The organism is Rhodococcus sp. K11/5 (assembly GCF_055193735.1).
In genome coordinates this window covers 341,677-397,408 of record NZ_CM143721.1, presented here as the reverse complement: position 1 = coordinate 397,408, position 55,732 = coordinate 341,677, and the positions used below count along the sequence as shown (strand labels likewise).

The 55,732-nt window shown below is 64.7% G+C and carries 60 protein-coding genes and 9 pseudogenes (2 of these 69 running past the window's edge); 30 read left to right on the top strand and 39 right to left on the bottom strand.

Going from position 1 to position 55,732, the window contains the following annotated elements; all coding sequences use genetic code 11:
• Together ACY466_RS01985 and ACY466_RS01980 are read left to right on the top strand one after the other, a co-directional pair.
• On the top strand, positions 1-371 hold the 3' portion of the coding sequence (locus ACY466_RS01985; protein WP_463249395.1) for a DUF2510 domain-containing protein. The gene continues 349 nt to the left of window position 1, outside the view; only the last 371 of its 720 coding nucleotides appear in the window; its start codon lies off the left edge, out of view; its stop codon occupies positions 369-371.
• Positions 372-399: 28 nt separating this feature from the next.
• Complete coding sequence (locus ACY466_RS01980) at positions 400-1,284, top strand: hypothetical protein (protein WP_463249394.1); 885 nt, start codon at positions 400-402, stop codon at positions 1,282-1,284.
• Between the two features lie 113 nt (positions 1,285-1,397).
• Here ACY466_RS01980 and ACY466_RS01975 read toward each other — a convergent pair whose 3' ends face one another.
• Positions 1,398-1,580 (bottom strand): hypothetical protein, encoded by a 183-nt coding sequence (locus ACY466_RS01975; RefSeq protein WP_463249392.1) that lies wholly within the window; start codon positions 1,578-1,580, stop codon positions 1,398-1,400.
• 154 nt (positions 1,581-1,734) lie between these two features.
• On the opposite strand from ACY466_RS01975, the gene ACY466_RS01970 reads away from it, so the two are divergent.
• The 4 genes from ACY466_RS01970 (at position 1,735) to ACY466_RS01955 (ending at position 5,689) form a co-directional block, all read left to right on the top strand.
• On the top strand, positions 1,735-2,499 hold the full coding sequence (locus ACY466_RS01970; RefSeq protein ID WP_463249391.1) for an alpha/beta fold hydrolase: 765 nt from the start codon (positions 1,735-1,737) through the stop codon (positions 2,497-2,499).
• Between the two features lie 52 nt (positions 2,500-2,551).
• Positions 2,552-3,070 (top strand): nucleotidyltransferase domain-containing protein, encoded by a 519-nt coding sequence (locus ACY466_RS01965; protein ID WP_463249390.1) that lies wholly within the window; start codon positions 2,552-2,554, stop codon positions 3,068-3,070.
• 968 nt (positions 3,071-4,038) lie between these two features.
• Positions 4,039-5,415 (top strand): NAD-dependent succinate-semialdehyde dehydrogenase, encoded by a 1,377-nt coding sequence (locus ACY466_RS01960; RefSeq protein WP_463249388.1) that lies wholly within the window; start codon positions 4,039-4,041, stop codon positions 5,413-5,415.
• A 136-nt stretch (positions 5,416-5,551) separates the two neighbouring features.
• Positions 5,552-5,689: a hypothetical protein gene (locus ACY466_RS01955; RefSeq protein ID WP_463249386.1), complete on the top strand. Its 138-nt coding sequence runs from the start codon at positions 5,552-5,554 to the stop codon at positions 5,687-5,689.
• 43 nt (positions 5,690-5,732) lie between these two features.
• Here ACY466_RS01955 and ACY466_RS01950 read toward each other — a convergent pair whose 3' ends face one another.
• The 6 genes from ACY466_RS01950 to ACY466_RS01925 are packed head-to-tail and all read right to left on the bottom strand — an operon-like array spanning position 5,733 to position 10,936.
• Positions 5,733-6,359, bottom strand: a complete 627-nt coding sequence (locus ACY466_RS01950) for an MBL fold metallo-hydrolase (protein WP_463249384.1) — start codon at positions 6,357-6,359, stop codon at positions 5,733-5,735.
• Complete coding sequence (locus ACY466_RS01945) at positions 6,356-7,444, bottom strand: S-(hydroxymethyl)mycothiol dehydrogenase (RefSeq protein WP_463249383.1); 1,089 nt, start codon at positions 7,442-7,444, stop codon at positions 6,356-6,358. The genes ACY466_RS01950 and ACY466_RS01945 overlap by 4 nt, the downstream gene beginning before the upstream one ends.
• Positions 7,444-7,791, bottom strand: a complete 348-nt coding sequence (locus ACY466_RS01940; protein ID WP_463249381.1) for an EthD family reductase — start codon at positions 7,789-7,791, stop codon at positions 7,444-7,446. Before ACY466_RS01940 ends, ACY466_RS01945 begins: the two co-directional genes overlap by 1 nt.
• On the bottom strand, positions 7,791-8,648 hold the full coding sequence (gene catA / locus ACY466_RS01935) for a catechol 1,2-dioxygenase (RefSeq protein WP_463249379.1): 858 nt from the start codon (positions 8,646-8,648) through the stop codon (positions 7,791-7,793). Before catA (ACY466_RS01935) ends, ACY466_RS01940 begins: the two co-directional genes overlap by 1 nt.
• A gap of 48 nt (positions 8,649-8,696) precedes the next feature.
• Positions 8,697-9,722, bottom strand: a complete 1,026-nt coding sequence (locus ACY466_RS01930) for a 2Fe-2S iron-sulfur cluster-binding protein (protein WP_463249378.1) — start codon at positions 9,720-9,722, stop codon at positions 8,697-8,699.
• Positions 9,723-9,724: 2 nt separating this feature from the next.
• The gene (locus ACY466_RS01925) at positions 9,725-10,936 is read right to left on the bottom strand and encodes a cytochrome P450 (RefSeq protein ID WP_463249376.1); all 1,212 of its coding nucleotides are present in this window, start codon (positions 10,934-10,936) and stop codon (positions 9,725-9,727) included.
• 231 nt (positions 10,937-11,167) lie between these two features.
• Between ACY466_RS01925 and ACY466_RS01920 the strand changes: the two genes are divergently transcribed.
• Entirely contained in the window at positions 11,168-12,106 is a 939-nt protein-coding gene (locus ACY466_RS01920) for an AraC family transcriptional regulator (RefSeq protein WP_463249375.1), read from the top strand.
• Between the two features lie 147 nt (positions 12,107-12,253).
• On the opposite strand, the gene ACY466_RS01915 is transcribed toward ACY466_RS01920, so the two are convergent.
• The 3 genes and pseudogenes from ACY466_RS01915 to ACY466_RS01905 all read right to left on the bottom strand — a co-directional run.
• Positions 12,254-13,018 carry an alpha/beta fold hydrolase gene (locus ACY466_RS01915; protein ID WP_463249373.1) on the bottom strand — a complete coding sequence of 255 codons (765 nt, stop codon included), beginning with the start codon at positions 13,016-13,018 and terminating at the stop codon, positions 12,254-12,256.
• Positions 13,015-13,665, bottom strand: coding sequence for a 3-oxoacid CoA-transferase subunit B (locus tag ACY466_RS01910; protein ID WP_463252105.1), 651 nt, complete (start codon positions 13,663-13,665; stop codon positions 13,015-13,017). The genes ACY466_RS01915 and ACY466_RS01910 overlap by 4 nt, the downstream gene beginning before the upstream one ends.
• Positions 13,666-13,767: 102 nt before the next feature.
• A pseudogene (locus tag ACY466_RS01905) lies at positions 13,768-13,992 on the bottom strand (aldo/keto reductase); the annotation flags it as partial.
• Between the two features lie 125 nt (positions 13,993-14,117).
• Here ACY466_RS01905 and ACY466_RS01900 point away from each other — a divergent pair.
• Positions 14,118-14,744, top strand: a complete 627-nt coding sequence (locus ACY466_RS01900) for an Lsr2 family DNA-binding protein (RefSeq protein ID WP_463249372.1) — start codon at positions 14,118-14,120, stop codon at positions 14,742-14,744.
• A 439-nt stretch (positions 14,745-15,183) separates the two neighbouring features.
• Here ACY466_RS01900 and ACY466_RS01895 read toward each other — a convergent pair whose 3' ends face one another.
• The gene (locus tag ACY466_RS01895) at positions 15,184-16,125 is read right to left on the bottom strand and encodes a GlxA family transcriptional regulator (RefSeq protein ID WP_006247388.1); all 942 of its coding nucleotides are present in this window, start codon (positions 16,123-16,125) and stop codon (positions 15,184-15,186) included.
• Between the two features lie 107 nt (positions 16,126-16,232).
• Here ACY466_RS01895 and ACY466_RS01890 point away from each other — a divergent pair, with 107 nt between their 5' ends.
• The 3 genes and pseudogenes from ACY466_RS01890 to ACY466_RS01880 all read left to right on the top strand — a co-directional run.
• Positions 16,233-16,544, top strand: coding sequence for a putative quinol monooxygenase (locus ACY466_RS01890; protein WP_006247389.1), 312 nt, complete (start codon positions 16,233-16,235; stop codon positions 16,542-16,544).
• A 1,003-nt stretch (positions 16,545-17,547) separates the two neighbouring features.
• A complete protein-coding gene (locus ACY466_RS01885) occupies positions 17,548-18,873 on the top strand; it encodes an ISL3-like element ISPfr2 family transposase (protein ID WP_463249370.1) in 1,326 nt (441 codons plus the stop codon).
• A gap of 7 nt (positions 18,874-18,880) precedes the next feature.
• Positions 18,881-19,213, top strand: a pseudogene (locus tag ACY466_RS01880) (dioxygenase family protein); the annotation flags it as partial.
• Positions 19,214-19,370: 157 nt separating this feature from the next.
• Here the strand turns inward: ACY466_RS01880 and ACY466_RS01875 are convergent.
• Genes ACY466_RS01875 through ACY466_RS01835 form a run of 9 tightly spaced genes read right to left on the bottom strand, consistent with a single transcriptional unit; the run spans position 19,371 to position 28,904 of the window.
• Positions 19,371-20,369: a MaoC family dehydratase gene (locus ACY466_RS01875; RefSeq protein ID WP_463249369.1), complete on the bottom strand. Its 999-nt coding sequence runs from the start codon at positions 20,367-20,369 to the stop codon at positions 19,371-19,373.
• Entirely contained in the window at positions 20,366-21,229 is an 864-nt protein-coding gene (locus ACY466_RS01870) for an HpcH/HpaI aldolase/citrate lyase family protein (RefSeq protein WP_463249367.1), read from the bottom strand. The genes ACY466_RS01875 and ACY466_RS01870 overlap by 4 nt, the downstream gene beginning before the upstream one ends.
• Complete coding sequence (locus tag ACY466_RS01865; RefSeq protein ID WP_463249365.1) at positions 21,226-22,443, bottom strand: CoA transferase; 1,218 nt, start codon at positions 22,441-22,443, stop codon at positions 21,226-21,228. The genes ACY466_RS01870 and ACY466_RS01865 overlap by 4 nt, the downstream gene beginning before the upstream one ends.
• Positions 22,440-23,687: an acetyl-CoA C-acetyltransferase gene (locus ACY466_RS01860; protein ID WP_463249364.1), complete on the bottom strand. Its 1,248-nt coding sequence runs from the start codon at positions 23,685-23,687 to the stop codon at positions 22,440-22,442. Before ACY466_RS01860 ends, ACY466_RS01865 begins: the two co-directional genes overlap by 4 nt.
• Complete coding sequence (locus tag ACY466_RS01855; protein ID WP_463249362.1) at positions 23,668-25,362, bottom strand: AMP-binding protein; 1,695 nt, start codon at positions 25,360-25,362, stop codon at positions 23,668-23,670. Before ACY466_RS01855 ends, ACY466_RS01860 begins: the two co-directional genes overlap by 20 nt.
• Entirely contained in the window at positions 25,359-26,213 is an 855-nt protein-coding gene (locus ACY466_RS01850; RefSeq protein ID WP_463249361.1) for an alpha/beta fold hydrolase, read from the bottom strand. Before ACY466_RS01850 ends, ACY466_RS01855 begins: the two co-directional genes overlap by 4 nt.
• Positions 26,210-27,010 carry a hypothetical protein gene (locus ACY466_RS01845; protein ID WP_463249359.1) on the bottom strand — a complete coding sequence of 267 codons (801 nt, stop codon included), beginning with the start codon at positions 27,008-27,010 and terminating at the stop codon, positions 26,210-26,212. Before ACY466_RS01845 ends, ACY466_RS01850 begins: the two co-directional genes overlap by 4 nt.
• A complete protein-coding gene (locus tag ACY466_RS01840; RefSeq protein ID WP_463249358.1) occupies positions 27,007-28,206 on the bottom strand; it encodes an acyl-CoA dehydrogenase family protein in 1,200 nt (399 codons plus the stop codon). Before ACY466_RS01840 ends, ACY466_RS01845 begins: the two co-directional genes overlap by 4 nt.
• Positions 28,207-28,247: 41 nt before the next feature.
• Complete coding sequence (locus ACY466_RS01835; protein ID WP_463249356.1) at positions 28,248-28,904, bottom strand: TetR/AcrR family transcriptional regulator; 657 nt, start codon at positions 28,902-28,904, stop codon at positions 28,248-28,250.
• A 133-nt stretch (positions 28,905-29,037) separates the two neighbouring features.
• Here ACY466_RS01835 and ACY466_RS01830 point away from each other — a divergent pair, with 133 nt between their 5' ends.
• The 7 genes and pseudogenes from ACY466_RS01830 to ACY466_RS01800 all read left to right on the top strand — a co-directional run bounded on the left by ACY466_RS01830 (position 29,038) and on the right by ACY466_RS01800 (position 33,916).
• Positions 29,038-29,535 (top strand): nuclear transport factor 2 family protein, encoded by a 498-nt coding sequence (locus ACY466_RS01830; RefSeq protein ID WP_463249354.1) that lies wholly within the window; start codon positions 29,038-29,040, stop codon positions 29,533-29,535.
• Positions 29,532-29,882: pseudogene (locus ACY466_RS01825) on the top strand (DUF485 domain-containing protein). The gene ACY466_RS01830 and the pseudogene ACY466_RS01825 overlap by 4 nt, the downstream one beginning before the upstream one ends.
• A pseudogene (locus ACY466_RS01820) lies at positions 29,879-31,105 on the top strand (solute symporter family protein); the annotation flags it as partial. The pseudogenes ACY466_RS01825 and ACY466_RS01820, both read left to right, overlap by 4 nt.
• Before the next feature lie 116 nt (positions 31,106-31,221).
• Entirely contained in the window at positions 31,222-32,616 is a 1,395-nt protein-coding gene (locus ACY466_RS01815) for an IS1380 family transposase (RefSeq protein ID WP_463252104.1), read from the top strand.
• A 173-nt stretch (positions 32,617-32,789) separates the two neighbouring features.
• Positions 32,790-33,167 (top strand): annotated as a pseudogene (locus ACY466_RS01810) (sodium:solute symporter family transporter); the annotation flags it as partial.
• Positions 33,168-33,418: 251 nt separating this feature from the next.
• Positions 33,419-33,607, top strand: a pseudogene (locus ACY466_RS01805) (biotin carboxylase N-terminal domain-containing protein); the annotation flags it as partial.
• A gap of 33 nt (positions 33,608-33,640) precedes the next feature.
• Positions 33,641-33,916 (top strand): ANTAR domain-containing protein, encoded by a 276-nt coding sequence (locus tag ACY466_RS01800; protein WP_463249353.1) that lies wholly within the window; start codon positions 33,641-33,643, stop codon positions 33,914-33,916.
• A gap of 206 nt (positions 33,917-34,122) precedes the next feature.
• On the opposite strand, the gene ACY466_RS01795 is transcribed toward ACY466_RS01800, so the two are convergent.
• On the bottom strand, positions 34,123-35,754 hold the full coding sequence (locus tag ACY466_RS01795; RefSeq protein ID WP_463249351.1) for a 4-hydroxyphenylacetate 3-hydroxylase family protein: 1,632 nt from the start codon (positions 35,752-35,754) through the stop codon (positions 34,123-34,125).
• Complete coding sequence (locus tag ACY466_RS01790) at positions 35,751-36,338, bottom strand: flavin reductase family protein (RefSeq protein WP_463249349.1); 588 nt, start codon at positions 36,336-36,338, stop codon at positions 35,751-35,753. The genes ACY466_RS01795 and ACY466_RS01790 overlap by 4 nt, the downstream gene beginning before the upstream one ends.
• Before the next feature lie 221 nt (positions 36,339-36,559).
• Here ACY466_RS01790 and ACY466_RS01785 point away from each other — a divergent pair, with 221 nt between their 5' ends.
• The 10 genes and pseudogenes from ACY466_RS01785 to ACY466_RS01740 form a co-directional block, all read left to right on the top strand.
• Positions 36,560-37,498 (top strand): AraC family transcriptional regulator, encoded by a 939-nt coding sequence (locus ACY466_RS01785; RefSeq protein WP_463252103.1) that lies wholly within the window; start codon positions 36,560-36,562, stop codon positions 37,496-37,498.
• Between the two features lie 280 nt (positions 37,499-37,778).
• A complete protein-coding gene (locus ACY466_RS01780; RefSeq protein ID WP_463249347.1) occupies positions 37,779-38,702 on the top strand; it encodes a LysR family transcriptional regulator in 924 nt (307 codons plus the stop codon).
• Complete coding sequence (locus ACY466_RS01775; protein ID WP_463249344.1) at positions 38,699-39,802, top strand: mandelate racemase/muconate lactonizing enzyme family protein; 1,104 nt, start codon at positions 38,699-38,701, stop codon at positions 39,800-39,802. Before ACY466_RS01780 ends, ACY466_RS01775 begins: the two co-directional genes overlap by 4 nt.
• Positions 39,803-39,858: 56 nt before the next feature.
• On the top strand, positions 39,859-40,725 hold the full coding sequence (gene catA, locus ACY466_RS01770; RefSeq protein WP_463249342.1) for a catechol 1,2-dioxygenase: 867 nt from the start codon (positions 39,859-39,861) through the stop codon (positions 40,723-40,725).
• Positions 40,726-40,730: 5 nt separating this feature from the next.
• Complete coding sequence (locus ACY466_RS01765) at positions 40,731-41,015, top strand: muconolactone Delta-isomerase (protein ID WP_463249340.1); 285 nt, start codon at positions 40,731-40,733, stop codon at positions 41,013-41,015.
• Between the two features lie 82 nt (positions 41,016-41,097).
• On the top strand, positions 41,098-41,880 hold the full coding sequence (gene pcaD, locus ACY466_RS01760) for a 3-oxoadipate enol-lactonase (RefSeq protein WP_463249338.1): 783 nt from the start codon (positions 41,098-41,100) through the stop codon (positions 41,878-41,880).
• 322 nt (positions 41,881-42,202) lie between these two features.
• Positions 42,203-42,322 (top strand): annotated as a pseudogene (locus tag ACY466_RS01755) (aldehyde dehydrogenase family protein); the annotation flags it as partial.
• Between the two features lie 125 nt (positions 42,323-42,447).
• A pseudogene (locus tag ACY466_RS01750) lies at positions 42,448-43,211 on the top strand (transposase family protein); the annotation flags it as partial.
• A 283-nt stretch (positions 43,212-43,494) separates the two neighbouring features.
• The gene (locus ACY466_RS01745; RefSeq protein ID WP_463249337.1) at positions 43,495-44,727 is read left to right on the top strand and encodes an IS110 family RNA-guided transposase; all 1,233 of its coding nucleotides are present in this window, start codon (positions 43,495-43,497) and stop codon (positions 44,725-44,727) included.
• 22 nt (positions 44,728-44,749) lie between these two features.
• Positions 44,750-45,286, top strand: a pseudogene (locus ACY466_RS01740) (IS3 family transposase); the annotation flags it as partial.
• Positions 45,287-45,354: 68 nt separating this feature from the next.
• On the opposite strand, the gene ACY466_RS01735 reads toward ACY466_RS01740, so the two are convergent.
• The gene (locus ACY466_RS01735) at positions 45,355-46,038 is read right to left on the bottom strand and encodes a maleylpyruvate isomerase family mycothiol-dependent enzyme (protein ID WP_463249334.1); all 684 of its coding nucleotides are present in this window, start codon (positions 46,036-46,038) and stop codon (positions 45,355-45,357) included.
• Here ACY466_RS01735 and ACY466_RS01730 point away from each other — a divergent pair.
• Positions 45,925-46,224, top strand: coding sequence for a zinc-binding dehydrogenase (locus ACY466_RS01730; RefSeq protein ID WP_463249333.1), 300 nt, complete (start codon positions 45,925-45,927; stop codon positions 46,222-46,224). The two genes, ACY466_RS01735 and ACY466_RS01730, sit on opposite strands and share 114 nt — an antisense overlap.
• A 185-nt stretch (positions 46,225-46,409) precedes the next feature.
• On the opposite strand, the gene ACY466_RS01725 is transcribed toward ACY466_RS01730, so the two are convergent.
• The 5 genes from ACY466_RS01725 to ACY466_RS01705 form a co-directional block, all read right to left on the bottom strand.
• Positions 46,410-47,168, bottom strand: coding sequence for a hypothetical protein (locus tag ACY466_RS01725; protein ID WP_463249331.1), 759 nt, complete (start codon positions 47,166-47,168; stop codon positions 46,410-46,412).
• 53 nt (positions 47,169-47,221) lie between these two features.
• Positions 47,222-47,734, bottom strand: coding sequence for a DUF4913 domain-containing protein (locus ACY466_RS01720; protein ID WP_463249329.1), 513 nt, complete (start codon positions 47,732-47,734; stop codon positions 47,222-47,224).
• Positions 47,731-47,973 (bottom strand): hypothetical protein, encoded by a 243-nt coding sequence (locus tag ACY466_RS01715; RefSeq protein ID WP_463249327.1) that lies wholly within the window; start codon positions 47,971-47,973, stop codon positions 47,731-47,733. The genes ACY466_RS01720 and ACY466_RS01715 overlap by 4 nt, the downstream gene beginning before the upstream one ends.
• Before the next feature lie 33 nt (positions 47,974-48,006).
• Positions 48,007-48,555, bottom strand: coding sequence for a TraG/TraD/VirD4 family protein (locus ACY466_RS01710; protein ID WP_463249326.1), 549 nt, complete (start codon positions 48,553-48,555; stop codon positions 48,007-48,009).
• A 691-nt stretch (positions 48,556-49,246) separates the two neighbouring features.
• Positions 49,247-49,429, bottom strand: coding sequence for a helix-turn-helix domain-containing protein (locus tag ACY466_RS01705; protein WP_463249324.1), 183 nt, complete (start codon positions 49,427-49,429; stop codon positions 49,247-49,249).
• Positions 49,430-49,468: 39 nt separating this feature from the next.
• On the opposite strand from ACY466_RS01705, the gene ACY466_RS01700 reads away from it, so the two are divergent.
• Positions 49,469-49,723, top strand: a complete 255-nt coding sequence (locus tag ACY466_RS01700) for a hypothetical protein (protein ID WP_463249322.1) — start codon at positions 49,469-49,471, stop codon at positions 49,721-49,723.
• Between the two features lie 23 nt (positions 49,724-49,746).
• Here ACY466_RS01700 and ACY466_RS01695 read toward each other — a convergent pair whose 3' ends face one another.
• From ACY466_RS01695 to ACY466_RS01645, 11 genes are all read right to left on the bottom strand, one after another.
• Positions 49,747-49,944: a hypothetical protein gene (locus tag ACY466_RS01695; RefSeq protein WP_463249320.1), complete on the bottom strand. Its 198-nt coding sequence runs from the start codon at positions 49,942-49,944 to the stop codon at positions 49,747-49,749.
• 65 nt (positions 49,945-50,009) lie between these two features.
• The gene (locus tag ACY466_RS01690; RefSeq protein WP_463249319.1) at positions 50,010-50,513 is read right to left on the bottom strand and encodes a hypothetical protein; all 504 of its coding nucleotides are present in this window, start codon (positions 50,511-50,513) and stop codon (positions 50,010-50,012) included.
• The gene (locus ACY466_RS01685; RefSeq protein WP_463249317.1) at positions 50,513-50,779 is read right to left on the bottom strand and encodes a hypothetical protein; all 267 of its coding nucleotides are present in this window, start codon (positions 50,777-50,779) and stop codon (positions 50,513-50,515) included. The genes ACY466_RS01690 and ACY466_RS01685 overlap by 1 nt, the downstream gene beginning before the upstream one ends.
• A 334-nt stretch (positions 50,780-51,113) precedes the next feature.
• On the bottom strand, positions 51,114-51,362 hold the full coding sequence (locus ACY466_RS01680; RefSeq protein ID WP_463249315.1) for a hypothetical protein: 249 nt from the start codon (positions 51,360-51,362) through the stop codon (positions 51,114-51,116).
• Positions 51,363-51,670: 308 nt separating this feature from the next.
• Positions 51,671-52,345: a DUF3800 domain-containing protein gene (locus tag ACY466_RS01675; protein WP_463249313.1), complete on the bottom strand. Its 675-nt coding sequence runs from the start codon at positions 52,343-52,345 to the stop codon at positions 51,671-51,673.
• 187 nt (positions 52,346-52,532) lie between these two features.
• On the bottom strand, positions 52,533-53,057 hold the full coding sequence (locus ACY466_RS01670) for a hypothetical protein (RefSeq protein WP_463249310.1): 525 nt from the start codon (positions 53,055-53,057) through the stop codon (positions 52,533-52,535).
• Positions 53,058-53,150: 93 nt separating this feature from the next.
• On the bottom strand, positions 53,151-53,423 hold the full coding sequence (locus ACY466_RS01665; protein WP_463249308.1) for a hypothetical protein: 273 nt from the start codon (positions 53,421-53,423) through the stop codon (positions 53,151-53,153).
• Between the two features lie 332 nt (positions 53,424-53,755).
• Positions 53,756-54,091 carry a terminase gene (locus tag ACY466_RS01660; protein WP_463249305.1) on the bottom strand — a complete coding sequence of 112 codons (336 nt, stop codon included), beginning with the start codon at positions 54,089-54,091 and terminating at the stop codon, positions 53,756-53,758.
• A gap of 377 nt (positions 54,092-54,468) precedes the next feature.
• The gene (locus ACY466_RS01655) at positions 54,469-55,164 is read right to left on the bottom strand and encodes a hypothetical protein (protein ID WP_463249304.1); all 696 of its coding nucleotides are present in this window, start codon (positions 55,162-55,164) and stop codon (positions 54,469-54,471) included.
• Positions 55,139-55,585: a helix-turn-helix domain-containing protein gene (locus tag ACY466_RS01650; protein ID WP_463249302.1), complete on the bottom strand. Its 447-nt coding sequence runs from the start codon at positions 55,583-55,585 to the stop codon at positions 55,139-55,141. The genes ACY466_RS01655 and ACY466_RS01650 overlap by 26 nt, the downstream gene beginning before the upstream one ends.
• Positions 55,582-55,732 carry the 3' portion of a WhiB family transcriptional regulator gene (locus ACY466_RS01645; RefSeq protein WP_463249301.1) on the bottom strand. Its footprint extends 134 nt past the window's final position, so the window shows 151 of its 285 coding nt (coding positions 135-285); the start codon falls outside the window, past its right edge; the stop codon is at positions 55,582-55,584. Before ACY466_RS01645 ends, ACY466_RS01650 begins: the two co-directional genes overlap by 4 nt.

The following is a 55,732-nucleotide window of genomic DNA, read 5'->3' as shown; positions in this document are numbered from 1 at the left end:
CGATAAGCCCCCCTGCCGCTGCAGTACCCCCCACCGCGCCCGCGAACCCGCTCATCGCAGGTTGCGAAGCGACGCCACCGGAGTTGCTCGATGTCATCGACGTGTCACTCGAAGACAACGGATACAGGTTCGCGGAGACGGCGGTGGTGCGAGACGGTTCGACGGTCTACGTCGCCGGTGAAGTGCACGAGCTGGACGACGGTGGAATCCGATCCCGTGACGACCTGTTCGTCGAGCGGGACGGTGTCGTCACGCCGGTCTCGTCCACGGTGCGTGCAGAGAGCAGTCTTCTCGATGTGTCGGACGAGCTCGGTGTGGACTTTCTCGATGACGCCGCCCAGGCTGCTCTCGACTGTGCCCGTACGTACTAGCCTCCACCGGACCGATGACAGGAACACCATGATGAAGCGAACTGTCCTCCACGCCGCTGTGGGCGCGCTCGCGCTGGCGGGGTGCGCATCGGGCGAGGAACCGGATGCCGCGAACGTGGCCACCGGGGCTGCCACGACGACAGCGGTTGCCGAGTCGGGTCCACCGGTCAGTGCGAGGAACGCCATCATCAAGACGTTCGGCGAGGTGGCCGGACTGAACTGCGACGACAACGGTCTCGACGGAGATTGCGACGTGAAGGTCACGATCGACGCTCCGATCATCGCGACGGGGTGCTATGCCGACGCTACCGTCGAGAACGGCGGGAGCGTTCTGGCCTTCCCGGTGTCGGCCACCACCGGAGCGGAATTCGACCCGGCTGCATACACCGGAGTTCTCTACTCGAACTACTTCTCGGTGGTGCGCTCGACGGGCGTGACGATGAGGAATCTCGACACCGACGCCACCCTAGGCTGCGATCAGGACTCGAGCGTGTTCCTCGACTCGTTCTCACCGCAGTCCACCTACGAAGGGTTCGTCGTGCTGGACGTGCCGAACGATCCCGAGGTGCTGCTCTACAAACCGTCGCAGGCCGATGGTGGGTGGGAGTACGCCCTCGACATCCCGGCGGCTGCACCGCCGCCTGCGGTCGCACCCCCCGCCGAGACCGGATCCGGCAACAGCGCCGGCCCAGCGGAAACAGAGTTGGTGCCGACTGCACCCGTGCCGAATCCCCTGACCGAGGTTCCTGCCGGTCCACCGAATCCCTACCCGGACAGCCGTGACAGCTACGGCCGCGACACCGGCACGGGTGGGTCTGCGTTCGTCGAATGCGCCGATCCGACGATCTATCAGCAGGGCACCGGCGTGTTCGCCGACGGCTCCCTCGACTACGCACCGCAGTGCGCCGGCTGAGGGTCCAGGCGGGTACCACTCGGCGTCGAATTCCAGAGTGCAACACAGCACCTGTCAGAGATCGATACTTACAGGGGGTGCGGCCAAGAAATAACCACCGCGCCTGGATGGCATTACCCCACGGCCCACTGGATGCGGCGCGTCTCGTCGTCAAGGAAGACGTCGACGATGAAACCGGCCAGGAAGCTGGCGGAGGGATTTCCGGTACGCACCTCCACGACGGACATGGCCGCCCAGTTGATGAGCACAGACTCGGGTTCGCCGTCGGCGGTGACCACATCGCATTGGTCCACCACGAGCCGTTCTTGGGTCCAGCGCCGGATGTGGCAGACAAGGTCCGCACGGGTTTCCAGGCCGAGCCTGAAAGCGTAGGGCTGAGCGACACGAGTGAGGAGTAAGAAAATGGCGAGTCATCCTGTAGCCGTCGTAGGCGACGACGGACCTTACGTTGTGCTCTTGCCCGGCGGCGGCGAGTCGGTGCACGGTTACTTCCCCGGCTTGGCCGAAGGCCTCGTCGAGGACCCGGGATGTCGGATCGTGCTGTACGACCGCCCCGGCACAGGGACGAACCCGAACCCCGGCGCCCTCGACGGTGCAAGCGAAGCGCTACACCGGATGCTTCACGAGCACGGATTCAGCCCTGCGGTGCTGATCGGTCACAGCCTCGGAGGAGCCGTGGCGGCCCTGCTCGCCAGGGACTACCCCGACGATGTCGCCGGCCTCGTGTTGATCGATCCGTCCCTGGTGAACGATGCGCGGGGAGCGACAATGACCGAGCGGGGGGCGGGATTCGCTGCCAAACTATGGCGCGTTCCGCTCATCGAGAAACTTTTGACCCGCCAGTTCCGTAAATACGGCAACAGGCTCGCTGACCGCCACAGGCTGACACCCGACGCACGACCTGACTTCGTCGACGCCGCCGTGGTCGACGTGCCACGGTTGAGCGAGGCAGTCCGAGGTTTGGCCTCGATCGCTACAGAATTCCGGGACGCCGACTTTCCACGCATAACCTCCGCGGTCATCACTGCCCACCGCAAGAACACGTCCCGGATCTTCACCGCCCACAACCGCCTGGCCCACGCCCTGGGCGCCACCGTCCACCAGTGGCCCGATTCAGCCCATGCCGTCCATCTGACGAACCCCGCCCAGGTCCTCCAGGTCTGCCGACAGGTCGTCGCGACAGCAGACCCGGGGCCGGAGAAGTCTCGACCCTGAACTCGCTCGGGTGACGTACCGCGACTCTCGCCGCATGCGGCACCATTGCCCGATGGACACCGTGATGCACACCCACGACGTCGTCCACCTGTGGAAGCGACTCGCCGACATACAGGTGAACGCGTGGATCGACGGCGGATGGGGCATCGACGCACTGCTCGAAGAGCAGACCCGCGAGCACAGCGACCTCGACCTGGTCATCGAGGCCCACGACCACGACGCGACAACGGCGCTGCTACGCGATGACGGCTTCGACGAAGTGCACATGTGGTTCTCGACGCCGGTGCACACCGTGTGGCGGGTCAACGGACACCGCTGCGTCGATCTGCACGTGATCACCATCGACGACCGCGGCGTCGGAATCTTCGGCGACGACGGCGAATATCCCACCGAAGCGCTCACCGGAACAGGCCTGATCGGCGGACACCCCGTCCGATGCATCAGCGCCGCCGCTCAACTCGACTTCCACCGCGGCTACGACCTCCGAGAGCGAGACCGCCACGACGTCGGGCTTCTCACCGAGCGGTTCGATCTGCCGCTACCTCCGGAGTACCGGGAAACGACGACCTGACCTGACCCGACCGGATCGGATCGGATCGGATCGGTGCACTCTGGAACCGGACGAGCCGCCAATCTCGCTGACGGGCGACGACACCGGCGGTACTCGCCTATCCGTCGCTGCCACGCGGTCCACAACGTCCATGGACATCGAGACTTGTGGGGGTTGTCACGAACAATCTCAGCCGGGACTTGGGTGCCCTCGGGGCCCCAGTGCGAACGGGTGTCTTGCCGACTCTGCGTGGTCGGCGGCGAGCCGTCAGTTCGGACGCTGCTGGCTTCCTGTCCGTCGACGACCGTGTTTGAGCGAGCGCATAGATAGTCGAGCGCTGGTCGTCGTTCTCGAAGAACGCCGCACGGCCCGGCACGGCAGCAGTGCACCGCCGAATCGGACACCCGTGAGTCCCCCACATGTCCACGCCCCTTGGGTCGCGGTACCGAGTTGTGTCACTCTCGTGTCATCGAAAGCGAAAGCCCAGGTCAGAGTGGCCGAGACCGGTGACCCTTGAAGTCCGGATGAAAAGGTCAGTTTCGAATACTTGCTGGTCAGAGCGGTGCCGTAGTGCACTCCATGGACCTACGGCACTTCATTTGCGCGCAATCAGAGCTGAAAAAGCGGTCATGCGAATCGCATAACCGCTGATCAGACTATGTTTTGGAGCCGCCTAAGAGAATCGAACTCTTGACCTTTTCATTACGAGAACGACGAGAGGCGTACAGGCGAGTGCGCCTGAAGTTGCGAAACACCGCCTGAACTGCGGCAACCGTCCGAACCGGTTCACGACGGTTCATGGCCGTTCGTACCGACATGTGTCACTGTCGTGGCATCGAGAGGCTTCCCGAGCGCTGGGTTCCAAGTTACCGACCAGTAGGACGCCCACAAGGTTTCGCAACTTCGCCCCGCCCCATCCTTGACCACCGTCGGAGCATCCGATTTTCCCGAATCGGAACAATGACACCCTCCCGACTGTTGAGCGGGGTATGACGACCTACAAGACTGTCAATCCTGCCGACGGCACAACTGTGAAGGAATTCGAGACTCTCGACGGTGCCGGCGTCGAGCGTGCACTTGCCGATGCACACGCCGGTTTCCAGACATGGCGCAAGGCCTCACCGAAGCATCGCGCCGACATCCTGCACAAGGTCGCCGATCTCTACACCGAGCGTTCCGACGAACTGGCCCGCACGATCTCGCTCGAAATGGGCAAGCCCCTCACCGAATCCCAGGGCGAGGTGGAACTGTCGTCGAACATCTACCGCTACTACGCCGACCACGGCCCGTCGCTTCTCGAGGACGAGAAGCTCGACGTACCCGGCGCGGAAGACACTGTGCTGCAGCGTAAGCCGGTGGGCGCTCTCGTCGGCGTCATGCCGTGGAACTTCCCGTACTACCAGGTTGCCCGGTTCGCCGGCCCGAACCTGATGGTGGGCAACACGATTCTGCTCAAGCATGCACCCAATTGCCCGCAGTCGGCACTGCTGATGGAGGAGATCTTCCAGCAGGCCGGACTCCCCCAGGACGCGTACATCAACATCTTCGCGACCAACGACCAGATCGCCGACATGATCGCCGACTCCCGCGTCCAGGGCGTCTCGCTCACCGGTAGTGAGAGGGCCGGAACCTCCGTCGCCGAGACGGCCGGACGCAACCTCAAGAAGGTCGTCCTCGAACTCGGCGGATCGGACGTATTCATCCTGCTCGACTCCGACGACATGGACGCCACCGTCGAATCCGCTACCCGGGCGCGGCTGTCCAACGCAGGCCAGGCCTGCAATGCCGCCAAGCGCATCCTGGTCGCCGAGGAGGTCTACGACGACTTCGTCACCAAGCTCGTCGCGTCGTTCGAAGCCGTGCAGACCGGCGACCCGCTGGACGCGAAGACCACCCTCGGACCCCTGTCGTCGCAGACCGCCGCCGACACGCTGATCGAGCAGATCGACGACGCCGTCGCCAAGGGCGCAACGCTGCTGACCGGCGGTAAAAAGATCGACGGACCGGGTGCCTACGTACAGCCGACATTGCTGACCGACGTCACCCCGGACATGCGCGCCTACAGCGAAGAGCTGTTCGGACCGGCCGGCGTGATCTACAAGGTCGAAAGCGCGCAGCAGGCAATCGAATTGGCGAACTCCTCCGCATACGGTCTCAGCGGCTCGGTGTGGAGCGCTGACCTCGACAAGGCCCGCGACGTGGCCGAGCAGCTCGAAGTGGGCATGGCGTTCGTCAACGAACACGGCACCACGCTGCCAGGTCTGCCGTTCGGCGGAGTCAAGCGCTCCGGCGTCGGCCGCGAACTGGGCCCGTGGGGCATGGACGAGTTCGTGAACAAGAAGCTCGTGCGCGTCTCAGCGAAGTAGATCCTGCTGGCATGGCTCCCCGGACACGATGTCCGGGGAGCTTTCGCGTTCCCCGTCGTCGAGCATTTCGACCCGGTACTGCGGGCGTAGCCGATAGGTTCGAGTTTCGTCCCCATCGCCGTGTCGAGGAGTAACCGTGGCCAACGCTTCGTCGTTCGTATCCAAGCAGGACGACATCGAGATCAGCACCTACACCTGGGCAACGGCCGCCGATCCGGCTCGTGGACAGGACTCTGACCACTCCCCCGGCCCGGTCTGTCGAACTGTCGACTAGAACAGATGTAGATCCTCGTTGGCGTCCACAACGGCGCCGGAGGTCAGTTGCCGCGTGCGATCCATTCCTCGAGATGCGGCGCCTCGGTACCCACCGACGTGGAGTCGCCGTGCCCGGTGCGGACCTCGGTGGCGGGGTCGAGGGTGAAGATCTTGTCCCGGATCGAGTCGATGATCGTGGGGAAGCTCGAGAACGAGCGACCGGTCGCGCCGGGACCCCCGCTGAACAGCGTGTCGCCACTGAAGAGCACGCCCAACTCGGGCGCATGCAGGCAGCACGATCCCGGCGAGTGACCCGGGGTGTTGATGAGGATCAGTTCGGTCCCGGCGACGGTGATGCGCTCGCCGTCGGTGATGTCGCGGTGACCGACCTCGGGATGGGTCTCCCGCCACAGCATGTCGTCACCGGGATGCAGCAGCACCGGTGCGTCGAGCCGCTCCGACAGCTCGGGTGCGACGGTGATGTGGTCGTTGTGGCCGTGGGTGGCGACGATCGCCCGCACCGTGCGCCCGGCGACCGCGTCGGCAATGGGGCCGGCGTCGTGGGCGGCGTCGATGATCACCACCTCCGAGTCGTCACCGACGATCCAGATGTTGTTGTCGACATCCCAACTGCCGCCGTCGAGTTCGAACGTCCCCGACGTCACGACGTGGTCGATGCGTGCGCTCACAGGATCACCACCGAGCGCAGCACGTCGCCGGACTCCATCTTGTGGAACGCCGACTCGATATCGTCGAGCGAGACCCGCTCGGACACGAACTGCTCCAACGGCAGGCGGCCCTGCTGGTAGAGGTTGACGAGCATCGGGAAGTCTCGTTCGGGCAGGCAGTCGCCGTACCACGACGACTTCAACGCGCCACCGCGGGAGAAGAAGTCGACGAGCGGCAACTCCAGGCGCATCTCCGGCATCGGGACACCGACGAGGACCACCGTGCCCGCGAGATCCCGGGCGTAGAACGCGGTCTCGTAGGTCTCGGGGCGACCCACGGCATCGATCACGACGTCGGCGCCGTTGCCGTCGGTGAGGTCCTGGATCGCGGTGACCACGTCGTCGACCGTCGAGCCGTCGATCGTGTGGGTGGCGCCCAGACCCGTGGCCCACTCCAGCTTCCGCGCGTCGCGGTCGACGGCGATGATCGTCGACGCACCGGCCAACCGCGCACCGGCGATCGCCGCGTTACCGACACCGCCACATCCGATGACCGCGACGCTGTCACCGCGCTCGACATGACCGGTGTTCATCGCCGCGCCCAGACCCGCCATCACGCCGCACCCGAGCAGACCGGCGACCGCCGGGTCGGCGTCCGGGGCGACCTTGGTGCACTGGCCCTCGTGGACGAGGGTCTTGTCGGCGAACGCCCCGATTCCCAGCGCGGGCGTCAGCTCGGTCCCGTCCTCCAGCGTCATCGGTGCGCTCGCGTTGTGGGTGTCGAAGCAGTACCAGGGACGTCCTCGCTTACATGCTCGACACTGGCCGCACACCGCGCGCCAGTTCAGGACCACGAAGTCGCCCACGGCGACGTGGGTGACCTCATCGCCGACCTGCTCGACGACGCCCGCGGCCTCGTGACCCAACAGGAACGGGTACTCGTCGTTGATCCCGCCCTCCCGGTAGGCGAGATCGGTGTGGCACACCCCGCATGCCTGGATGTCGACGACGACATCGCGGGGGCCCGGATCGGGGATGGTGATCGTGACCACCTCGGTCGGTGCGCCCTTGGCCTTGGCTACTACCCCGCGGACCTGCTGCGGCACTATTGCTGGCCTCCATCCTGTGTGTACGCCGGTGATGCCGGATGTGCTGTCACAGGCTCGAAGTGAAAGATCTGGACGCCTCCGGTGGCGAAGTTCGCGACGTCGGCTTGCGCCGCCTGCCCTTCAGGCGACGCTAGCGCCGCGAACAGCTTGTCCGATGACTCAAAGTCCGCCTCGAACATCGCTGCGAACTGTGAAGTACCCTCTGCTGCTGTCACATTGAGTGAGTAGCGAGACGCCAGCACATCTGGAATCTTTCGCGCTATCGGCACGTGCACGCTTTCGTAATAGTTGCGAAACTCACCCGGGTCGGCGGGCCGACCGTACAAAACGAGAAGCGTGTACATCAGGGACGCTCGTTTGCGTTGCGGTCGAGGACGAAGTCGTAGGTGGCCTGCTGGCCGCCATCGATGTCCTGCGGGTCCAGCACGAGTTCTGGCTTCACGGCGTCCGCCACGTCGTCGTCGTTGTGGGGGTCGCCGGGAAAGTACAGCTGCGTGGTGATCTGCTGATAACCTGGGGCCCCGACTTTGAGGTGCAGGTGCGCGGGCCGCCACGGGTGCCATCCGGCCGCGGAGATCAGCTTGCCGCAGGCGCCGTCGGTGGGGATCTGGTATGGCGCGGGCTTCATGGTGTGGATGTGGAAGCGGCCGTCGGCATCCGTGGTCACGGTGCCCCGCAGGTTCCACTCGGGGATACCGGGGGCGAACTGCGCGTAGAAGCCGTCGGCGTCGGCATGCCAGATCTCCAACGTCGCACCCGACAGCGGGCTCCCGTCAACCGCGCGGACCTGACCCTCGAACAGCAGCGGCGTCCCCTGCTCGCCCTCTCTCGTGGGAAGCCATGCCTCCGAACCGAGTTCGGGCGCCTCCGGGACGTAGTACGGCCCCTCGATGGTGCCCTTGCTGCCGTCGCGGCTCTCGCTGGCGACCTCCTCCACGACGTGCTCGACCCAGACGTCGAGGAACAGCGGCCACTCGCCGTCCTGCCCGACTGCGATCAACCACGACTTGAGCGCGTTGTACTCGTCGTAGGTGACCTGGTGGTCGCGGATGGTCTGGTGCACCGCGGACAACACCTCACGGGCGAGCGCGCTGACCCGCTCGGGCGGGGTATCTGCACCCGTGCTCTTGTCGGCCGTGAATCGCTGGGTGGCGTTGGCACCGGACGCCGCCGCGGTGGCGACGCTCTGGTCGACGGTCATGGTGTTCTCCTTGAAGTCATATTTTTGAGTGACAAGCAGGCATCGGTGTCAGCTGGCCAGTAAGGCTGAAGCCGGCGTGTACTTTTCGCGCCTGATTCTCCGCGGCGACATCCGACGTCGTTTCAGGGCACGAACGCCGGCCTCGACCATGGCGGGCGGCCCGCATAGGTACGCGGCGTAGTCGCGACATGAGCCGATGTCGTCCAACAGCGCATCGCCGACGTATCCGATACGGCCGGACCACTGGCCGCGGCTGAGGCACGGCGTGTAGCTGACGCCTGAAAAGTCCGTCGCGAGATGTTGCCAGAAGTCGATGTCGTATAGCTCCGGCTCGGTTCGGACACCGTGGTAGACGTGAATCTCGCGATCGGGATCTACCTCGAGGGCTGCTCGGGCAATTGATTTGAGAGGTGCCATCCCTGTGCCGCCGGCGAGCAAGATCAAGCCGAGTTCAGGCTCGTCTGCTTCGAAACAGAAGTCCCCCCAGGGGCCTGTCATATTGACGGGATTGCCTACCGCCATCGAATCGAATATCCATCGGTCCGTGGCCAAGCCGTCCACTTGCCGACGGACGTGAAATTCGAGCTTGTCGGGTTCGCTGGGGGGGTTCGCCATCGAGTACGGCCGAGTGACATCTGTTCCCGGTATTGACAACTCGACGTACTGACCCGCGGTGAACTCTAATGGTTCATCGAGGAGCACGGTTACGGCAAGGGTGTCTTTGGCGACCTCCCGCAGGGAAGCGACTGTGCCTGCGATATCGCGCAAGACGTGATGATTGGCATCCGATTGTCCCTGCGGCGGCTCAACGACGAGGTCGGAAGTGGGCGCCGTCTGACACGACAGAACAAATCCCTGTTCCTGCTCACTGGAGGAGAGGACCGAGTCGAGAACTTCCGGCGTGTCGAACGTTCCATCCACTACACGGACTTTGCATGTGCCGCACGTCCCTTGGTTGCAGGAGTTGGGAACCCATACGCTGTTGCGTAGAAACGCGTCGAGTATCTTCTGGTTCGGGCCGCACTCCACCGATGCCGCACCCACTGTCACCGAGAAACCCGTCGGCTCGGCCATGCTCAGACCTCCCACACAGTGACCAGCGACGTCGGCCCCCGGAACCCCCAGCCCCAGAACTCGACATCAGCGGAGGTGTCGCGCTCAAGATTCGGAATGGACTCGAACAGCTCCTCCAGTCCAATGCGGCAGACGTGATTGGCGAAGTAGATCCCGGCGCAGGCGTGGCTCCCCGCTCCGAACGCCAGGTGCGGGAGGGGAGGACGCGTAATGTCGTACGTCGATGGGGCTTCGTAGACGGTGTGATCGTGATTGGCCGACCCGTACGACATCAACACCACGGAACCCGCTGGCAGGTGAACGCCCGCCACTTCGACGTCCTTTGTGCTGATTCGCGCAGTCGCCGACCAGATCGGAGACGTCCATCGCATGCCCTCGGAGACCGCACGCGGGATCAATCCGGGCTCATCGACGACTTGCTCGAATTGGTCGGGCCTGGTGAACAGTCCCACAAGGGCTGACGCCATCGCATGCCCGGGCTCCTGCATCGCACCGAGGAGGTAGACGTACAGTGTGGGGTAGATGTAGTCGCGGTCCCGGGTCTGCCCTGCGGGCATGCCATCGTGCAGCCAGTGCGAGATCGCGCTGTCGTCGGGGTTCTCGATCCAGTTGTCAATCAAGGGGTTGACAATGGATTGGATCTCGATTTTTGCGGCGTCGGCCTCCGCGAAACCCTCCGGGTTCGTGAATTCTCCGTTTTCGTCGACTCCCGCGTTGGTGAACGAGTTCGACAACTTGTGGAACCACTCGCGCAGTTTGTCCGAGCTCACCGACTGCAGACCAAGAAGGTCACCCAGGGCTCGGACACTGACGGGCTCGCAGTAGTCGGCGACCAGTTCTGCTCGGCCGGCGTCCTCGAACTTTTCGAGATACCGGCGGGCGATGGGCCGCACCAAATCGTCGATCCATCGATCGACCTCTTGGGGTTGCAACGCCGGATCGACCATCGAGCGCAGGTCGTCATGGATCGGTCCGTTCACACCGATAACGGCGGGGTGACCAAAGGTGCGGCCACCTGCCTTGGTGATGACGGCCTCGAAGTCAGGGCTGGTCGCGATTGACCGGCAGATCTCTGCGGTCGTCGCGACGTACGACCCGAGCACCGGGACGTATGCGAGGGGTGTCTCTTCGCGCAGCCGCTCGTACACGGGGTAAGGGTTGCGCTCGAGTTCAGTCATCGAGATTTCATCGATCCACGACACGCTGCTGCTCATTGGGTCCTCCACTTGCAGTCCGAGATTTGTCGTACGACCACCGCCGACGTTTGCTAGGGAGTGACGGTAGGCACGGGACGGCAGCGCGGCGACACCAAATACGCGGTGTCGAGACCGATTGCGCGAGGGGTGTGACGGTGATCGCAAAAGTTGAGCCATGTGCCGTCGATCACGAGGTCTAATGGATTGCAACCGACCCTGCCTGGACACACGATCGGAACTTGGAGCCACATGACGAGGCCCAGCAACACCCACACCAGCGACTGGGAGGCTGCTCACCGAGCCGTCGAGCAGGTGTACTTTCCACACGAGCTGGTCGCGTTGACGTCGCCGAATCTACTGGAGCTTGATCTCCAGACTGTGGACCTGGGCCCCGTAACCATCGGCAAGCTCAACTGGGGAACTGACGTGTCTATTGCATGCGACTATCCAGATGCCTACGAGATAAACATCCCGCTCAGCGGGGTTTTAGAGTCACGCGCATCGTCGGCAACGACGGTCTCGCAGACCGGGGAGGCTACGGTGTTTACCGCAAACCGCCCTTCCTTGATCACCCGATGGTCTGCCGATTGCGTAGTGGTCGGCGTCAAGTTCAATGCAGCGTTCCTAGAACGCGAGGCAGACCGGGTTCGTTCCACAGCCCTACGCTCACAGCTTGTGCTTCCCGACAGGTTGGACCTGGCAGGACCGGACGCGCAGGCTTGGGTCTCGCTCGTGCGTGCTCTCTCCGCCCAGCTGCGGCAGCCCGCTGATCTCCTCGCGAACCCATTGGTGGGTCCACAGCTAGCGAGCGCCGTGAGCAGCGCATTACTTCTGGCGGTCTCACCGGAAGAAGCCGGTAGCGGGCTGCGGCCACGCACCGTCAAGCGGGTCCTTGACGCCCTCCATGACGACCCAGCGCGCGACTGGAGATTAGCGGACATGGCCGAAATTGGCGGATGTAGCCTGCGCCGACTGCAGGAAGGATTCGCAGAACATATCGGAGCCAGTCCCACCCAGACGTTGCGGGATATCAGACTGCAACGAGCACATGTTGATCTGGTGTCACCCGATGGCACCGATACCGTGGCCGAAGTTGCTGCACGATGGGGGTTCTCGAGCCCCAGCCGCTTAGCGGCCGCATACCGTCGAAGGTACGGCGTACCGCCCTCGCAACACCGGATTCTGTGACCACCGAGCGTCTCCGACATCAGTGGCCTGTCGCAGTGCGGTGGCCGCAAATCCGGCCACAGGGGACCACTGTCAAGATCCACTGCCCGCCGCTTCGGGCGACTGAACACGTCCAGCGTCAGCCGGTGGTGAGCAGTCTGGTACAAACTATCTCGGCCACGAGTTCCGGCGCCTCGGCGGGAGCCAGATGTCCGGCGCCCCGAGGACTGTCAATCGAGCACCCTGCACCCGCGCAGCAATCTCGCTCAACCCAGCGACCGGCGTGGCGATGTCATCGCTGCCCGCAATCAACTCCAACGCCGTATTGATGTGGATGAGGTTGTTGCGCGCATCGAACGCCCAGAGAGCCTCACAGACACGGGCGTAGCTTTCGGCGTCGCAGGCGCGCAGAGACGCCACAAGAGCGCTCACAGTGGCCGGTTCGCGGTCTCGGAATCCAGGCCCAAACCAGCGCTCCAGGGATCCGGCAACGACGGCGTCGATCCCGTTGGCACGCCGGAGAGCAGCCCTCTGCGCCCACCCGTCAGGGGTGCCGATACGCGCGCTCGTGCACGCCAGCGTCGCGGAGGTGACGAGACCGGGATGCCGTAGCACGAGGGCAAGTCCGACGGCGCCACCAACGGAATCACCGGCGTAGTGCACCGACGTCAGGTTCCGGTCGGCCAGTAGCTCGGTCGCTATCGCGGCAACAGCATCGGCGAGGTCCTCGACGGTGAAGCGGTCCGCGGCCGGCCGGCCGGTGCCGTGTCCGGGGAGCTCCCAACCGACGACGTCGGCGGCGCTGTCGAGGAACCGGGCGCATGGACCCCACAACGCCTCGACGGACGTGCCCAGCGAGGGCCCCATCAGCAAAAGCGGGCGATCGGGGCTGCGAGGCCCGAGGTCGACTGTTTCGAGCTGTTCTGTCGTCACGAGGCGAGCTCCAGCTCGATCCCGACGACATCGCGCAGCTCTGCCAGGGTGGTGCCGTGCAGGTCGCGAACCGTGACGCCGTCGTCGCCGACGTCGAAGGTCGCGAGGTCGGTGTAGACCCGTGTCACGCAACCGACACCGGTCAGCGGGTAGGTGCACTGCTCGACGAGTTTGGACGTCCCGTCCTTCGTCGTGAGGGTCATCATCACGAACACCTGCTTGGCGCCGATCGCGAGATCCATCGCTCCGCCGACCGCGGGGATCGCCCCGGGGACACCGGTGTGCCAGTTGGCGAGATCGCCGCGCGTGGACACCTGGAACGCCCCGAGCACGCAGACGTCGAGGTGACCGCCGCGCATCATCGCGAACGAGTCCGCGTGGTGGAAGTACGACGCGCCCGGCAGCTCGGTCACCGGCATCTTGCCGGCGTTGATGAGGTCGGCGTCGATCTCGTCGCCGGTGGCGGCCGGGCCCGTATACAGCATCCCGTTCTCGGTGTGCAGCACAACGCCGGAGTCAGCGGCCAGGTGGTCGGCGACGAGAGTCGGCTGGCCGATGCCGAGGTTGACGAAGGAGCCACTGTGGATGTCGGCGGCGATCGCCGCGGCGATCTCGTCCCTACTCGAACTGGAAAACCCAATCTTCATGGGCTCCTCCTTCGGCGGAAACATCGCCCTACAGCTCGCGCTCCGTAATCCCGACCTCTTGCCCTCGGCGAAGGGGCCCCATGACTCGATCTGCACGCCTTCGGTGCGCATCAGTTGGTGGTAGTCGGTGTTCTGTTTGAACGGGTGGGTCTCGATCTGGTTGTCCACCGGGACGACATCGTTGTTGATGATCAGGTCGAGCAGCTGGTCGGGTGCGAAGTTCGACACCCCGATTGCCCAGGCCCGGCCTTGGGCGGCGATGTCCTGCATCGCCCCCCACTCGGAGTAGTAGTCACCGAAGGGCTGGTGAATCAGGTAGAGGTCGATGTAGTCCAGTCCCAGCTTGGCCAGCGACGCATCGAAGGCACGCTTGGTGTTGCCCTCGCCGGGCGTGGATCACCGATGGCGACGGTTCGGTCACCGTCTGCACTGCCCGCACGTTCGGTGGAGCGGTGCGCACCGCGCGGGCGTACTGCCATGCGTGGGGTGGCCGGGGTGCGGTACATCGAGGACATCACCACGGGGTGCCTCGACACCGCGGCGTGGGCACCGCTGATGGAACCATCGCTGGATCCGCTGCCGTATCTGTTCACCGTCGAACTAGGTACCGCATCGCGGGCTCGCCGTCGTCGACCACCGAGAGCAGGTCGCACGAACGCGGAACCAGCGGGTACCTGCCCCCGGTCACTGCCCGAGCCACAGTCGCAGGCGGGCCACCGCTGCTATCTGGTCCACGACGACGGCAACCATCGTCGTCGAGGCTCCCGCTGCGGTGCGTAGGCGGTCAGGACACCCACGCCGCCGGTCGCCGCCCCGCCGACACCGCAAGAACCACCGGCGGCGCGTCGAACGAGCCCACTAGGCGGAACCCGGAACAGACTCGCGCGATCAGAGACTGGGCCGACGAAAACGAATACATAGTCGGTCCACGCGGCCGAATCAAGGCGGACATCGTCGAGGCGTGCGACGCCGCCAACGGACCGGTCACTCCCCCACGCAGTACAGGAGAACGGGCCGCACCCTGCTCCCCGACCGAACGACATCGGCCAAAAGGAGACAAAGGACGCAGCTTTAGCTGACAGAATCCAATTATCGGCGATGTTCATCCTGGTCGGCCTGAAACCGGCTCTTCCCAGATGAGGGTGTAGGTCGGCCGGGCGCGTCGGTCCGCAGATAGACGTCGAGGTCTCCCGACGATGGAGGTTCCTACGCCATCCATCCGAAAGACCTCGACGTGTCCGACGCTACCCCGCCGGCCGGCTTCGGCCGCCCTGACCTGACCGCCTTCGCGGCTCATCCCAATCGACCCTGATCGGGTCTGCTGACCCCCTCGACGAGAACGCAGCGACATCACAGCCACCCAACCCCGACCGTCCGGGAAGCCGGGGCACGTCACATGGCCTGTGCTGCGGGCGTGTCGAGTGGGTCGTCCAGGGGCGACGCAGGAGCGTCGACGCGACGTGCTGAGAGGTGGTTCCAACCGAGCGCTAGGACACCGGCTACAGGCATGGCGATAGGTCAGGAACGGCGTCGCTCCCTGCGCAGGAGGGAGCGCAGAGTCTCGGCGTTCGCGTAGCCGACCCGTAGCGCGATCTCGGCGGAGGTGAGGTCCGTGGTTGCTGAGAGGTGCCGAGCTCGTTCGATGCGAAGCCGTTGGACGAAGCCGAGCGGAGTGAGGTTGAGCGCCGCACGGACTCGTCGTTCGAGGGTGCGCCGGCTGGTGCCGAGCGACTGCGCGACGAAGGCGACGTTGAACGGTTCGTCCAGGCGGGCGCGCACGAAGCGTTCGAACTCGACGACGATCGGGTCCTCGTGCCGGAGATGTTCGTAGGCGACGAAGGCCGCCTGCGACGGACGCTCGTCGATGATGAGGAGCTTGGCGACATGTTGGGCCAGGTCGGGGCTGATCGATCGCACGAGTGAGAGCGCGAGGTCGATGTGGGCGAACGCGGCGCCGGCGGTGACGAGGTTCCCGTCGACCACGACCATGGTGTCGAGATCGAGGGCGACGGTCGGATAGCGCTTCAGGAACTCCGGCCCCAGGAACCAGCTGGTCGTCGCCCGCCGATGATGCATCCGTCCAGTCTCGGCGACGGCGAACACGCCGGTGCACGCCGCGGCGATCCGGGTGGTCGCGTCGTCGAGGCGCCCGAGTGAGGCGATGACCGAACGTGCATCTCGGCTCTGGAGGGCGTCGTGGGTCGCGGCGGCCGTGAGGGTTCCAAGCGCAGGGACGACGACCACGTCGAACTCTCCGGACTCCGACAGCGGGTGGTCCACCGACAGGGTCATCGATGCCGTCGTGGTCACTCGCCGTTTCGGTCCGAGGATGGCGAGTTCGATCGGGTCGATCCGCGGGTCGACATCGCCGCGGGCTCCGTCGGCCACCCGCACGATGTCGATGACCGACGCGACCGCCGAACCGAAGCAGCCGTCGATCGCGATCAGTCCGATACGCATGGCGCGAACAATAGCAATACTGTCGTATACGCCACTCCCCACCGGCCCTCGCTCGTCATACGCTGAACTCGCCCCACGAAGAACCCCGACTTCAAGGAGAACCCCTCATGTCCACACCCGCATCACTTCCGTATGCCTTCGTCGCCAAGATCGTCGCGGCCGATGGACAGCACGACGCGCTCGCCGATCTGCTCGCCGGCGCTGTCGCACTCGCCAACGAAGAAGTAGGAACGATTGTCTGGTTCGCGGCTAGGACCCACGCCGACACCTTCTGGATCTTCGATGCATTCCCCGACGAGGCCGCTCGCGACGCCCACGCCAACGGCGCCATCGTCGCAGCCCTGATGGCCAACCAGCACCTCCTCGGGGCAGCACCCGAGATCCTGGCGGCCGACGTCCTCGCGTCCAAGCTCCCGTAGTCCGCCAACGCACGAGACGATCGCGCCCCGCCGAGCCGTCGGACCCGACCGCCTCGACACCCGCACCACGTTGACGATCCCCGACGGGCCGATCACGAGGAGGCCAGGCAACACCAGGCGCAAGCCTGGAGCGGCACTGTTTCACCGGTGGTCATCGAGAGAGCCAGCGCGGTTCCATGGCAGCGCAACTGTGTCAACTTGCCCTCCGTCCCGCGAGGCGCGCCGTGGGCGGGGTCGTGGTTGCGATCCGTTGCCGTGACGGGAGACGCGTTGCGCGTCGCAGCGATGACGGGTCGTTGGCGTTCCGGGGCGTTGCGTTCGTGCGCGCCGCGCGTGGGCATGGAGCATCTCGCTGCGCACACAACGATCGCTGCGCCGACGCACCGTTGACACCTCGCACGTCCAGGTCGCGACACAACGCCACGCTGCGTTGCCGAGCGGAGCGAGGCCTATCGGCACACGGACAGGATGCCGGCCGCGAGCGCTCAGCCGGCGAGGGGTCCGTCGCAGAGGAGAGCGACGTCGGTGTCGGGCAGAGCCGTGAGGCCAGCGCATCGCGCGACCACCAGAACCGAACCGCTCCTGCCCTGCGTTTGCGCAGGTCAGGGGCTGTTCGCCGGAGCCGCCTGTCGGAATCGAACCGACGACCTAATCACGTCGGCTCTGCGTCTATCGCTTGATGCGCCCACTGGGTGAACGAGCCGCTGACCTGCGCAAACGCCGAGCGTGGGGGACGCTGCCATCCGGTGGTGACCGACGACGACCGACCAGTACCGACCGTTTTACCGGAGTTTCACCGGAGCTCGCGGCGGCGTCGAAGCCGAGCAAGCTCCATTCTTTAGCTCACCGCGCCTTGCTCCTCACCGGTCCCGTCGTCGTCGAAGACGTTTCAGGGCTCTTCCCAGGTGAGGGTGTAGGTCGGCCGGGCGCGTCGGTCCGCAGATAGACGTCGAGGTCTCCCGACGATGGAGGTTCCTACGCCATCCATCCGAAAGACCTCGACGTGTCCGACGCTACCCCGCCGGCCGGCTTCGGCCGCCCTGACCTGACCGCCTTCGCTCGACTCGACGGCCTCGGTCTGAGCGTGACCGGGCAACGACTTGAACCGGATCGTGCGGTCCTCGCGTGCCGCGTGGTGGAACCAGATCAGTGGTGCCGACGGTGCGGCAGCGAAGGCGCTGCTCGTGACACCGTGATCCGGCGGTTGGCCCACGAGCCACTGGGCTGGCGACCGACCGTGCTGGAAGTTGTAGTGCGCCGCTACCGCTGTGCCGACTGCGGACACGTGTGGCGCCGAGACACCAGCGCCGCGGCGGAGCCACGCGCGAAGCTCTCGCGCACCGGGTTGCGGTGGGCGCTGGAAGGGATCGTGGTCGCACACCTCACCGTCGCCCGTGTCGCCGAGGGACTCGGGGTCGCGTGGGACACCGCCAACAACGCGGTCCTGGCCGAAGGCAAGCGGCTGCTGATCAACGACCCCACGCGGTTCGAGGGCGTGAAGGTCATTGGCGTCGATGAGCACGTCTGGCGCCACACCAGGCGTGGCGACAAGTACGTCACCGTGATCATCGACCTCACCCCGGTCCGCGATGGCTCCGGCCCAGCAAGGCTGCTGGACATGGTCGAGGGCCGGTCGAAGGCGGCGTTCAAGACCTGGCTCGCCGACCGCGACGACGCCTTCCGTGACGCGGTCGAGGTGGTCGCGATGGACGGCTTCACCGGGTTCAAGACCGCCGCTGCGGAGGAGATCCCGGACGCGGTCACGGTGATGGATCCCTTCCACGTCGTGCGCCTGGCCGGTGACGCCCTCGACAGGTGTCGGCGCCGGGTCCAACTCGCGATCCACGGGCACCGTGGGTTCAGGGACGACCCGCTCTACAAGTCGCGGCGCACGCTGCACACCGGCGCGGACCTGCTCACCGACAAGCAGAGCGACAGGCTACGCGCGCTGTTCGTTGATGACGCTCACGTCGAGGTCGAGGCGACCTGGGGTGTCTACCAGCGCATGATCGCCGCCTATCGCCACGAGGACCGGCAACGTGGCCGCGAGCTCATGGAGAAGCTGATCACCGACCTCAGCGCCGGCATCCCCAAGGTGCTCACCGAGCTCACCACCCTGGGCCGGACCCTGAAGAAGCGAGCCGCCGACGTGCTCGCCTACTTCGAACGACCTGGCACCAGCAACGGGCCGACCGAGGCGCTCAACGGACGGCTCGAACACCTGCGCGGCTCCGCACTCGGGTTCCGCAACCTGACCAACTACATCGCCCGAAGCCTGCTCGAGACCGGCGGCTTCAGACCCCAACTCCTACACCCCCGATTGGGATGAGCCCTGAAACCTCCGCGGAACGGTGGTAGCGGACGACGACGGGCGATACGAGATCATCACCATTCGTCCAGCGCCGTACCAGATTCCGACAGATGGCCCCACCGGGGAGATGATCGAAGCAACCGGTTGGCACCCCTGGCGCCCAGCGCACTTCCGCTTGGGGGTGAGCGCGCACAATAGGCACCCGATCATCACGCAGCTCTACTTCCAAGGTGGTGACTGGATCGACGACGATGTCGCGTCGGCTACTAAACCGGAGTTGCTGCTCGATCCCCGAACGGACTCCAACGGGCGCGAGGTAGTCGAGTATGACTTCGCGCTCGATCCCGAACAGAGCTGACCGACCCCGCGGTGAGCGCCGGACGCCCGGCGCTCACCGCGGTTGGTTTGCCTGAGAGGACACGATCATGAGCACTACATACTCGACAGAGGGTGTCATCGACTTCGTGTCGATGCTCGACGGTCACCCGTGCCCCATGCTGTCGCAGACGGCTGCTTCACGCCAGCAAAGCAGTGAACCGCCAGTCGAGTACAGCGTGTGCTGCGCCGTCGCGGTGGGCATGCACGATCGACCGTAGGTCCGCTGCGACACCCGATCCTGCGGGCTGCGAGTCGATGACCTCCAGAGAGCTGGTGAGGGTGTCGCCCTCGTGGACCGGCCCGGTGTGGTCGCAGGACTGCCAGCTCAGTACGGTAACCAAGGCCGGGAGGGCGCGAGTGGCTTGCGCCAGCGCGAGCCCGATGGTGTGACCGCCGTATACCAACCGCGATCCACTCACCCTCTCGTCGTGGTGTACCGCCGCGACGTTGAGTGTCACCCTTGCCAGTTCAGGTGCGCTGGTGACCACATCGCCACTGGAAGTGAATACTGCACCGATCTCGGGCCGGCCTGCACCGCTCGAACCGAGTCGTTCGGCGAAGGCTGCGAGGTTCCATTGGGGAAGCGTGGCTGCGGTATCCGAGTGCACGCCGATGGTGGACAGATCGTCTCGACGGGTGGTCCGCTCAGGATCGGCGAGCGGGCTCAGGGCCAACATGGCGCATCGGTGAAAGTCCAGGACGATGCGGTCGTCGTGATCGGTGGTGACAACGCGTAAAGCTGCCAGGCCGGTCGGGGATTTGCCGGGTTTAGCCGTGTTGTCTTTCAACCCGACGACCTCGGTGCGCGTGTAGAGCGTGTCACCGAGGTGCGGGAAGCGGCCGAAGGTCAAACCTCGGTAGAACAGATTGGCCTTCACGTGGTGTGTCGCGAGCGTCGACTGCCCGATCGCGACGTCCCAGACCAGCGCCGGATGTGCCACTGCAGCAGTGTTGCCCGTGACCGACGCGCCGAGGTGGTGATCCATTGGCAGCCGAAGGCGGTCTCCCAGGATTGCCTGATGCGCCGCTGCGAGTCCATCGGTCAGGGTGACTCCCGGAGCGTCGTCGAACACCTGCCCCTGCGCGAGCTCGTCGAACCACGGACCGCCGACATGGGTGGCTGATTTGTTGTTCACGTGCTCTCCTGACGTGGTGACAGTGCTCGGTGCAGCGTTCGCCGTGCCGCTGCGACCACTGCCTCGTCCAACATCTGTCCATCGAGTGCCACCGCGCCGTCATGCGTTGCGGTCATGAGGTCGATGACACGTCGGGCGTAGTCGATATCAGCGGCGGACGGGGTGAATGCGGCACGGGCGTAGGCAATCTGGGCGGGATGGATCACCCATTTTCCGTCGAAACCCAGATCCCTCGTCCAGCTGGTAGCGGTGCGGAAATCGTCGTCGTCGTGCAAACCGAGGAACGGTCCGTCCACCGCCTGGATCCCGGCAGCCCGCGAGGCGATCAGCAATCGGTCCTGTACGTGCAGCCAAGTCGTCGGGGGAAGAGCGCGTGTGCGTCCCAGTTCTGCTCCCAGATCGGCGTACCCCGGCACCAAGGCTTGTAGGCGGTGGTGGGCGACTGCGATGTCGTCGACCGCTTGGACGCCGCGGGCCGTCTCGATCAGTGCCTGGACGCCGACGGTGGAGTCGCCCAGACGTCCCACGGCGTCGACGACGTCGTTGGGCGAGTCGACTTTTGGGACCATGACCGTGTCTGGTCCGGCAGGGCCGAGAGCGTCTAGATCCGCTGTGTACCAACCGGTTCCACGTGCATTGATCCTTACCGAAATTGCGGGACCGGTTCGGCGACGTCCAGCCAGGACTGCGACCGCCTTCGCGCGAGCGTCACTTTTGGCAGCGGGGGCTATAGCATCTTCGAGGTCCAACATGACCTCGTCGCAGTCGGCAGCGAGGGCTTTCGCGACCATTCGCTCGTTCGACGCGGGCACCACGAGGACGACACGTCGTGGCGGGAGCGGAGCCAGTTCTACGCTCATGACACCGCCTTGCCGACGACACCGTCGGCGACCAGGCCGGCAATGCGGGCGACGTCGTACCCCGCCCACTCAGCCAGAACGATGGCGCCGTCACCGCCGAAGGTGGGAGCAGGTCTGGCCGGGGTGTAGTGACCGGACCACCTGAGCGGTGACCGCGGTGACAGCATCTGGCCGATTCGGGGCTGGTCGACGCGTTCGACGACAGTCTCGTCGTCACCTTGAGCAGAGGCGACATCCACGAGATCTCTGTACGGGCTCCACAGGACGCGGGTTCCCTCGAACACGCGAGTAATCTCCTCGAGTGTTCGCGCGGCGAACCATGGACGAATTACGGCGCTGATTGCGTCGCGTGCGGCATAGCGATCAGCTTCTGCGGTGAATTGCAGACCGAGATGCTGTTCGAGAGCGGCTAAAATACCGGCCGACCCGGTGACCTCGACCAACGCCGACCATTGACCGGCAGTCAAACCGATGACCATGACCGATCGTCCGTCGGTTGTCGTGAAGTCGTCACCGTAACTGCCGTAGAGGTTATTGCCCTGCCGTGGTCTCGCGCGTCCCCGTGCCTCGGCTTCGGCAATCCAACCGAGACTCGCGACAGCGGACAGGGCGACGTCGGCGAGAGCCACATCGATGAACGCGCCTTCTCCGGTGCGTCCTCTGCGGTGCAGTGCGGCCACGACGGCGAGGGCCACCTGCGAACCGGTGAGCAGGTCCCACGCCGGCAGAACGTGATTGACCGGCGCAGTGACCGTTTCGGGACCGGTCATCATCGGAATGCCCAGACCGGCGTTGACTGTGTAGTCGACCGCAGGAGCGCCCCCGGGGCCACCGGAGATGTGGACATGCACCAGGTCTGGGCGGAGTGCGGTCAGGGTGTCGTGCGCCAACCACGTTGCGTGGTGGACGTTTTCGATCAAGACTCCACCGTTGGCACCCGGCGCCGTGATGAGATCGCGGACCACCTCGCGTCCCTGCTCGCTGCGCAGATCGACCGCCAATGACTTCTTTGCCTGGTTCAGTCCCGCCCAGTAGTAACTCGCGCCGGTCTCGTCGATAGGCCACCGGTTACCGTCCACGGCGCCGCGAATCGGGTCGACGCGCACGACCTCGGCACCGAGCTCGGCAAGTGTTCGTCCAGCGGTCGGACCCGCCACGAAGCTGCACATATCGACCACCCTGGTTCCGGTGAGCGGCCCGGCTGTTGCGGTCATCTCGTTGCCTCGAAAAGTGCGGTTAGGCCCTGCCCTCCGCCAATACACATGGTTTCGAGACCGAAACGCACGTCGCGCCGCCGCATCTCGCGGAGCAAGGTGGTGAGTATGCGGACACCCGTGGCACCCACGGGGTGACCGAGGGAAATGCCCGAGCCGTTGACATTGGTTCGCGCGAGGTCGTTCGCACCGAATCCCCATTCACGGGTGCAGGCGAGCGCTTGTACAGCGAACGCTTCGTTCAACTCGATCAGATCGATATCGGCAAGTGCCAATCCAGCGCGGGCGAGCGCCCGCGCTGTGGCGGGCACGGGCCCGATACCCATCCGCGATGGTGCGACGCCCGCAGAAGACCACGTGAGCAATCGAGCGTAGGCGTCGACGCCGAGCCTGTCCGCGGTGGCTCTCGTCATCACCAAACATGCAGCGGCACCGTCATTCTGACCACTCGCGTTACCGGCAGTCACCGTGGCGTCGTCGTCGGTGCGGGCCATGATCGGACGCAGACGGGACAGCGACTCGGCGGTTGTGTCGCGTCTTGGATGCTCGTCACGGTCGACGATGAACGGATCTCCACGTCGTTGTGGCACGGAGACGGGCACAATTTCCTCCGAGAACGCGCCACTGTCGATGGCGGCGACCGCCCGTCGGTGCGATTCTGCGGCGAACTCGTCCTGCTCGGCACGGCCGATCGAGTACTCCCGCCGTAGGTTCTCGGCAGTCTCGAGCATGCCGCCGGGGACCGGGTGGTTCCGTCCACCTGCCGTGACCCGCCCGCGGGCGAGTCTGTCGTGAAGGGCGGCGGGCGCTCCCTTGGCGCCCCATCGCATCGACTCGGTGTAGTACTCCGAGCGGCTCATCGACTCCACGCCGCCGGCGATCACGACGTCGGCGACTCCGGTCTGTACCCGCATGGCCGCATCGAGTACGGCCTGGAGCCCACTGCCGCACCGGCGGTCGATCTGTAGCCCGGGAACCGATACCGGGAACCCGGCATCGAGCGCTGCAACGCGTCCGATGGCAGGCGCCTCGCCGTTGGGGTAGCACTGGCCGAAAATGACATCGTCGACTACCGCCGGGTCAATACCACTGCGGCGTATGAGGTCTCCCAGCACCGTCGCTGCGAGATCGGCTGCCGGCACGTCTATGTATACGCCGCCGTATCTGCCCACTGCGGTACGCAGGGGTTCACAGACGACGACGTCGTCTCCTGATTGTTCAGCCTCAAGCCGGCGTGATGTCACGACAGTCCCTTTCTCGGTCAGTCCACCGGCGAGCCCATTCACGGAGTTCGACGGCGCGAATCTTGCTGCCGTTACCACCCACGGTGGTCGGCATCCGGTCGATGACATGCAGAGCGTTCGGCACTTTGAAAGATGCGAGTTCATCTACGCACCACAGCTTCAAGTCGGCAATCGACGCGTTGGCCCCGATGTCGGGCACTACGAATGCCACGGCCTCGGTGTAACCGCCATCGCCTTCGATACCGACCACCTTTGCGGTCACGACATCGGGGTGGGCGGCGAGGCGGTGTTCTATCTCCGCAGGGTCGACGAGAAATCCCCGTAGTCGCAGTGCATCACCCATTCGACAGACGTAGGTGATGCCGTTGCCGACAGCGGCGACCCCGAGGTCTCCGGTACGGAACCACCCGTCGTCGGTGAACGATCGTGCGGCGGCACCGTGGTCACCGAGGTAGGCATCGACCACAGTGGGTCCCCACACTTGAATTTCACCGCGTTCGCCGTGTGGGACGGGTGTGCTGTCGATCGGGTCCGCGAGCCGAATCGCGATGTCGTCGGACACCGGTCTACCACCACCACTCCACCGCACGTGCTCGGTGTCGTCGGTGTTCCAGAACAGCAACAGGGCGAACACTTCGGACGAACCGAAGACACCCGATGTCGTCGTGCCGAATCGGTCTCGGGCCCACTCGGCGATCTGGTGTGAGCGGCCGAGGAAGTCTGCGATGCCGATCCACCGCAGAGAGGTGAGATCCGCGGGCTCGCTCTGCGCGTGCCAGCAGTCGTGGAGGCGTCCGAAGAGGTCGTCTCCACCGACCGCGTGCGTGACCCGGTGCTTGTCCATCCGACCGAGCACCGCGTCGGCGTCGAAGACCGATTCCATGAGAACTGCGGCGCCGCCGGCCAGCGCTGCCATCGCGGTGCTGAAGCCGAACACACCTGAGAGTGGGAGGACGCAGAGCGCGACGTCTCCCGGCGCGATACCCATTCCACGTGCATCGGCGAACGCGTGGCTGACCACTGCGGACTCGCGGTGCGCCGCGAGCTTGGGCGTTCCGGTAGAGCCCGATGTCGTGAAGGCCACCGTGAGCGGATCGGCAGGGTCTGCCCGCAATCCCGCCGCAGTGACTGCTGCGGTCTTCACGAGGTCCGGCACCCGAACCTCCACGATGCCCGACTCTGCTAACCAGACTCCACCGCCCATGTCGCAGGACAACAGGTCAGGACCGTCTGTATCGACCGGTCCGGTGACCACTGCTACGACCGGCGGTGGGGTGTCGACTGAGGTCACCGCCGCGCGCAGGCGAGTCATCAGGTCGAGACCGTGAAACTGCCGAGCGACTGCGACCACGGTCGGCCGCGCGGCGGTGAGTATATGGGCGATCTCCCCAGAGTTGTAGCGGGTATTGACACCGATGACGTGGGCCCCAACTGCTGCTGCAGCGAACTGCCAGACAAGCGTGTCCGACCAGTTCGGCAGCAGGACGGCGATGCAGTGCCCTTGGGTGACACCGACATTGGTCAGTTCGCCTCGAAGGGTGTGAACTCGCCGGCGAAGCGCATCGCGATCGAGTGGTCGGGTGCCGTCAGGCACGATATCGATCGCAGCAACGGCCGTCGGGCTCTGTTCGACGAGATCGTCGAGGAGCTCGGTCAGACTGCGCGGATTGTTCATGATGACGCCGACGGGACTGTGGTGAGCGCCGCCAACCACCGATGGGCGAGAGATCCGAAGTTCTCTATTTCCTCCATGGGATAGTGCCCAACGCCTTCGAGGAGGACGAAGCGGACGGGGTGCTCGTTCGTTTCGGCGAGTGCGAGAGTGGTCCGTTCGATCGTGCGGGCGTCTATCCAGCAGTCCTGATCGCCGACAGCGACAAGGAGGGGGCACGTGAGGTCCCCGTGTCGTTTCCGGAGGTCGTGGGTTCCCCATCCGATCAGATCCGAGGACGAAACTTCAGGGTCTTCTCGCTTGTGCATAGTCGCGATGCGGCGGGCTGCATCGGGCGCGACGTCGGTGCCGACGGATGCCATCGTGCCGAGATAGGTGCGGTCAGCGCGACTGGGCCCGGCGATGTCGTCGAGTTCTCGTCGCAGGCCGCGGAGGTTGACGCCCCCGGGTGCGGTGTCGGCCTCCATCGCGATGGCACCGGCCAGCGGCCGTTGGGGGCGCATCGCAAGATCGAGGGTGATCTTGCCGCCGATCGAGCATCCGAGGACGAGTGGTCGCTCGACGCCGAGCAAGTCGAGTAGCTCATTGATCGTGTCGGCGTAGATCGAGAGGTCCGTGATGGGTCCATGTGCGGAGGGTTCGGATCGGCCGTGGCCGGGCAGGTCCGGGACCACGACGCGGTAACCGTGGCGCGCGAGTTCCGGAGCGGTGTGTCTCCATTGCACTCCGCTCTGTCCGGCAGTGTGCAGGCAGACAGCTGTGGGTAGGTCGATCGTGCCTGCGTCGTCGTCGGGAGTGTGAATCTCGACGAAGATCATCGCGTCCCGGACAGTGAGGTATCGTGCCTCGATCATGATGCGGGCCTTTCGTTGCGCTGCCCGGCAAGGGATTTGACGTGCGACATGATGACCGACAGCGGGCGGGTGAGGCGTACGTACTCGTATCCGTTCCCGGCCGAGGAGAAGTCGCCGCTGATGGCGCGACGCATGAAGTCGTTCGTTCGTCCGAGGGCGATGTCGCACCACTGCTGCGCAGAGGCGACGAACGTGAAGGTGGCGCCCGCGGGTGTCCGGGGCGCGACATCGATGACGCTGCCGCGGTAGATCCGTAGGTGGATTTCACGGGTGGAGGAGCCGATGTCGTTGCAGCGCAAACCGATGGAGCCGTCCCATGTAGAGAGTGGCGCTGTGAACTCGAGATCTTCGTTGAGGGAGTCTCGCAGAAGTGCGCCCCACTGCGATGTGCAGAAATCGGTATGTGGGGAACTATCGGCGTCGACGGGCCAGGACCACAACTGCTCACCGTGTGCAACGGCCTGCCCGGCTGTGTCGGTGATTTCTACTGTTCTAGCGACCTGAGTGTCTGCTGCGCGGTGCACTCGGGTGATCACGGTGCGCGCTCCGATCGTTCCCGTTCCGATGGCCTGCGCCGACTCCCATTGCGAGGACAGGATGCGTGCGCCCTCGGGGGCGGGGGTGAGGACGTCTGCCAGGGCGGCGAAGATGGCCGACGAGTTCTCGGTGAGGGTGACGCGTGCCGCGGTGAGGAGGTTCGCCGCGGTGCAGTCGGCGGTAACCTCGGCGCGGTCTCCGACTCGAGTCGCGCGCGGACGAGCGTCCGTCTCCTCCTTGCGGGGGCGGATGTCGGTCATGCCGGTCCTGCTTGTCGGCCCAGCAGCTCGTCGGAAATGATGCGCATTTGGATTTCGCTGGTTCCCTCGAAGATCTTGGTAAGGCGCGCGTCGCGCCAGTGGCGTTCCACCTGGAAGTCGGTCGTGTAACCGGCGCCGCCATGAATTTGCACCGCTTCGCTGGTGACCCGCTCGGCCATTTCAGTGGCGACCAGCTTGCACATCGAGGCCTCCAAGGAGCACCGGCGTCCGGTGTCGATATCGGTGGCGACGGAGTACATGAGTTGCCGGGCAGCTTCGATGTCAGCGGCCATGGAGGCCACCTTGAAACGCAAATGCTGGAAGTCGGCCAGTGCTTGCCCGAACTGTCTGCGGGTGTGCAGATACGCGATGGAGTCCTCCAACGCCGCACGTGCCAGCCCGATCGCTCGCGCCGCGGTGTGGGCACGTCCGACTTCGAGGCCACTGACGGCGAGGTAGAAACCTTTGCCCTCCTCCCCCAGCATGTTCTTCACCGGTACCCGAAAGTTGTCGAACGCGAGTTCCCAGGTGTTCCAACCGAAATACCCGATCTTGCGAATCTTGGTCCCGCTCACACCGTCCGGCAGTACGCCTCGCTCCTTGTCGATGAGGAACGTACTGATGCCGCGGTGGGGCTTGGCGGGATCCTTGACCGGATCCGTACGCGCGAAGAGAACCAGATAGTCGGCTTCGTCAGCGTAGGTGCACCACATTTTCGTACCGTTGACGACCCAGTCGTCGCCGTCACGAACTGCGCGGCAAGAGATGTTGGCGACGTCCGAGCCGGCTTCTGCTTCCGACAATGCATAGGCGCCCAGGTAATCACCTGCGGCGACGCGGGGCAGAAGCGCTGCCTCCTGCTCTGGCGTGAAACCTCCACCCATGCCGTTTCCGCGTGCCAGGAGGCCGGACACGCTCATCCATGCCCGCGACAGCTCTTCAGCGACCAGGCAGTACTCGAACACACCTAGTCCTAGGCCACCGTGTTCTTCGGGGACCATGATTCCGAAGAACCCCATTGCCGACATCTCCGCTTTGAGAGAGTCCGGGATGGTTCCCTGCACGGGGTCGAGTTCGTTCGCCACGGGGAGAACTCGTTCCATCGCGAATTCGCGTGCGAGATCACGGATGGCAAGGCGATCCTCGGTGAGGTGGCGGGGAGAGTCCGTTCGGGGCTGAGACGGCCGGTGAGTCATGGCGCACTCCTGATGCGGAAGGGCAGCGGGTTAACGCTTGTTCATATAGATGAAACCACTCCTTCGAGGTTCCCGTCAACGGTTCCTCCGTCTCCGCCGTCCTTGAAGCCCATCAAGTTCAGCGCGTAGCTCGCGTAACTATCGGCCACCTCGCGAGCACCCAGGGGGCCATCGTCTCGATACCAGAGCGCGATACCGGCACACATCGACAGCACGGCCGTGACAGCTTGATGAACCCGGGACACGTGAAAGTCTCCGCTGCTCACACCGTCCTCTGCCAGCAGAATGAACTGATGCTCCTGTGCATCGCGTGAGCCGACAACGCGCCGCCGGTCGACCTCCTGCAGGTAGCGCAGTTCGGTGTTCGCCACCAAACACTCACGCGCCCTGGTCGCGGTGTAGTGAGCATGCGCGCCGACCGCTGCGGTCCACCGTGCGGCCGGAGTGGGTTCGGCCCGACGGACTGCATTACGAGTTGCGGTGAACTGTTCGTCACTGGCGGCGCGCAGTATTTCGACAAGTATCTCGTCCTTGTTTTCGAAGTGATTGTACACGTTGGCAGCGCTACACCCTGCGTGTTTCGCGATATTCCGCACAGTCGCTGCATGAAATCCGAAATCGTGGAAGTCCTGTAGCGCAGTGTCGAGAATGCGCTGGCGAACGGTGCGGTGGTCACCTTCGACTGTTCGAGTGTTCATGGAGGCAGCCTAGTTTGCGCCGTGTCGCGCTCGCTAGCTGTAAAAGTCGACCTCTTGACGGCGTCCGGTCCGGGTCGTAGATTCATCGCGACATGAACGCTTGTTCATCAAAAAGACATCCAGAAGGGATGCCATGACGACGCAGATCGACGATGAATCCGTCGCGGACCGCCTGACCCAACTCGAGGATCTCGAAGCGATTCGACTTCTGGACGCCCGGTACTGTCGCTACCTCGACGACGGCCACTGGGACGACCTCCTGGGCCTGTTCACCGAAGACGGGGAATTCGACGGGCTCTCACACCCCGTCGGTAAACCCGCCATGACCGAGTTCTTCGCCGGCCTCGCTCACGGTGGATTGACCGAGTTCTGGCACTTCGTCACCAACCTCGAGATCGAGATCGATGGTGATACTGCTGTCACCCGCTCGTTTCTGTGGCAACCCTGCGTCCTGGATGGAGTCGCGTCCATCGCCGCCGGCCGCTACACCGATAGCTTGGTCAAGGAGGACGGGCGGTGGCGCTATCGCGTCAAGCAGGTGCGATTCCATTTCTTCGGCCCACTGGATCAAGGTTGGGCCGACAACAGTTTCGGGCTCGAGTCCGCCCAGCGCGCTGCTGTGCAGCGATGAGCGGGCGCTGGATCGACATTCTGGGACTACCCGAGCTCATCGAACTACGTCGGCGACGCCGCGTGGTCACCGCCTCGCTCGGCGGTATCGCCGCAGCGCTCTTCACGACATTCCTCGTCGGATTCGCCGCGTTCCCGCAGCAGCTGGGTGACCATGATCTGCTCGGTGTTCCGCTCTCGCTGTAGGTGGTCTTCTCCCAGTTCGTCGGAACCTGGGTGCTGGTCTATTCGTACTTCCGGGCCTCGCGCGTCTACATCGCGCCGGCAGTCGACGCCGCTCTCGCCGCGATCGATCCCCCGACTGCAACGCCCAGCACCGGCTCGACCGCGCGAAAGGCGACGTCATGACCTCCGAAACCAACTATCTCGCGGTCAGTGTCTGCGTCGCCGTGATCTCGCTGACCCTGTGGGTCACCTTCGCGGCGTCCCGCCGCAGCCGCAGCGCCGACGGATTCTTCGCGGCCGGCCGATCCATCACCGGTTGGCAGAACGGATTCGCCATCGCCGGCGAGTTCATATCTGCAGGCAGCTTCCTCGGAACCACCGGCCTCATCTTCTATAAGGGCATCGACGGTGCGGTGATCCTGTGTACTTCCGTCGTCTCGTTCCTTCCGGTGCTGTTCTTCCTCGCAGAGAAGATGCGCAACGTCGGGAAGTACACGCTCGCAGACGTTCTCGTCTTCCGAACCGGCGCGCGACGGGTCCGAATCGTGGTCGCGCTCAGTACCATCACCACCGGAATGTTCGTTTTGCTGGCACAACTCGTCGCGGCCGGTGTGTTGTTGCAGTCGGTCTCGGGCATCCCGTTCGGTTTGTCCGTCGTCGTAGCCGGAACGCTGATGGGCATTTACGTGTTCGTCGGCGGCATGCTCGCCACGACATGGGTCCAGGTTATCAAGTCGACTATCCTCGCGGCCCTGGCAATCATCGTCGGTCTCGGAGTACTCGCACGATTCGGCTTCGCAGTTCCTGCAATGCTCGGAAGCGCCCAGCAGAACGCCGCTGCCGGTGACGACATTCTGACGCCCGGGCTCATCTTCGGTGAGACCGGTGCACTCAACCTGGTCTCGTAATCCTTGGCATTCGCCCTCGGGACGGCGGGAATGGCCCACATTCTCATTCGATTCTTTACCGTGCCCGAAGCCGCCACGGCCCGGAAGTCCATTGGGTGGACGGTCGGTCTGTGCAGCATGTTCTACCTCATCGTCATCGTGATGGGTTTCGGAGCCGCCGCGGTGCTGGGCCCGGACGGACCCGAGAGGGTCGGCACCGGAGGCAACCTCGCGGCACCAGTGCTGGTGACGGAACTGGGCGGCGGACCCGGCACAATTGGCGGATCCATAGTTCTCGCCCTCGTCGCCGCCGTTGCCTTCGCCAGCATTGTCGCAGTGGTAGCCGGCGTGGTCATCTCGGCGGCAGGAACCTTCGCCCGCGACATCTGGCCGAGCATCACACGACAGGAGGAGACGGAGAACGACGCCCGCGACGCGCGGGTGGCACGGTACGGCGCGGTCGTCGTCAGCATGATCGCCGTCGCCCTGACCATGATGATCGGTGACTCCACTAACCTCGGGCTTTCACGCTGGCGAGTAGGAGCGGCGTGTCAGAACAGAAGAATGGTGCTCTGAGCTGGGAGAATTTGACTTGCGAAGGTCCAAATCCACCCATCACGAGGAGCACCATTCTGGTGAGTCAGTCTACGTCGTCGTACCCACACCTGTCCGTCGATGCCACCGGAACCGGTCTCGTGTCGCACGCCGGAGCAGTCACACTGCTCCGAACAGCAGAGGTCACCGGACTGTCCTCTGCACTCTCGCAAGCCCTCGCTCCGTGGCGTAAACCGTTGGCGCACTTCGACCCCGGCAAGATCGTCCTCGACCTCGCGGTGTCGCTGGCGCTCGGCGGTGACTGCCTCGCCGACATAGGCACCCTACGCGAACACGCCGGGGTGTTCGGCGCGGTGCCGTCCGATCCGACCGTGTCCCGCCTGATCGGAGCGCTCGCCGCAGACGCGCCCGCAGCGCTCACCGCGATCGACACCGCCCGCGCAGCCGCCCGATCGGCGGCGTGGTCGCACGCCGCCGAACAGGCACCCACTCACAACATCGACGCCGACAATCCGATCGTGATCGACCTCGACGCGACGTTGGTGACCGCGCATTCGGAGAAGGAGAACGCGGCTCCGACCTACAAACGTGGCTTCGGATTCCACCCCTTGTCGGCGATGGTCGACCACGGACAGACCGGCACCGGTGAACCCGTCGCCGCGCTGCTACGCCCCGGCAACGCCGGGTCGAACACCGCCGACGATCACATCACCGTCACACGGAAAGCACTGGCCCAGTTATCGACCCACCTCGGCGCACGGCCGGGCAAGAAGGTGCTCGTGCGCACCGACGGCGCCGGAGCGAGCCACAAGTTCTTGACGTGGCTCCACAACAAGCGGGTGTCGTATTCGATCGGGTTCGGGCTGAGCACCGCCACGGTCGCGGCGATCGAGAAGGTCCCCAACTCGGCGTGGGACGTCGCGATCGACGCCGATCAGCGGGTGCGTGACGGCGCGTGGGTCACCGACGCGACCGGCATGCTCGACCTGTCCTCCTGGCCGGCAGGGATGCGCGTCATCGTGCGCAAAGAGCGACCCCACCCCGGAGCCCAGTTGCGGTTCACCGACTCCGACGGCCTGAGGCTGACCGCGTTCGTCACCAACAGCGTCCGAGGAACCCTCCAGAATCTGGAGTTGCGGCACCGCCGCCGCGCTCGCTGTGAGGATCGCATCCGCACCGCCAAGGACACCGGACTCGCCAACTTCCCGCTGCACGGGTTCGACCAGAACCGCATCTGGCTCGAGCTCGTCCAACTCGCGCTCGAGCTCACCGCATGGACACAGATGCTCGCCTTCACCGATCACGACGCACGCCGCTGGGAACCCAAACGGGCACGGCTGCGGGTGTTTTCGGTCGCCGGCCGCATCGCCACCCACGCCCGCCGCACACACCTGCGCCTGTCGAAGAACGCGCCGTGGTCGGCCCTGATCATCACCGCACTGACCCGGCTGGCGGCGCTACCCGCGCCCGCCTGACCCAGACCACCTGCACCGACGACCGGAGAAGAAGCGCCCCGCGGGCCGTGGACCCGAACGCCGAACCGAGCGACATCGGCCAGTCGGGCACGCCCTCACATCGAATCGAGGCCCGACAATCCCAATCTCGAACCGTTCAGGCCAGCACATCAGCTCGACGAAAGATCGAGGCTAACATCACCTATTTTATGGGCATGGCATTCATGGTTGCAGGTAGCGCACACTTGCCCAGCCTTCTTCTGTCCCTCAATTGGAGGCGATTCAATAGCACCGGTGCAGTCTGGGGTATCTCCGTAGGCTTGGTGTCGACAGTGGTCAGTCTGTTGTTCACTGAGGCGCTATGGCTCGGCGACGGTCCGGCACCTCTGACTCTTCAACTACCAGTGGTGATCACGATGCCTCTCGGAGCAGCTGCGGCAGTCTTCGGATCTCTGCTGCACGAGCGACGTCACGGTCCCGCGCACGACAGGGACGAAAAGTTCGCCGAGATGATCGTTCGCGCTGAAACCGGAATCGGCGCGGAAGGAGTGGTGAGCTCGGCCCGGGCGTGACTCACATGTCCGGAGCCGGACCGGACGGTCCATTCCACTTCGATTGCAAGCCGAACTACGACAATATCCGGTGGCGATGCGGCCTAACCGCCACCCACAGTCGTAGTAGCTGTGTTACCGACAGGCCATCGCAGCTCTAGGAAATGTTCGGAACATCGTCGCCGGTTTCCGGGAATCCGGGCTCGAGTTCGTGTCGACAAGTACCTGATCAGGGACAACCGTCCCCAAAGACGAAAGTGACCGAAGAGCAAGTGTTTTCCAAGGTGCTGGTGGCAAATCGCGGCGAGATCGCGATCCGTGCGTTCCGCGCGGCGTACGAACTCGAGGCGCAGACGGTGGCGGTGTTCCCGTTCGAGGACCGTAATTCGGTGCATCGGACGAAGGCCGACGAGGCGTACGAGATCGGTGAGCCGGGGCATCCGGTGCGCAACTACCTGTCCTGAACCCTCGGCGACGACCAGCGCTTCGACCAATTGCTCGATCAGTACAACGGATTCCGGACCGCGATCGATCACCGTGCCCCTATCGAGCAGGCCAAGGGCATGCTGATGGCCGTTCACCGCATCGACGCCGACGCCGCGTTCGCCCTGCTCGCCGAGTGCTCCCAGAGCACCAATCGGAAGGTTCGCGACCTCGCGGTCGACCTGGTCGCGTCGATCACCGGCGCAGACCCCGACGCGACGCTGCCCGAGGCCGCGCGCGCACTGCTCGACCCCGTTCCCACCGGTACACCGACACGGCAGCGCTGACCCCGGGCCAGGGCCGGTCCACTCACCGCAGTTGTCGGTGGTGCTCGGACGAGCACCACCGACACACGGTCACCGACAGGCCAGCATGTGGGGTGTCCCGTCGAGTTGCTGAACCCACTCGGCCGCCGACGAAGGGTGGGCAAGTTCGATCACACCGAAGTCGTGGGTAGACGCATCACCCACGCTGGTTTCTGCACCGGAAGCATTCATTTGTTTCCGAAGTACGAGACGTCGTCATTTCCGATCAGGTCCGGTACGGTCCACCCATCGAGGTCGTACTCGGCCAGGCATTGCTCGGCGAGACCTTTCATGGAGCTGACGCCCCCGCGCGCTTCCGCTGCAAACAGCAGTTCGGCTTTGACATTCTCGTGGTTGCCTGAGTAGTTGCGCTCATAAAGCTCATGGCGACCGCCGAACTCCGATCCGATTGAATCCCAGAGAGCCTTCATGATCTTGACCCGTTCGACGGCGGGCATACCGTCGGATCCGCGGACGTACTTGTCAAGGTAGGGTCGCACATCGGGGCTCTTAAAATCCAGGGAGCTCGACGGGAGGTAAATCAACCCGGACGCGACGTCCTGTTCGATGATCTCCTTGATGCGGGGATATCCGGTCATCATGAACATTCGATAAGTCAAGCCGTACTCCAGTTTGGGAATCACGGTATCGCCGATCCACGGTTCCGGATCGCGCGCCATGGATTCGGTCAGAGACCAGAACAGGTTTCGCCACCCGATCACTTCGCCCACTCGCGTCTGCACTCCGCGAAAGCCCCCAGCTCCGGTGGCGTCAAGGGCCTTCATGAGCAGGCCGGCGATGAAGTCGAGCTTGACGGCCAACCGTGTGCATCCCTGGAAGGTGAACCGGGGTAGGAATCCCGATTGGGGGAAGAATGCGTTGATCTTCTCGACATCGCCGTACATGAACACGTTTTCCCACGGCACCAGAACCTTGTCGAAGATAAAAATAGTGTCATTCTCATCCATTCGGGATGACAGGGGGTAGTCGAAAGGACTGCCCATCACCGCCGCTGTCTGCGTGAAGGAAGAACGACAGATGAGTTTGACACCCGGTGCGTCCATCGGGACCGTGCAGATCAGTGCAAACTCTTTCTTTTTTATCGGCAACCCATAGTGGGCGATGAAGTTGTAATTGGTAATGGCCGAGCCGGTGGCGACGACTTTCGCGCCGGAGACGACGAGGCCGGCGTCGGTTTCTTTCTCCACCTTCATGAACACGTCACCGACCTCGTCAGGCGGCCGCTGGCGGTCCACAGGTGGGTTAATGATCGCATGATTCCAAAACAGAACCTTCTCCTGCGACTCCTTATACCAACGCTCTGCGTTCGCTTGAAAAGGCGAGTAAAGTTCGCTGTTGGCGTGCAGCGTGCCGAGGAAGCTGGCTTTGTAATCGGGTGATCGTCCCATCCATCCGTAGGACATCCGAGCCCAGGCCGCGATCGCATCACGTTCTTTGAGTAGATCCTCCGAGGAATGCGGCGCCTTGAAGAAGGGCATGGTCACCCCTCCGTTGCCGGTGTCGGTTGGGCTGGTGACCGTCTCGACCAGCGGTCCGGTGTGCATCGAGTCGTACAGCCGTGCTGTCATGCGAATAGGGTTACGGAACGCAGGATGTGTGGTGACGTCTGCGATGCGTTTTCCTTGCAGCCAGATCTCGCGATCGTCGCGCAAGGAGTCGATGTATTCATCTCCTGTCATCGGCTTCGACGCGAAGTTCTTCTGGGTGTTGGCGGCCGATTCCGCCGCCAGGTTGACCTTCGTTCGGTCGACCCCCGAATCTTCGGCGGGTGAGTCGGGTCGTGCCTCGGTGGTGGTCATGTTCGTATCCCTTCGTGGTGGGTACCGGTGTTGGTGGCTTGATGAAACGGTGTGAAGATCGTTTTTTCGTCGAACCATCCGCTGTGCGGATCGTCCATGGAGCCGGTCCACGCCGCTGATTCCGACTTAGCCCCAAGGTTATGAAATGTGCTGCGATAGAACAACAACGGATCTTTTCCCGATGACGAGGCGTCGACGATCTCACCAATGAAGATCACATGATCGCCGCCGTCGTACGACGACCATGGCACGCACGAGAAGGTCGCCGCCGAACCGCAAAGGATGGGCGCCGTCGTGCCCTTCATCCAGACGGGCCCCGGCTCCTGAGGCCGTCCGGCAAAATGCAGTGCGGTGTCCACCTGGTCGTGCGCGAGTACGTTCACTGCGAACGGAGCATCGGACAGATAGGCGCAGGCCTTTGATTTTCGTGTCATGGTGACTTGGCAGAGTCGTGGTTCGATAGAGACAGCTGTGAAGGCCGTGACCGTTGCACCATGGGGAAGTCCGTCATGGTTCACACAGGTCACGACGGTGACACCGCTGGCGAACTGTCCGAAGATATTGCGTAGCTCGCCTGGCTGCATCTTGTAACCTCCTGGTGGTCGAACCCGTCGATGCGACCGAACGCTATGACGCCGGTCACGCTGCGCCTAGCCGGATCACGCGGCACAAATCCACAAAGCGCGCCTGCCTTTGGCGGCTACGCAATATCCTCGATTCGTGTCTTGGAACACAGTTGAATGGCTCAGATGCGACACGAGAAGCCAAACCTGCCAGCCTGCCGCCCACAGTGTCCGAGGCCACGATGACTGAGCCCCGCAGCGATCGGACTCTGGCGGACTGGGAAGCCGCGTCGGATGCAGTGTCGGATGCTTACTTCCCCCACCACCTGGAACCCTTGGCGCACCGATCCGCCGCAGGCATGACAGTGGACAGCTTGGACATCGGATTGGTACGGATCGCACACATCACCTGGGGTGCAGACGTCTCGATCGAAACGGATCACCCCGGTGCGTACGCGATCAACGTGCCCCTGTCCGGGTACCTGCAGTCGACGACGCGCACCGGTGAGCAGGTATCCACAGAGGGAATCGCCTCCGTGTTTCGGCCGGACACCGATAGCAGGATCACGAGGTGGAGCGCCTCGTGCGAGATCGTGGGCGTCCGCATCGACAGAGATTTTCTCCACCGGGAAGCAAGTAGAATTCTTGCAGGGCAGGACTTCACCCTTCCCGAGCGGCTCGATCTGACGAGCGGGGCGGGTGCTAGTTGGCTAGAACTCGTCCAGTCACTGTCTCACCACCGTGCGGTCGACGGAGACGTCTGGCGCAACCCTCTGGTAGCGGACCAGTTGAGCGGTGCTGTCGCATCGGCATTTCTCTTGGCCGCCACCGGGCACGACGGGCAAACGCCGGCTCGACCCCGAATAGTGAAACGCGTTCTTGATTTAATGTGTGCCGACCCCAGTCGACCATGGACCGCCGCAGACATGGCCGCCGCCGCCGAGGTCAGCATTCGTCGACTCCAGGAGGGGTTTCGCCAGTATGTAGGGGCCACCCCGAGCGAGGTGCTGCTGAGAATTCGCCTTGAGCGCGCGCACGAGGAACTCCGACGAGGCGACCCCACTCGGCGAGTCGCGGACATCGCGCTCGACTGTGGGTTCACGCATACCGGCCGCTTCGCGGCGGCGTATCGGAATAAGTACGGAGAGTCGCCCTCCACCACCCATCGCAAGTGGGTCTAGGGCAGCTGCTCTACCGCGTTGCGTTAGTGGCTCACGGCACCGAAAGGCCGACGCGCGCTTTACGGACGCCACGTGCGGCGTGGCCGGATGGGCTGACGCTTGGCGTCAACGCCGAAGAGTGCCCTCGGTAAGTGCCTCTAGCCACATCACGCAACATTAAGCCGCTTGAAGTTATCAATCAACCGAGCTTTGGTCTTTGTTGGTGAACAGTTCCACGCCTAGCGTGGTGCAGATCACCCCGAACCGGCCCACAGTTCCTACTCGACGAAGGGAGTCCGTCGTGGAGTTACGCCATCTTCGTCAGTTCGTCGCCGTCGCCGAGACCCGCCACTTCGGGCAGGCGGCGAAACGGCTGTTCCTCGCCCAACCCGCCCTCTCCCAGTCCGTGCGGCAGCTCGAGGCAGAACTGGGGGTCACCCTGTTGGCCCGCACCACGCGGCAGGTCAGCCTGACCCCGGCGGGTGAGTACTTCTACCGCGAGACGGTCCGCCTCCTGGCCGGACTTGACGACAGCGTGACGAGCGTTCGGCGTATCGACGAGGGGCGGACCGGTCTGGTGCGCATCGGCTTCACGGGAACAGCCGCCTTCGATCGACTGCCCGCCATCGCTCGCGCTCTGCGTCAACGGCTTCCCGAGGTGGTCCTGGAGATACACGGGGATCTGTTGACACCTGCCCAGGTCGAGGGTCTTCGTTCGGAGAACCTGGACCTGGCGGTTCTCCGGCCACCGGTGGCCGGAGACGACCTCGAGGTGCGCACCATCGCCCGCGAGTCCATGGTGCTGGCGCTGCCGGTGGATCACCGACTCGCGCAGGAGCCGGCGCTCGAAATCCTGGACATTTCCTTCGAGAGCTTCGTCATGTATTCCGATGCGCACTCGGCCGTCAACGAGGTCGTCGTGAGGAGCTGCCGTCTCGCCGGCTTCACCCCGAAGAGAGAACACGAGGCGCCCGACACCTCGGTTCTCCTCGCCCTGGTGGCGGCGGGCCTGGGCGTGGCGCTTGTACCGGAATCGGTTCGTTCGATGAAGCTCGACGGGGTCGTCTTCCGAGACGTCAGCGGGGCCGACACGATCGATCTGGCACTCGCGTGGAGCCGCGGCAAGTCCCTCCCCCTGGTGACTTCCCTGATCTCGGCACTCGAGGACGCGGGCATCCTGCCGTCCGCCGTACCGATCGATCCTGCCCTGAAGGACATCTCATGAAGATCGTCGCCGTCGACGCGATCCCGTACTCCATCCCGTACCGCAAGCCGCTGCGCTTCGCGAGTGGTGAAGTCACTGCGGCAGAGCACGTTCTGATCCGGGTGCACACCGACGACGGCGTCGTCGGCATCGCCGACGCTCCCCCGCGCCCCTTCACCTACGGCGAGACCCAACGCGGTATCGTCGCCGTCGTCGAGACTCTCTTCGCACCCGCCGTCGTCGGCCTGACACTCACCCAGCACGAAGTGGTGCACTCCCGCCTCGCCCGCACCGTCGCCAACCCCGTCGCCAAGGCCGCGATCGACATGGCGATCTGGGACGCACTCGGACGCACCCTCGACCTCTCCGTCACAGACCTCCTCGGCGGCTACACCGACCGCATGCGCGTGAGCCACATGCTCGGCTTCGACACCCCCGCCGCCATGGTCGACGAGGCCACCCGCATGCGCTCCGAGTACGGCATCGAGGTGTTCAAGATCAAGGTCGGCCGTCGCCCCCTGTCCCTCGACACCGCGGTCGTCCGAGCACTGCGCGAGAACCTCGGACCCGACGTCGACCTGTATGTCGACGGCAACCGCGGGTGGACCGCATCCGAGTCCGCCCGCGCCATGGCCGAGATGCGCGACCTCGATCTCTCACTCGCCGAGGAGCTCTGTCCTGCAGACGATGTACTCGGTCGGCGGTGGCTCGTCTCCCAGCTCGACGTGCCGTTCGTCGCGGACGAGTCCGCGGTCACTCCGGCCGAGATCACCCGCGAGGTACTCGGTGGCTCCGCGACCGCCGTGAGCATCAAGACCGCCCGCTCCGGCTTCACCGGCGCACGCCGAACCCACCACCTCTGCGAGGGTCTCGGCCTCGAGGTCGTCATGGGCAACCAGATCGACGGCCAACTCGGCTCCGCGTGCACCGTCGCGTTCGGCGCCGCTTTCGACCTCACGTCCCGACGCGCCGGCGAACTGTCCAACTTCCTCGACATGAGCGACGACCTCCTCACCGAACCGCTCGAGATCCGCGACGGCGAACTCACCGTGCGCACCGGTGCCGGGCTCGGAGTCGACATCGACCTCGACCAACTCGGCCGCTACCGGCAGGACACCTGAACCGCCCCCACACCACCCGTATCAGCCCGCACCACATCTCAGAAGGAGAACCACCCGTGAGTATCGATCACGCACCCGAGACCGCCACCGCTGCCGCATCCGGATCCACTGCCACACAGCGCTTCACCTCGGACAAGCAGTTCGCGGCATCGACGTCGCCCGAACGCGTCAGCACCCTCGCCCGTCAGGTCCTGAACGCCGTCCACGACACCATCCGCGAACACGGCGTGACCTACGACGAGTACAACGCCCTCAAGGCGTGGCTCATCAACGTCGGCCAGGACGGTGAATGGCCGCTCTTCCTCGACGTGTGGGTCGAGCACGTCGTCGAGGAGGTCGCGAGCGAGACCCGCGAGGGCAGCAAGGGCACCATCGAGGGCCCGTACTACGTCCCCGCCGCCCCCGAGCTCGGCCACGACGCGACCCTCCCCACCCGTGAGGGTGAGCAGGGCACCCCGCTGCTGTTCCAGGGACAGGTCACCGACACCGCGGGGCAGGGCCTCGGCGGCGCGGTCATCGAGATCTGGCACGCCGACTCCGATGGCTTCTACTCCCAGTTCGCACCCGGCATCCCCGAGTGGAATCTGCGCGGCACCGTCACCTCGGATGCGGACGGACACTTCCGCATCCGCACGATGAAGCCTGCCCCGTACCAGATTCCCACCGACGGTGCCTGCGGCAAACTCATCTCTGCTGCCGGCTGGCACCCGTGGCGCCCCGCACACCTGCACCTCAAGGTCGCCGCGTCGGGACACCAGCAGATCACCACCCAGCTCTACTTCCCCGGCGATGCGCACAACGACGACGACGTCGCCGACGCCGTCAAGCCCGAACTGATTCTCGATCCCCACGATGTCGACGGCGGCCAGGAAGTGACCTACGACTTCGTCCTCGACTCGACGACCGCGGCGAAGAAGGCCTGAGCGCCATGCTGTTCGCAGTCACCATGCAGGTCGACATCCCGCTCGACCTCGATCCCGATGTCCGCACGGACACGCTCGCGAGGGAGAAGGCGTACTCGCAGGAACTGCAACGCGGCGGCGAATGGGTGCACATCTGGCGACTGGTGGGGCAATACTCCAACCTCAGCGTCTTCGACGTGCGCGACAACGAGAGGCTCCACGAGATCCTGTGGAATCTGCCGCTGTTCCCGTTCATGAGCATCGACGTGACCCCCCTCGCCCACCACCGGTCTGACGTTGTCAACAGTTGACAAGCCGACTCGCCCCGCCCGCAGCGTGTGCGGTTCTCGCCCGCGAGCTGGTGTTGGTCCTTTCGATCAACCAAGGAACCGTATGCCCGTCGCGCTTGCTCACAACGTGATCGAGGGACCAGAGGATTCCGACACCGTGATCTTGCTTGGTTCCCTCGGTTCTGACCGCTCGATGTGGAACCCTCAGATCGCCGCCCTCGCTACAGTCGCCACCGTCATCCCCGTCGACGTACGTGGCCACGGCGGCAGCCCGACCCCAGCAGGCCCCTACACCATCTCTGAACTGGGCAACGACGTTACCGCTCTTCTGGACACATTGGGTGTGCTACGGCCTCACGTCGTCGGTTTGTCGTTGGGCGGCGCGATAGCGCAATGGCTCGCCATTCACCGTCCCCAGCGCGTCGCCACGCTGACACTCCTCTGTACTGCTGCGCAGTTCGGTGACCCAGCGAAATGGACCGCACGGGCAGCCGCGGTCCGCCGCGACGGCCTCTCGTCCATCGCCGACTCCATTGTGGCGCGGTGGTTTACCCCCGAACTGGCACAGCGAGAACCGGACGTCGTTCGGCGCGCACTCCGAATGATCGACCGCGTCACCGATGAGGGCTACGCGGCATGTTGCGAGGCACTCGCCCAGTGGGATTCACACCCCGACCTCGCATTTATCACCGCACCGACGCTGATAGTCGCCGGCGAACAAGATTCAGCCACGCCGCCGGTGGTGATGTCGAGACTTGTCACCGGCATACCGGGCGCCAAAGTGGAGGTTCTCTCCCCAGCGGCGCACGTCGCCAACATTGAGCAGAGTGAGGCCGTGTCCCGATTACTCGTGGACCATATCTGCGTCAAACCGACTGCCGGATAGATTCTCTGGTGGTGATAGAGGCCGCTGCGCCGCATGGCATCATGGTCTGATGCCATGCTGGCGAACGGGGTCGACGGTCGCCCGTTCGGTCTGGCCACCTGGGCTACGCTCTATCATTTGGCCTCGTGCGAGACCGAAACCGCCGCGCAAGTCTCGTACAGCAACTGCCTTCAACCCGGAATCCGGTGGAACTCGTCCGTCAGGATTGTCATGCAACAAGTCCGGCGCAGCAGGGACGGGTGCCAGAGACGGCCCTGACGCCGCGTCCAATCTGCGTGAAAAGCGAACCTCCGCAGTACAGGAAAAAACGCCACCGGCCTCGGACAAGCTCGCCTTCAACGGGTCCACCGCGACGGCGAAGAAGGTCATGGCGGTGTGCGCGGAGACGCTCACGCCGATCGTGGTCGAGGGCGGCGGCAAGGACGCGCTCATCGTCGACGCCATCCCAGGGCCCGACCTCAGCGGTGGGCCGAAGGCGAAATGTGGCCGACGCCCCTCCTGCGGTCGGCAGGGTGAATCGCCCTAGGTATCGTGCCGCTTCCTTCTGAGTTTGGAAGGATGCACGCCATGCCCAAGAAGATCGATCCGGAGGTCCGTGCGCGGGCCCTGAGGTTGTTGGAGACCCACGGCCAGGAGTACCCGTCGCTGACCGCGGCGGCAGCGGCGATAGCGAAGCAGGTCGGTGTCGGTCACGAGACGGTGCGCCGGTGGGCGGTGCAAGCTCAGGTCGACGGCGGAACACGGACCGGCACCACCACCGAAGAGTCCGCGGAAATCAAGAAGCTCAGAGCCGAGAACAAGCAGCTGCGCGAGGACGTCGCCATCCTCAAAGCGGCGACGACTTTCTTCGCGGGGGAACTCGACCCCCGCAACCGATGATCATTGGATTCATAGATTCGTTGCGCTCCAACGGTTTCGCGGTCGAGTCGATCTGCCGGGTCCTGCGTGAGCAGGGCGTGGCGATCGCCGCGAGAACCTACCGGGCGTGGAGGACGCGCCGGCCGGCGGCGCGAACGGTCTCCGACGCCGTGGTCGTCGACGCGGTACGGGACGTGGTGTGGAGAACCGACGACGACGGACGGCGGCGGATGACGCCGGAAGGGCTGTACGGGCGGGTGAAGATGCGCGCTCACCTCGACCGTGTGGTCGCTCCGGGTGTGTCCTACGGGGCCGTCGATCGAGCTATGAGGACGCTGCAGCACAACGGAATCCGGCGCGCCAAGGGAATCAGGACCACGATCCCGTCCGCCGACGGCAACCGGGCCGGGGATCTGCTGAACCGGCAGTTCCGTGCGGACGAACCCAACCGCGTATGGGTTACTGACTTCACGTAATGGGGTGGTCGGCACCGATTGCGACACGAAACACGACTGGCAGGTGGTCACTGAGATTTCACCGACCCGGGCGCAGTCTGAGGTGGTGAGCTGCTGGTCGGTGATCACTACCGCAGATGACACGGACCGCACCGAAGGTCTGACCGTAGACGGTGGCCCTGCCAGTCGTTCGAGGTACGTGATCGGCTTGTGAGATGCCGCGCCGCGAGCGCTGCCATTAGGTCGCCGCACCACCTCGAGCTCACCGACAGGAGGAACACCACCACCGAAAGGACGCGCCATGGCACTGACGGTCGGCATCGACTGGGCCGAGATCCACCACGACGTAGCACTGATGAACACCGACGGAACGGTCATCGCGAGGTCCAGGATCGAGACCGGCGCAGCCGGATTCGTCGAACTGCTCGCCCTGATAGCCGAGCACGGCGGCACCGCCGCCGACACCCCGATAGCGATCGAAACGGACAAGAACCTCATCGTCGTCGCCCTCGCCGATGCCGGATTCACCGTCTACCCCATCAATCCACGCGCCGTGGCCCGCTACCGAGAACGGTACGGGCAGGCCGGCGGCAAGTCCGACCCCGGCGACGCCGCGATCCTCGCGAACATCCTGCGCACCGACCGCGATGCGCACCGCACCTTGCCGGCCACCACCGAACACGCACGGGCAGTGAAAGCGTTGGCGCGTCAGCACCAGGAAGCGTTGTGGGCACTGAACCAGACGCTGAGCCGACTCCGGTCGGTGTTCCTCGAATTCTATCCTGCTGCACTGCAGGCATTTCCCAATCAGAAACACAAGGCAGCGTTGGTTGTGCTCGCGGCGGTTCCCACTCCGACCGCAGGCCGGGCTCTGACAAAACGCAAGCTGGTGGCGCTGCTGCACCGCGCCGGTCGACGCAACGACGAGAAGCTGGTCGAGCAGATCCTCACCGACCTCAAAGCACCAGCCCTGGCGCAACCACCGGAGGTGGAGGCGGCGCTCGGTCATGCCGTCACCGGCCTGCTACGCATTATCGCAGCCATGCACACCTCGGTCGCGCAACTCGAACACGAACTGGGCGCCGCGTTCGAATCCCATCCGATGGCGCCGATCCTCCATTCCGCACCCGGCCTGGGCACCGTCCTCGGTGGCCGGATCCTCGCCGAAATCGGCGACGATCCAACACGGTTCACCACCCCCGCCGGGTTACGCGCGTTCGCCGGCACCGCACCCATCACCCGAGCATCAGGGCGATCGCATTACGTCAAAGCTCGCAAGGTCAGAAACAAGCGCCTCGGCGACGCCTGCCATTGGTGGGCGTTCTCCAGCCTGACGAAGTCTCCCGGTGCACGGGCGCACTACGACAAACGTCGAGCCCTGGGAGAGCATCACAACGCCGCCCTACGCAATCTCGCCAACAAACTCCTCGGGCGATTGTGGTGGTGCCTGCAACACAACGAACTCTGGGACGACGAGCGAGCCTGGGCACCGCAAATCCCACCCATCTCAGCCGCGGACAGGACCGCTGCTTGACATCTGACTGGCGTGGGATGTCTATGTCAGATCGTGGGCAGGGTGGGTGTACGTGGTGTTCATCGTCGACGTCTTCTCCCGCCGCATCATCGCCTGGCACGCCTCGACGTCGAAGTCGGTGGAGCTGGTGACGGTGCCGCTGAGGATGGCGTTGTGGCAACGCCGGCGGGAAGGTCATCCGGTGAAAGCTGCTGAGCTGATACATCATTCGGACGCCGGGAGCCAGTACACGTCGGTGACGCTGACGGAGAGATTGGCACTCGAGGACATCGCCGCATCCATCGGGTCCGTCGGGGACGCCTACGACAACGCCCTCATCGAGTCGGCGAACGGGCTCTACAAGACCGAGTGCATCCGCACGACGATCTTCCATTCCGGCCCTTACCGGACGGCCTCCGAAGTCGAGTTCGCGACGGCCGGGTGGGTCGATTGGTACAACAACACACGGTTGCATTCGAGCATCGGCTACATGCCCCCGATCGAGTACGAGACACTGCACTACTCTGGCCTCACCACCGAGGATCAGCCCCAATTGGAGGCGGCACAGAACCTAGGGTGATTCAGGGTCTGAGTGGGTCGATATGAGTGGTGGTTGCGGGAGTTCGGTGGTTACCATTCGGAATGGCGTCAGAGCCACGTTGGGGCGGTCGCGGGCGTTCCTGTCATGGTGACCCCGAGTTTTCCCCGCCCCGCGCACCACCGTACGACGCCCGCTTTCGTGCCGCTGACTACAGTCGTCGCTGGACCAACACCTGGATGTATCTCGATCGGAGCCTCGTTGCCGGGGACGATAGTAAGGCCCCTACCTTGGTCCTTTCGTCGCCACATTCCCACGATGTCCGTGAGCAAGGTGTCCAGGACCACCTCGGGAAACGCTCCGAACCGGCCGCCGTTGTCCAGGTCGACAGTGTGAATCCATACCTCGCGCGCTCGCATCCAGGCTGTCTCCGCCGCGGGTACCTCACGGCCCTGTGCCGTCCGGACCTGCGCACTCCACGCCGCGGACGGTGCGTGCCGCCACTTCTCATCCAGCCGAGCGACGGTGTGGTCGAACAAGTTTCGCAGTGCGGCGGCGGGAGAGGTCGCGCCCTCCTGGATCTCTCGACCACGATGCTCGGACGATGCGTACATCGGAGTCTCGGTGCCGCTCGACGCCCAGTCCATCAGCCGACAGAGGGCCGCGGCGTTGTACCCGACGTGCGCGACGAGATGGCGACGGGTCCACCCGAGATCGTCGGCTGCACCACCATCGTCGCCGTGGACCTCCACGATTCCCGCCTCGAACTGGCTCGGACACTCGGCGCCACCCACACCATTAACGGCCGCACCGACGATGTCGTCGAGCGGATCGCCGAGATCACCGGCGGCACCGGCCTGAACTATGCCCTCGACACCACCGCCGTTCCCACCGTCCTCCAGGCGAAGCCGCACCGCCTTCGCTTCTCGCCCTCACCGGCCTCGCCGCCACCGACCTGCGCGGGAGCAGGATTCGCGTGAACACGATCGACGTTGCGTCCGCGCCGACCGTCGAAACGATGGACGCACTGCCCCAATTCGTGGTTGAGCGGCTCTCGAATCGCGGAGCTGGCATCACTGGGTCCATCATCGAATGAAACTGCAGCCCCGGCATTTCGCAATAATGGCCGACGTGTGTTCTGGGAAGCAGGGCGGAGCCTCCTGCGTTACCGCCCGCCGCGGTCGATGCTGAGATCTTGACCTAGCCCACGGTTCCCGGGTGTCGCAGTCGGCGCCGCTGTTGGTATGCGTATCGAAGCGGCATCTAGTATCTCGGCGTTGGAGGTGTCGGTCAGCATATGCGCGTTGACTGCTTCGGCATCGAGGCCGGCGGCGATAAGTGCGGCTGCGTCGTGTTCTCTGCGATGCAAGGTATCCCATTCGATTCCTGGCAGCGGGTTGCGCTGCGCCGAGATCGCACTGCGTGCCCTTACCCCGTCTGGATCTGGGCGGGCGTGGTCGCTTCTCCTTACGGGGCTGCGCTCGTGTTCTGCATGGTCCGCGAGTTCTCGTTCGACGGCGGCTGCGACGACTGCGGTGTTCACGGTGTCGCGCAGCGCGGTGAGGTCGATGCCCTTGTCGGTGCGCAGCCGTTCCTCGATGGTGGACGCTGCCCGGTGGGCGAGCGGGGAGGTGTCCTTCCAGGTGTGCGCGACGCGGGCGGCGTCGATGATCTGCGCATCGTCGGCGGTGGCCCACCACTGCCGGTCACCGGTGCGGCGCAGGAACGCCTCTGCCGAGCGTTGTTCGGCGTTCAGCCGCCCGGCCAGGGCTCGTGAGCGTGCCTCCGATGCGGCGGCCGCGGTGCGCAGGGTTTGCTCGCGGCGTCGGGCGAGAGCTTCGGCGACCTGCATCGCGACCTGGACGGCGGTGCGCAGGACCATGCCGGTCTGGCGGGAGAGCTGTTCGTGTTCGTCGTCGGCCATGAAGGCTCCTCGGTTCAGGGGGTTACGGGTGTCTCTGGGAGGTGAAGGTGCCGTCAGGCAGGGGACACGGGTGAATCAGCAGTGTGGAGCGCCAGCAGCTCGGCGGGGATGGCGATGCTCGGCAGTGGGTGAACCTGCCGATGTTCGGGGGTGCAGTCCTTGAAGGTGCCGTCCGAGGACAGCAGTCTCGACATGTGGTGATCGGCGTGGTCCTTCCACCACACGCTCATCCCGGTAGCCGGATCCAGCCGCAGGTACTCCCATGCCCGCCACAGGGCGTCGACGCGGGCGCGGGCTTCGGGGTGCAGGAACCAGCTCGGGCACCACCGCATCGCCGGGTGGTCGATGGTCTTGCGCCGGTACGCGGGGGCGAGGAAGTCGGCGAAGAAGCGGTACGCGTTCGGGTAGTACGGGCCCCGAGCCGCGGAATCGGCCCGCTCCCCCGCCCCGCCCGCCTTGTCGTCGTCGGTGTGACTGTCTCGCAGCTCGTCCCGATCATCGGTGGGTGATGCATCACCCGGACAGGCGCTGTCCATGTCGGCGTCGAGATCGAACTCGTCGCTCACGAGACGGTCACCGCTCCCGACCGGGGCGCTGCGACCGGATGCTTCGTCCGGGACGGAAGCAGCGACGTCGCGTCCGCCGGATCCGGGTCGTCGGCGCCGAGATGCACGGCGGGGTCCTGGCCGGCGCGGACCCGGGCGTCGGCGACGGCGCCTGCGAACGGCCCGGTGTACCAGGGCATCGTCTCGATCAGCACCGGTGGGCATTTCGCGGCGCGCAGGACCGCCCGCCCCGCCGGCATCGCCTCGAGAGCGTCGGCAGGCAGGGTGCGGATCTACTGCCGCTGCTGCGAGCTCGACCGACCAGTCGAGTTGGTGGAGACGGTCTGGCTCATCTCCCAGTGATCACCGAGGGCGGCGGAGGTGTTCCCGAGGAACCGGCCGTCGTCGGTGGAGCCGCCGCCGCCGCCGTAGACGCGAATCGTCGAGGCGCCCCACAGTTTCTTCATCCCGCCCTGACCGAAGCACTCCTCCCCTTGGGACCAGAACTGAAGGATGGTGGTGACGGTGATGCCGCGGGACCCGAAGTGGCTGTACAGGTTCGGTAGCTGCCGCCACCGGACGACATTGGCGGCCTCGTCGAGGGCATAGGTCGCCGGCACCCGCAGCCGACCTGCCGGCAGCGATCCCTGCGCGGGGGTGGCGGTGGCCCGGTCCACCAGGGCGTCGGTGACGGCGACGGTCAACGCGGCGACCAGGGCGCCGCACTCGTTGGCGGAATCCTCCATCGACAAGCAGAACGAGGTGGGTGCGTCCTCGGCGACGAACACCTCGAGAAATGTCGCACGGATGCGGCCCGGCACGGCAGCGGTGCACCGCCACATCGGACCACGGTGAGTCCGCGCACGTCCGCACCTCCAACGGGTCGCGTTACGGGTCGTGTCACCGTCGTGTCATCGAGACTGAAAGCCCTGGTCAGAGCCACCGGGACCGGGGACCTTTACAGTCTGGATGAAAAGGTCGGTTCCGAATACTTGCTGGTCAGAGCGGTGCCGCCGTGTACTCCACGGACCTGCGGCACTTCATTCGGGCACACCCAGAACTGAAAAAGCGGTCATGCGAATCGCATAACCGCTGGTCAGCGTACGTTGTGGAGCCGCCTAAGAGAATCGAACTCTTGACCTTTTCATTACGGGCCAACGTGATGGTCAGTGCACACCATGTTCACTGTTCCATGCACTCCAGGTCAGGACCGTTGTCGCTGTGATCTGTTCCGTCTGGTTAGCGACAATCGCACGGGTTTCCGTTCCCTTTCCGTGCCCTCAGCCGCAGTGAGGTCATGACTTGCTGGTGCCGACAAGGGTGTCCCATCAGTCGTGGCGACTTCCACCACAACTGCCCTTGACCATGTTGTTGGCGCCAGCAAATTCGCTGGTGGGCAGCTCGTCGGCGTCGACAACCTGACTGTTGCGCGATAAACGAAGATCTTCGTTTATCGACTACAGGGTCGGACCCAGATTCAATCCTGCACGGAGTTCGCATCCGTACTCGCTCAGTGAGTACCCCCGAGGGGTATCAGCCGCCCGCCTGCTCGGCGGCCGTGATGAACCGGGCGATCTCCGCATCCGACACCAACACCCGAACGCCCACACGGACTGGGCGGATCTCCCCCGCCTTGATCAGCAGGTCGAGCTTCGTGACCGACAGGCAGAGTCGTTCGGCGGCATCGGTGCGGCTGTACAGGCGTGTGGGCTCCATGGACACATCTTGTCGGTAGAGGTGGCTACCGTCGCGGGGGTGAGGCATTCGGAGCGGTACGGACGGGCCGAGAAGATGCTGCGGGCGAAGCGCCGGCGGCTGGCCGCGGCCGAGAAGTACGAGACGGGCGAGTTCTCGGCGGGACCGCAAGAGTTACAGGACCTCGCGGCCGAGGTCGAGACGATCCGCTACGGGCACCGCGACAAGGCCCCCGACCTCGACGACCGAATCACCGCGCTACTGGGCGAAGGGTGGGACGAAGGCCCGGAGCCCGATCCGTGGCAGAAGGGCTGAGGCCAGGGGCGGTTGCAGGGCGGTCACATCACGCCGGCGTTCCAGTCGGTGAAGGCGCCGGAGTTCCGGTTGGAAACGAAGCCGCAGAACAGGCCTGCGTAACCCGTGGTGCCATCCCACGTGGCGATGGCGTTGTTGCCGACCCAGATCTTGATCTGCACGGCCGACCCGCTGCCGGGGACGATGGACATGCCCACGAAGTCACCGGGGGCGGGTGTCACACCCCGTGACTTTCCCGGCTGAACAAGTGCGACAACAGGTTCGGCTCGACGTCGGCACCTGACCGTCACGTGCGGACGATCGTTGCCGACCAGTCCGCCGTGTTGTGCAGCGTTCGAGCGCCGGTCGTGGAGCGGGCTAAGAACGCGAACGTACCCTGCGCCGCGAGCGTGAATGCGTACGTCTCGATCATGACGCCGACCGATGGCGGCTGGCTCGCCCCTTCAGTGTCTACACCGTTCACTCGCATGCCGAGCCAGTAGTCACTTCTCCAGTCACTACCGCCTGATCTCACAGCGATGCGGGCGGTGTAGGAACCGGCGGGCAACGTGACGACGCCCGCCGAGTCTGCCGGTGATGCATCGGCCTCGATCGCGGCGATGACGAACGCCCGGAAGGTGTTCACCAGCGGCAGGCTCGCGGTAAGCGAGTACGAACCGCCAGCCTTGGAGGTCCACACGTCCACCGCGGCAGCGCCGGTGCCGACCACGATGCGGCTCGCGGCGACAGCGGTGGCGCCCGTACCGACCATCACGCGCTTGAGCGGCTGCCCCGCTGCGTACACAGCCATCACAGCCCCCAGGCGTGAGCGAACTCGGCGTTGATCTCGTCGGCGGCCACGGTCCGCACCGACCCGTCGTAACCGTGCACCGTCATCGTGAAGTCAGGCGGGACGGGTCCGGTGATGGTGAGCGTTCCCGTGTCGTGATCGAACTCCGGTTCCCTGGTCTCCATGCCTCGATAATACCCCCAGGGGGTACCGGGATCACGGACCCAATGCCCCCGCAGGGCGTAGCGGCGAGGGGTGAAGTCGTGGGCGTTCTGGGAGTCAGACATGGCCGCCATGGTGCAATACCTGTCGGCGAGATGCCAGACCGTCGACTCGTGCCCGAGGGGGTGGTCGACGAATCACGCCGGTCAGCTCGCACCGTGTTTGCGCCACCTCGCCTGCGCGGCCTTCCGAGCCGGGTTCGACATCGCCGGCGCCTCGTCGTCACGCTGACAATGCTCGGCTGCTCAGCCAACTTGCCGGCGTCAGCAGCCTGGCGATGACGAGCGCCGTGCGGAATTCAGCTCGTAGTCGCTCGGCAATTACGCCGCTGGGGTATCAACCTGGACTGGATAGACCCGCTCCGAGCTCGTGACAAAACCGAATCGGGTGGGCGCAGCCTCAGTTTCCTTCGACATCGCGCAGATGTCGCCTCGCGCCACTGTGGCTGTCATGCGCCACACGGGCCCAATCGTGCGCGGTCTGCAGGTCGTCCATCACCTTCTGTGCCTGCGCTGCGACCTCGTGGTTGCCCTCGGCTAACGCCTGCGCCTTGGTCCGACGCGCTGTTGCGAGGATGGCCTCGGTCTGACCATCAGCAAGCTGCGCTGCGCTGGATTCGTATTGTGCGTCATCTTCGTTCCTGTCCATGAGCAGCAAGCTACTCGGAGGGTCCGACGTACGCTGGTGAGATCGCAGGCCAGGATCGGTACACACCGGCTCCGCTGCGCAACGATAGGGTTGGCGCCGCGTCTCCACCCGCTCTGACAGCCGATCCGACGACTTAGACGATCCGGTTTCGAAAACCCCGCTCAGCGAGCTAATCCTGCCTAAAAGCTCAACTCAACTGAACGTGCCTCCCAGGGCTACCCGCGCGCTACGTGCTGTAGTAACCTTGGGTCAAACGTTCCACCCCGCCGACAAGAGCCCCTGGGCTTTCCTTCGGGTAGGCGGGGTGGTCATTTCGCCCAGTACACCGTGTGGCCCGTGCGGAAAAGATTGAACTTCGTCCACGTGGTGTCGTTGAGCTTTCTCGCCGGCGCCATGTCCTTGCTCTCAAGTGCGCGGAACGCGATCCACGAGTAGTAGTCGGCAATCTGACCATTCAGGTCGCTCTTGACCGGGTGAAACAGCAGCCTGAAGGGTACCTTCATCTCTTTTAACTTTGGCTTTACTGCAGCCTTGAAAGCGCCCTGTTGTTTCCCCGTCAGCACCGAGTCGAAGATCATGATGACCTGGTCGTAGTCGTGTGCGACCACACTCGCAAGCCACTTACCCATGGCCGTGCCGAAGATGGTGAACAGTTGCACGGCATCCTGCTTGGACGGATGCGTGTAACCCTTGTCGATAAAGAGGGTGTGAGCCCTGATGTTGGTCATGTCCGCGATGCACTCCAGGACGCGTTGGCGCGTGCCGTAGCTGTTCTGAGTCGCGTGAAACTCAAGGTCTTCGCTACCGGCCGCGAGGAGTTCGTACTTCAGCGCCTGCATCTTCTGTGCGGACTCGCACGGATCACTGGTGTACACCGCAGTGACAAGGAAGTACTGAGTTCCCTTGGAAGCGAACGTCATGTCACCAGATTCATCCATGAAGACGTACAGCGTGCGCTTCTTTGGTTTGGGAGGAATTGTCACGAGACACGCCCTAGAGGGGGACGTGCGGAATAGTTGGCTTCATTCATGGCGCGACGAACTCTACGTGGCTCGCGTGTCCGCGTGAATATCCAACCAAAATGCTTAGACGCCAGGCTTGGCCCTAGCGATCCGGTGGCCGGCCGAGGTGAGGTACGTCGACCGGGCCGGGTGCTCGACTTCGATTCCCCTAGCTCCGGGACTGGTGCGTGTTCAGTAGCCTGCGAAGGGCACCGACTACGGCCTCGGCGGACTCGTGCTCACGACTGTGGGCCTCCGTTCCGAACAGCGGGAGGATGATCTCGGTACCGTCCTCGAATGTCAGCCCGTACCAGACCTTCGCGTCGGTGGCTGCTGAGAACTGACGAGCGTTGGGCTGCAGGTGCTGCAGCCCAACGGACTGGACTGTGCTGATGGGCTTGAGCCAGCCCGTCACGCTCCGCAACTTGCCCCGCTCCTCGTTGCTGTTGCCGCCCTCCCATTGACCGTTCCCGTCCTGGACCGCTTCGAGGTATGCCACGCCACTCTCGGTGACAGCGGCGACGCGCCATGTCGATGTGGAGTCGTCCGTGCCTCGTTCACTGGTGGTGGCGAGGACTACGTCGTCACCGACTAGGGCAGCAAGCCCTAAGACCACCACCGCAGGTGGGTAACCGTTGTACATGCCCGCGATAGGCCGCGACAGTTCTTGGTAGCGATCGTTATCAAGTTTCATTGATCGAAGATAACGGTAGACCGTGACAATCGGTCCGGAACCGCAGCGACGACCGCAGGGTGTGCCCCGAACCGGCCATCGCCCGGTGACCGGTCACTCCATCGGGGTCGGGACGTAAATCTGCCGGAACAACTCGTCATCGATCATCAAGGCGTGACCGCCCTCGGTGAGCACGATCCACTCGCCGGGACCCGCGGTGTTGCGGCCGATCGACACGGCCCCGTCGATGCCACTCGATGCGGTGTGGCCGAACCCCTTGAGCCATTCGACGACTGCACCCGTGTTCGAGGTGTCGAGCCGGACAGCGTCGACCGGGCTGGTGGTGTAGCGGCGGGGCGTGAAGTCGTGAGCGCTGGGATCAGACATGGCAGACATGGTGCAACACACCACGCCATGACGCCAGAGCGTGAGCGCACAGCGGTGGGGAGCAGTCGGTCAGACCGGCGAGCTCGGTGACTTCGGTGCGGCTCTCGTAGTTCGGGCGTTCGTCGTCGACTTCCGGAACCGCGACGGATCGAACGGGCAATGCCCGTGCACCTTCGGCGTCGGCAACACCGCACCATCGTGCTCACTCGACCACGCCGCACGGGCCGCGAGGAACACCGCCCACGCCGACCGCCACGCCGCTTCCGTCCGGTATCCGTGACCGTCGAACACAACCAGGTCCGCCGGCATCACACCGGTCGCGACGCGCCGCCTCACGACACGGCTCCCTTGATGCCGTACTTCGCCGGGGTCGGAACCGCATCGGCCGGGATCGAGAGAGCTGCAACCAGCTTCGTGAACGCAAGCCGCTGCTGCCGCAACTCCACCAACGCCGGATGCGCCCGCACACCCTGGGGCGACTCGTTCAGCACGCCGTCGCGGTCCACCACCGCCTGCAAGGCGTCGATCGCATCCGCGGTCCGGCACACCTCACGCAGCGTCGCCAGCTCGTGCGCCTCCAGCTCGAACGCATCCGCCGTCGACCGCCACAGGGACGCCCCCGACTCCCCCAAGCCTTTCGGGGTGGGCTGCATGGGTCGCTTAGCCATTCATGCCTCCACTGGTCGCATAGGTCGATTTTTTCGGGATCGAACCGGCACACCCTCGCGTATGCCTACGAGGGGCCGGTGGAGGGGTGCTGCCGGGTCCCTCCCCCTGCCCCGTCGTGCGGGCGCTGTGTTGCACCGTGGGGTGCGTGCTGTCGGGTGGGGTGGTTCGTGGGACTGCGGTGCAGGTACAGGGCTGCTGAGGGCCGCTTTCCGCTTATCGTGACATCCGGGGTTGGTGCGGCGTCGGCGCAGGATTGTCTGGGCGCCGTGGTGCGTGACGCTTTCTTGGAGTCCTTCGGCCCGGAAAGGTGGTCGGGTGTCACGCCGACGCCGCTGGTTGTTCGGATTCGTGTGTGTCGTCATCGGTGACCTTGTGGTCAGTCCTGCTGTCCGAGGAGGAACTGCATGCTGCGTGTCTGGTCGCCGGTGTCGGTCATCCACGATGGCAAGGGTTTCGCCTCGGGGGCCGGTGCGTGCGCAGTCTTCCCGCCGAGCTTCGGGAAGCCTGCGGAGTGCTTGAGGTTCAGGCTCGGGGGTACGTAGTGGATCGTCGCGGCGAGGGTGTTGTCGCTGTATCGGGCGAGTGCACCGAGGTCATCGAGGTCATCGCGTGCCGCGGGGTTGCGGTCGAGGAAGTCGTCGGTCACGCCGGCCCATCCTCGAACCAGCGCACGCTCCATCACCGCGGTGGCGAGGATGGAGTCGCCTGATCGCTTGGCCGATTCGTAGAGCTCCGTGGCGTCGTCACCGTTGTCGAGTTCGCGGGCTCGGGAAGCGGCGTCTCGGTAGGACACGAGGCGGGCGGGGTCGGTGCTGGCAGATGGTGAGAGGCCGAACACGCGGCGTTCGAGGTTCTCTTTCATCCCCTTCACCGCGGCCTTCTCGCGGGCGTGCAGGGCCCTGATCTTCTCGGTGACATCGGCGTGCAGCGGTTCGAGCTGCTCGCGCTGGCCGACGGCCGTGAGGTTGCGGTCACCCGTCACCTGGGCGGCGGTGCGGGTGAACTCCTCGGCGAGTTCGCCTGCCTGTTCCCGGTAGGCGGCGACCTCAGTATGGAGTGCTTCGAGTGTCATGGTGCGGGCTCCTACGGGTGTTGTGTTCGAGGGTGATGCTGACCGGGTCGACGAGCCAGCGGGCGCCGACCTGCCGGGAGTGCAACCTGCCGGCGGTGCACCACTTCCGGATGCAGCGGTCGGTCACTCCGAGTGTGTCGGCGGCGGTGCGGGTGCTCACCCACAGGTTCGATTCTGCCCTGTTGGGTTGCGGTGCAGCATCATTCGTTCCGCTCTCGGAACGCAGCGCTGCAAGGTGCAGTGCGGTGAGCGCCACGTACGCGTCGGGGTCGATGTCACGCAGTCGCATTCGCCGATCAGCGGTCATGCGGGAGTTCTTCTCCAACCAAGCCGCGATGCGTGGGGGGATGACGACGGAGCCGTCGGCGGTGATGCGTTCGGTGATACGAGTTTCCAGTGAGGTCGCGGGGCGCTGGGTCATGCTGTCTCGCGTCGGTTGCCGGGGCGCCTGACTCGGCCGGCGAGCACGCCACCGTCGAGTGGTTGATCGGCTGCCCACTCGTCGCACGCGGTGAAGGCGGGACACCCGGCGCACATGGCTCGGGCACGGTCGTGACGCTCGGCCACC

Coding starts and splice junctions, on each gene's coding strand:
- ACY466_RS01980 (WP_463249394.1), top strand. CDS start 400: ATGATGAAGCGAACTGTCCTCCACGCCGCTGTGGGCGCGCTCGCGCTG.
- ACY466_RS01965 (WP_463249390.1), top strand. CDS start 2,552: ATGGACACCGTGATGCACACCCACGACGTCGTCCACCTGTGGAAGCGA.
- ACY466_RS01960 (WP_463249388.1), top strand. CDS start 4,039: ATGACGACCTACAAGACTGTCAATCCTGCCGACGGCACAACTGTGAAG.
- ACY466_RS01940 (WP_463249381.1), bottom strand. CDS start 7,791: ATGTACACGCTTCTCGTTTTGTACGGTCGGCCCGCCGACCCGGGTGAG.
- catA (WP_463249379.1), bottom strand. CDS start 8,648: ATGACCGTCGACCAGAGCGTCGCCACCGCGGCGGCGTCCGGTGCCAAC.
- ACY466_RS01930 (WP_463249378.1), bottom strand. CDS start 9,722: ATGGCCGAGCCGACGGGTTTCTCGGTGACAGTGGGTGCGGCATCGGTG.
- ACY466_RS01925 (WP_463249376.1), bottom strand. CDS start 10,936: ATGAGCAGCAGCGTGTCGTGGATCGATGAAATCTCGATGACTGAACTC.
- ACY466_RS01920 (WP_463249375.1), top strand. CDS start 11,168: ATGACGAGGCCCAGCAACACCCACACCAGCGACTGGGAGGCTGCTCAC.
- ACY466_RS01910 (WP_463252105.1), bottom strand. CDS start 13,665: ATGAAGATTGGGTTTTCCAGTTCGAGTAGGGACGAGATCGCCGCGGCG.
- ACY466_RS01895 (WP_006247388.1), bottom strand. CDS start 16,125: ATGCGTATCGGACTGATCGCGATCGACGGCTGCTTCGGTTCGGCGGTC.
- ACY466_RS01890 (WP_006247389.1), top strand. CDS start 16,233: ATGTCCACACCCGCATCACTTCCGTATGCCTTCGTCGCCAAGATCGTC.
- ACY466_RS01870 (WP_463249367.1), bottom strand. CDS start 21,229: ATGAGCGTAGAACTGGCTCCGCTCCCGCCACGACGTGTCGTCCTCGTG.
- ACY466_RS01865 (WP_463249365.1), bottom strand. CDS start 22,443: ATGACCGCAACAGCCGGGCCGCTCACCGGAACCAGGGTGGTCGATATG.
- ACY466_RS01855 (WP_463249362.1), bottom strand. CDS start 25,362: ATGAACAATCCGCGCAGTCTGACCGAGCTCCTCGACGATCTCGTCGAA.
- ACY466_RS01850 (WP_463249361.1), bottom strand. CDS start 26,213: ATGATCGAGGCACGATACCTCACTGTCCGGGACGCGATGATCTTCGTC.
- ACY466_RS01845 (WP_463249359.1), bottom strand. CDS start 27,010: ATGACCGACATCCGCCCCCGCAAGGAGGAGACGGACGCTCGTCCGCGC.
- ACY466_RS01840 (WP_463249358.1), bottom strand. CDS start 28,206: ATGACTCACCGGCCGTCTCAGCCCCGAACGGACTCTCCCCGCCACCTC.
- ACY466_RS01835 (WP_463249356.1), bottom strand. CDS start 28,904: ATGAACACTCGAACAGTCGAAGGTGACCACCGCACCGTTCGCCAGCGC.
- ACY466_RS01830 (WP_463249354.1), top strand. CDS start 29,038: ATGACGACGCAGATCGACGATGAATCCGTCGCGGACCGCCTGACCCAA.
- ACY466_RS01795 (WP_463249351.1), bottom strand. CDS start 35,754: ATGACCACCACCGAGGCACGACCCGACTCACCCGCCGAAGATTCGGGG.
- ACY466_RS01790 (WP_463249349.1), bottom strand. CDS start 36,338: ATGCAGCCAGGCGAGCTACGCAATATCTTCGGACAGTTCGCCAGCGGT.
- ACY466_RS01785 (WP_463252103.1), top strand. CDS start 36,560: ATGACTGAGCCCCGCAGCGATCGGACTCTGGCGGACTGGGAAGCCGCG.
- ACY466_RS01775 (WP_463249344.1), top strand. CDS start 38,699: ATGAAGATCGTCGCCGTCGACGCGATCCCGTACTCCATCCCGTACCGC.
- ACY466_RS01765 (WP_463249340.1), top strand. CDS start 40,731: ATGCTGTTCGCAGTCACCATGCAGGTCGACATCCCGCTCGACCTCGAT.
- pcaD (WP_463249338.1), top strand. CDS start 41,098: ATGCCCGTCGCGCTTGCTCACAACGTGATCGAGGGACCAGAGGATTCC.
- ACY466_RS01745 (WP_463249337.1), top strand. CDS start 43,495: ATGGCACTGACGGTCGGCATCGACTGGGCCGAGATCCACCACGACGTA.
- ACY466_RS01725 (WP_463249331.1), bottom strand. CDS start 47,168: ATGGCCGACGACGAACACGAACAGCTCTCCCGCCAGACCGGCATGGTC.
- ACY466_RS01715 (WP_463249327.1), bottom strand. CDS start 47,973: ATGCCGGCGGGGCGGGCGGTCCTGCGCGCCGCGAAATGCCCACCGGTG.
- ACY466_RS01710 (WP_463249326.1), bottom strand. CDS start 48,555: ATGTGGCGGTGCACCGCTGCCGTGCCGGGCCGCATCCGTGCGACATTT.
- ACY466_RS01705 (WP_463249324.1), bottom strand. CDS start 49,429: ATGGAGCCCACACGCCTGTACAGCCGCACCGATGCCGCCGAACGACTC.
- ACY466_RS01690 (WP_463249319.1), bottom strand. CDS start 50,513: ATGGCTGTGTACGCAGCGGGGCAGCCGCTCAAGCGCGTGATGGTCGGT.
- ACY466_RS01685 (WP_463249317.1), bottom strand. CDS start 50,779: ATGTCTGACTCCCAGAACGCCCACGACTTCACCCCTCGCCGCTACGCC.
- ACY466_RS01680 (WP_463249315.1), bottom strand. CDS start 51,362: ATGGACAGGAACGAAGATGACGCACAATACGAATCCAGCGCAGCGCAG.
- ACY466_RS01670 (WP_463249310.1), bottom strand. CDS start 53,057: ATGAAACTTGATAACGATCGCTACCAAGAACTGTCGCGGCCTATCGCG.
- ACY466_RS01665 (WP_463249308.1), bottom strand. CDS start 53,423: ATGTCTGATCCCAGCGCTCACGACTTCACGCCCCGCCGCTACACCACC.
- ACY466_RS01660 (WP_463249305.1), bottom strand. CDS start 54,091: ATGGCTAAGCGACCCATGCAGCCCACCCCGAAAGGCTTGGGGGAGTCG.
- ACY466_RS01655 (WP_463249304.1), bottom strand. CDS start 55,164: ATGACACTCGAAGCACTCCATACTGAGGTCGCCGCCTACCGGGAACAG.
- ACY466_RS01650 (WP_463249302.1), bottom strand. CDS start 55,585: ATGACCCAGCGCCCCGCGACCTCACTGGAAACTCGTATCACCGAACGC.